48 protein-coding genes and 1 tRNA gene (1 of these 49 only partly in view) are annotated in these 57,671 nt (G+C 47.3%); 27 read left to right on the top strand and 22 right to left on the bottom strand.

What is annotated here, in order from left to right; all coding sequences use genetic code 11:
- Positions 1 to 79 precede the first annotated feature (79 nt).
- From JR338_03960 to JR338_03950, 3 genes are read left to right on the top strand one after another with little or no spacing between them, the layout of a single operon-like run.
- Positions 80 to 454, top strand: a complete 375-nt coding sequence (locus tag JR338_03960; GenBank protein ID QRN83910.1) for a YraN family protein — start codon at positions 80 to 82, stop codon at positions 452 to 454.
- A complete protein-coding gene (gene miaA / locus JR338_03955; protein ID QRN83909.1) occupies positions 451 to 1,386 on the top strand; it encodes a tRNA (adenosine(37)-N6)-dimethylallyltransferase MiaA in 936 nt (311 codons plus the stop codon). Before JR338_03960 ends, miaA begins: the two co-directional genes overlap by 4 nt.
- The gene (locus JR338_03950; GenBank protein QRN83908.1) at positions 1,376 to 2,986 is read left to right on the top strand and encodes a long-chain fatty acid--CoA ligase; all 1,611 of its coding nucleotides are present in this window, start codon (positions 1,376 to 1,378) and stop codon (positions 2,984 to 2,986) included. Before miaA ends, JR338_03950 begins: the two co-directional genes overlap by 11 nt.
- A 63-nt stretch (positions 2,987 to 3,049) precedes the next feature.
- Here the strand turns inward: JR338_03950 and ftsH are convergent, their stop codons facing one another.
- The 5 genes from ftsH to JR338_03925 form a co-directional block, all read right to left on the bottom strand.
- Complete coding sequence (gene ftsH / locus JR338_03945; protein QRN84352.1) at positions 3,050 to 4,870, bottom strand: ATP-dependent zinc metalloprotease FtsH; 1,821 nt, start codon at positions 4,868 to 4,870, stop codon at positions 3,050 to 3,052.
- A 143-nt stretch (positions 4,871 to 5,013) separates the two neighbouring features.
- Positions 5,014 to 6,150 carry an HAD family hydrolase gene (locus JR338_03940; GenBank protein QRN83907.1) on the bottom strand — a complete coding sequence of 379 codons (1,137 nt, stop codon included), beginning with the start codon at positions 6,148 to 6,150 and terminating at the stop codon, positions 5,014 to 5,016.
- Positions 6,147 to 6,476: a hypothetical protein gene (locus JR338_03935; protein QRN83906.1), complete on the bottom strand. Its 330-nt coding sequence runs from the start codon at positions 6,474 to 6,476 to the stop codon at positions 6,147 to 6,149. Before JR338_03935 ends, JR338_03940 begins: the two co-directional genes overlap by 4 nt.
- A 72-nt stretch (positions 6,477 to 6,548) precedes the next feature.
- On the bottom strand, positions 6,549 to 7,106 hold the full coding sequence (efp, locus tag JR338_03930) for an elongation factor P (protein QRN83905.1): 558 nt from the start codon (positions 7,104 to 7,106) through the stop codon (positions 6,549 to 6,551).
- A gap of 122 nt (positions 7,107 to 7,228) precedes the next feature.
- Positions 7,229 to 8,116, bottom strand: coding sequence for an SDR family NAD(P)-dependent oxidoreductase (locus tag JR338_03925; protein ID QRN83904.1), 888 nt, complete (start codon positions 8,114 to 8,116; stop codon positions 7,229 to 7,231).
- Positions 8,117 to 8,243: 127 nt separating this feature from the next.
- On the opposite strand from JR338_03925, the gene JR338_03920 reads away from it, so the two are divergent.
- The 4 genes from JR338_03920 to JR338_03905 all read left to right on the top strand — a co-directional run bounded on the left by JR338_03920 (position 8,244) and on the right by JR338_03905 (position 11,894).
- A complete protein-coding gene (locus JR338_03920; protein ID QRN83903.1) occupies positions 8,244 to 9,107 on the top strand; it encodes an SDR family NAD(P)-dependent oxidoreductase in 864 nt (287 codons plus the stop codon).
- A 12-nt stretch (positions 9,108 to 9,119) separates the two neighbouring features.
- Positions 9,120 to 9,701 (top strand): TetR/AcrR family transcriptional regulator, encoded by a 582-nt coding sequence (locus JR338_03915; protein QRN83902.1) that lies wholly within the window; start codon positions 9,120 to 9,122, stop codon positions 9,699 to 9,701.
- A gap of 252 nt (positions 9,702 to 9,953) precedes the next feature.
- A complete protein-coding gene (locus JR338_03910) occupies positions 9,954 to 11,084 on the top strand; it encodes a hypothetical protein (protein ID QRN83901.1) in 1,131 nt (376 codons plus the stop codon).
- Between the two features lie 135 nt (positions 11,085 to 11,219).
- The gene (locus tag JR338_03905) at positions 11,220 to 11,894 is read left to right on the top strand and encodes a DUF4230 domain-containing protein (protein QRN83900.1); all 675 of its coding nucleotides are present in this window, start codon (positions 11,220 to 11,222) and stop codon (positions 11,892 to 11,894) included.
- Positions 11,895 to 11,901: 7 nt separating this feature from the next.
- Here JR338_03905 and JR338_03900 read toward each other — a convergent pair whose 3' ends face one another.
- The gene (locus tag JR338_03900; protein ID QRN83899.1) at positions 11,902 to 14,862 is read right to left on the bottom strand and encodes a GAF domain-containing protein; all 2,961 of its coding nucleotides are present in this window, start codon (positions 14,860 to 14,862) and stop codon (positions 11,902 to 11,904) included.
- A gap of 225 nt (positions 14,863 to 15,087) precedes the next feature.
- Positions 15,088 to 16,284 carry an anaerobic sulfatase maturase gene (locus tag JR338_03895; GenBank protein QRN83898.1) on the bottom strand — a complete coding sequence of 399 codons (1,197 nt, stop codon included), beginning with the start codon at positions 16,282 to 16,284 and terminating at the stop codon, positions 15,088 to 15,090.
- Between the two features lie 133 nt (positions 16,285 to 16,417).
- Between JR338_03895 and JR338_03890 the strand changes: the two genes are divergently transcribed.
- The 4 genes from JR338_03890 to JR338_03875 all read left to right on the top strand — a co-directional run bounded on the left by JR338_03890 (position 16,418) and on the right by JR338_03875 (position 20,392).
- Positions 16,418 to 16,987, top strand: a complete 570-nt coding sequence (locus JR338_03890) for a hypothetical protein (GenBank protein QRN83897.1) — start codon at positions 16,418 to 16,420, stop codon at positions 16,985 to 16,987.
- Positions 16,988 to 17,053: 66 nt separating this feature from the next.
- Positions 17,054 to 17,665, top strand: coding sequence for a hypothetical protein (locus JR338_03885; GenBank protein ID QRN83896.1), 612 nt, complete (start codon positions 17,054 to 17,056; stop codon positions 17,663 to 17,665).
- 141 nt (positions 17,666 to 17,806) lie between these two features.
- Positions 17,807 to 19,081 (top strand): hypothetical protein, encoded by a 1,275-nt coding sequence (locus JR338_03880; protein ID QRN83895.1) that lies wholly within the window; start codon positions 17,807 to 17,809, stop codon positions 19,079 to 19,081.
- A 615-nt stretch (positions 19,082 to 19,696) separates the two neighbouring features.
- Entirely contained in the window at positions 19,697 to 20,392 is a 696-nt protein-coding gene (locus tag JR338_03875) for a hypothetical protein (GenBank protein ID QRN83894.1), read from the top strand.
- Positions 20,393 to 20,589: 197 nt separating this feature from the next.
- On the opposite strand, the gene JR338_03870 is transcribed toward JR338_03875, so the two are convergent.
- Positions 20,590 to 20,661: transfer RNA gene (locus JR338_03870), tRNA-Gly, on the bottom strand.
- 133 nt (positions 20,662 to 20,794) lie between these two features.
- Here JR338_03870 and JR338_03865 point away from each other — a divergent pair.
- Positions 20,795 to 21,706 carry a dihydroorotate dehydrogenase gene (locus JR338_03865; protein QRN84351.1) on the top strand — a complete coding sequence of 304 codons (912 nt, stop codon included), beginning with the start codon at positions 20,795 to 20,797 and terminating at the stop codon, positions 21,704 to 21,706.
- The gene (locus JR338_03860) at positions 21,703 to 22,452 is read left to right on the top strand and encodes a dihydroorotate dehydrogenase electron transfer subunit (protein QRN83893.1); all 750 of its coding nucleotides are present in this window, start codon (positions 21,703 to 21,705) and stop codon (positions 22,450 to 22,452) included. Before JR338_03865 ends, JR338_03860 begins: the two co-directional genes overlap by 4 nt.
- A 57-nt stretch (positions 22,453 to 22,509) precedes the next feature.
- On the opposite strand, the gene JR338_03855 is transcribed toward JR338_03860, so the two are convergent.
- The 5 genes from JR338_03855 to JR338_03835 all read right to left on the bottom strand — a co-directional run bounded on the left by JR338_03855 (position 22,510) and on the right by JR338_03835 (position 28,672).
- Entirely contained in the window at positions 22,510 to 23,496 is a 987-nt protein-coding gene (locus JR338_03855; GenBank protein ID QRN84350.1) for an ABC transporter ATP-binding protein, read from the bottom strand.
- A 1-nt stretch (position 23,497) separates the two neighbouring features.
- On the bottom strand, positions 23,498 to 24,475 hold the full coding sequence (locus JR338_03850; protein QRN83892.1) for an ABC transporter ATP-binding protein: 978 nt from the start codon (positions 24,473 to 24,475) through the stop codon (positions 23,498 to 23,500).
- A 13-nt stretch (positions 24,476 to 24,488) separates the two neighbouring features.
- Positions 24,489 to 25,439, bottom strand: a complete 951-nt coding sequence (locus JR338_03845; protein ID QRN83891.1) for an ABC transporter permease — start codon at positions 25,437 to 25,439, stop codon at positions 24,489 to 24,491.
- Positions 25,440 to 25,448: 9 nt separating this feature from the next.
- Positions 25,449 to 26,600, bottom strand: a complete 1,152-nt coding sequence (locus JR338_03840; GenBank protein ID QRN83890.1) for an ABC transporter permease — start codon at positions 26,598 to 26,600, stop codon at positions 25,449 to 25,451.
- A gap of 89 nt (positions 26,601 to 26,689) precedes the next feature.
- Positions 26,690 to 28,672 (bottom strand): ABC transporter substrate-binding protein, encoded by a 1,983-nt coding sequence (locus JR338_03835; GenBank protein ID QRN83889.1) that lies wholly within the window; start codon positions 28,670 to 28,672, stop codon positions 26,690 to 26,692.
- A 454-nt stretch (positions 28,673 to 29,126) separates the two neighbouring features.
- Between JR338_03835 and JR338_03830 the strand changes: the two genes are divergently transcribed.
- The 4 genes from JR338_03830 (at position 29,127) to JR338_03815 (ending at position 33,446) form a co-directional block, all read left to right on the top strand.
- The gene (locus JR338_03830; protein ID QRN83888.1) at positions 29,127 to 30,740 is read left to right on the top strand and encodes a sensor histidine kinase; all 1,614 of its coding nucleotides are present in this window, start codon (positions 29,127 to 29,129) and stop codon (positions 30,738 to 30,740) included.
- Between the two features lies 1 nt (position 30,741).
- Positions 30,742 to 31,401 carry a response regulator transcription factor gene (locus JR338_03825; protein QRN83887.1) on the top strand — a complete coding sequence of 220 codons (660 nt, stop codon included), beginning with the start codon at positions 30,742 to 30,744 and terminating at the stop codon, positions 31,399 to 31,401.
- Between the two features lie 216 nt (positions 31,402 to 31,617).
- A complete protein-coding gene (locus tag JR338_03820) occupies positions 31,618 to 32,061 on the top strand; it encodes an OsmC family protein (protein QRN83886.1) in 444 nt (147 codons plus the stop codon).
- A 494-nt stretch (positions 32,062 to 32,555) separates the two neighbouring features.
- Complete coding sequence (locus JR338_03815; GenBank protein QRN83885.1) at positions 32,556 to 33,446, top strand: NAD-binding protein; 891 nt, start codon at positions 32,556 to 32,558, stop codon at positions 33,444 to 33,446.
- Positions 33,447 to 33,501: 55 nt separating this feature from the next.
- Here JR338_03815 and JR338_03810 read toward each other — a convergent pair whose 3' ends face one another.
- From JR338_03810 to JR338_03795, 4 genes are all read right to left on the bottom strand, one after another.
- A complete protein-coding gene (locus tag JR338_03810) occupies positions 33,502 to 34,314 on the bottom strand; it encodes a hypothetical protein (GenBank protein ID QRN83884.1) in 813 nt (270 codons plus the stop codon).
- Positions 34,315 to 34,386: 72 nt separating this feature from the next.
- Entirely contained in the window at positions 34,387 to 36,123 is a 1,737-nt protein-coding gene (locus tag JR338_03805) for a hypothetical protein (GenBank protein QRN83883.1), read from the bottom strand.
- Between the two features lie 355 nt (positions 36,124 to 36,478).
- Complete coding sequence (locus JR338_03800) at positions 36,479 to 37,204, bottom strand: hypothetical protein (protein QRN83882.1); 726 nt, start codon at positions 37,202 to 37,204, stop codon at positions 36,479 to 36,481.
- Positions 37,205 to 37,378: 174 nt separating this feature from the next.
- Positions 37,379 to 39,133: a hypothetical protein gene (locus JR338_03795; protein ID QRN83881.1), complete on the bottom strand. Its 1,755-nt coding sequence runs from the start codon at positions 39,131 to 39,133 to the stop codon at positions 37,379 to 37,381.
- Between the two features lie 361 nt (positions 39,134 to 39,494).
- On the opposite strand from JR338_03795, the gene JR338_03790 reads away from it, so the two are divergent.
- Positions 39,495 to 40,712 carry a 2,3-bisphosphoglycerate-independent phosphoglycerate mutase gene (locus tag JR338_03790; protein QRN83880.1) on the top strand — a complete coding sequence of 406 codons (1,218 nt, stop codon included), beginning with the start codon at positions 39,495 to 39,497 and terminating at the stop codon, positions 40,710 to 40,712.
- Positions 40,713 to 40,780: 68 nt separating this feature from the next.
- Here JR338_03790 and JR338_03785 read toward each other — a convergent pair whose 3' ends face one another.
- Positions 40,781 to 41,581: a beta-ureidopropionase gene (locus tag JR338_03785; protein ID QRN83879.1), complete on the bottom strand. Its 801-nt coding sequence runs from the start codon at positions 41,579 to 41,581 to the stop codon at positions 40,781 to 40,783.
- Positions 41,582 to 41,652: 71 nt separating this feature from the next.
- Between JR338_03785 and amrS the strand changes: the two genes are divergently transcribed.
- Both amrS and JR338_03775 read left to right on the top strand, forming a co-directional pair.
- Complete coding sequence (gene amrS / locus JR338_03780) at positions 41,653 to 42,684, top strand: AmmeMemoRadiSam system radical SAM enzyme (GenBank protein QRN83878.1); 1,032 nt, start codon at positions 41,653 to 41,655, stop codon at positions 42,682 to 42,684.
- 313 nt (positions 42,685 to 42,997) lie between these two features.
- The gene (locus JR338_03775) at positions 42,998 to 44,032 is read left to right on the top strand and encodes a sigma-70 family RNA polymerase sigma factor (protein ID QRN83877.1); all 1,035 of its coding nucleotides are present in this window, start codon (positions 42,998 to 43,000) and stop codon (positions 44,030 to 44,032) included.
- A gap of 75 nt (positions 44,033 to 44,107) precedes the next feature.
- On the opposite strand, the gene JR338_03770 is transcribed toward JR338_03775, so the two are convergent.
- A complete protein-coding gene (locus tag JR338_03770; protein ID QRN83876.1) occupies positions 44,108 to 48,196 on the bottom strand; it encodes a sortase in 4,089 nt (1,362 codons plus the stop codon).
- Between the two features lie 303 nt (positions 48,197 to 48,499).
- Here JR338_03770 and JR338_03765 point away from each other — a divergent pair, with 303 nt between their 5' ends.
- Positions 48,500 to 49,321, top strand: coding sequence for a mechanosensitive ion channel family protein (locus JR338_03765; protein QRN83875.1), 822 nt, complete (start codon positions 48,500 to 48,502; stop codon positions 49,319 to 49,321).
- 10 nt (positions 49,322 to 49,331) lie between these two features.
- Here JR338_03765 and JR338_03760 read toward each other — a convergent pair whose 3' ends face one another.
- Positions 49,332 to 50,693: a HAMP domain-containing histidine kinase gene (locus JR338_03760; GenBank protein QRN83874.1), complete on the bottom strand. Its 1,362-nt coding sequence runs from the start codon at positions 50,691 to 50,693 to the stop codon at positions 49,332 to 49,334.
- 4 nt (positions 50,694 to 50,697) lie between these two features.
- Positions 50,698 to 51,387 (bottom strand): response regulator transcription factor, encoded by a 690-nt coding sequence (locus tag JR338_03755; GenBank protein QRN83873.1) that lies wholly within the window; start codon positions 51,385 to 51,387, stop codon positions 50,698 to 50,700.
- 170 nt (positions 51,388 to 51,557) lie between these two features.
- Here JR338_03755 and JR338_03750 point away from each other — a divergent pair, with 170 nt between their 5' ends.
- Both JR338_03750 and JR338_03745 read left to right on the top strand, forming a co-directional pair.
- Positions 51,558 to 52,325: a radical SAM protein gene (locus JR338_03750; protein ID QRN83872.1), complete on the top strand. Its 768-nt coding sequence runs from the start codon at positions 51,558 to 51,560 to the stop codon at positions 52,323 to 52,325.
- A 261-nt stretch (positions 52,326 to 52,586) separates the two neighbouring features.
- A complete protein-coding gene (locus JR338_03745) occupies positions 52,587 to 52,727 on the top strand; it encodes a 30S ribosomal protein S21 (GenBank protein QRN84349.1) in 141 nt (46 codons plus the stop codon).
- 374 nt (positions 52,728 to 53,101) lie between these two features.
- Here JR338_03745 and JR338_03740 read toward each other — a convergent pair whose 3' ends face one another.
- Positions 53,102 to 53,377 (bottom strand): HPr family phosphocarrier protein, encoded by a 276-nt coding sequence (locus JR338_03740; protein ID QRN83871.1) that lies wholly within the window; start codon positions 53,375 to 53,377, stop codon positions 53,102 to 53,104.
- A 513-nt stretch (positions 53,378 to 53,890) separates the two neighbouring features.
- Here JR338_03740 and JR338_03735 point away from each other — a divergent pair.
- From JR338_03735 to JR338_03720, 4 genes are all read left to right on the top strand, one after another.
- Positions 53,891 to 55,216, top strand: a complete 1,326-nt coding sequence (locus JR338_03735) for an amidohydrolase (GenBank protein ID QRN83870.1) — start codon at positions 53,891 to 53,893, stop codon at positions 55,214 to 55,216.
- 8 nt (positions 55,217 to 55,224) lie between these two features.
- On the top strand, positions 55,225 to 56,154 hold the full coding sequence (locus tag JR338_03730) for a nucleoside hydrolase (GenBank protein QRN83869.1): 930 nt from the start codon (positions 55,225 to 55,227) through the stop codon (positions 56,152 to 56,154).
- A gap of 12 nt (positions 56,155 to 56,166) precedes the next feature.
- Positions 56,167 to 56,724: an AAA family ATPase gene (locus JR338_03725; protein QRN83868.1), complete on the top strand. Its 558-nt coding sequence runs from the start codon at positions 56,167 to 56,169 to the stop codon at positions 56,722 to 56,724.
- Between the two features lie 159 nt (positions 56,725 to 56,883).
- A protein-coding gene (locus JR338_03720) for a BMP family ABC transporter substrate-binding protein (GenBank protein ID QRN83867.1) crosses the window boundary here: on the top strand, positions 56,884 to 57,671 show its 5' portion. It continues 289 nt past the right edge of the window; the window shows 788 of its 1,077 coding nt (coding positions 1-788); its start codon is at positions 56,884 to 56,886; the stop codon falls past the right edge of the window.

Here is a 57,671-nt window from a genome sequence, read left to right as displayed (position 1 = left end):
ACCGATAATCCCCCTGAATTTCCAGTCCTGGCTCAAATTTCTTGACGCACCTTTCGCTTTAGCGTAGGATTAATTTATTATGGCAGAGAAACAGACTTACCAGCAGCAAGTGGGCCGACAGGGCGAAGATATCGCCGTAGATTACCTGCAAGAGCGAGGGTATCATATCCTGGATCGGAATTATCATTCCCGGTTTGGCGAGGTGGACCTGGTGGCTGAAATTGACGGAGTCATTGTCTTTGTGGAGGTCAAAGCCAGGACCAATAACCGCTTTGGGTTGCCAGAGGAAAGCGTGACACCGGAAAAGCTGGAAAAGATTTATGACACGGCTCTTTTTTGGCTTCAGGAACACACTGAGGTGCCGGATGACTGGCGGGTGGATGTGATCGCCATTCAGATGAATAAGGCCCATCATCCTCAAGATATTCAACACTTTATCAATATCGATTTATGACTAATACAAACAAACTCCCATTGGTGATTATTGTTGGCCCCACAGCTGCGGGGAAGACTTCCGTGTCCATTGATCTGGCTGAAAGGCTGGATGGTGAGATCGTCTCGGCTGATTCGCGGCTCTTATATCGCGGGATGGATATCGGTACAGCCAAACCCACCCAGGAAGAAAAGCGGGACGTGCCGCATCACCTGATCGATATGGCGGACCCGGATGACACCTGGAGTTTGGCGCTTTATCAACGCAATGCCTACCGAGTGATTGATGAGATCCATGCCAGGGGGAAACTCCCGATTCTGGTGGGTGGCACCGGTCAGTATGTGCGGGCGATCATTGAGGGCTGGCGGATTCCGCCTCAGCCGCCAAATTATGATTTGCGGGATGCGCTAAACAGGTGGGCGGATGAGATTGGCACAGAAGCCTTCCATGAGCGTCTGGCAAAGCTTGATAAAGAAGCCGCTGAACAGATTGACTACCGAAACGTACGGCGGGTGGTCAGAGCGATGGAAGTGATCCTGTTAACGGGTGAACGGTTTTCGGACCTGCGCCGCAAGCAGGAATGTCCCTATAAACCGATCATCCTTGGTATTTCCCGGACCAGAGAAGAACTTTACCAGCGCATTGATCAGCGAATTGACCTGATGCTTAAAGCGGGGCTGGTTGAAGAGGTCACCGCTTTGAAGGATGCTGGGTACGCACCCGATCTCCCAACAATGTCAGCGATTGGGTATGGAGAGATCCTCCAGTATCTGCAAGGCGAAATTTCCTATGATGAGGCGGTAGCTTTAATAAGGCGCAACACCCGGATTTTTGTCCGCCGGCAGGCGAACTGGTTCAAACCTGATGACCCCCGCATCAAGTGGTTTGACGCGCATGAGGACATGTTGGAACGGATGCTCTTAACGGTAAGGAGGGCTTTGAATGAACTATGATGATCGTCCTTGGTTGGCCCATTATGACGAGGGTGTGCCTGAGTCCATTGATGTGCCTGAAATTACTTTGGTTGATCTGCTGACTCAGTCAGTTGAGCGTTTTGGCTCCTCTACCTGTATTATCCATAATGGCAAAGAATGGACTTACGATGAATTGGATCGGGAGTCAAACCAATTCGCTCACGTTCTCTTGGCGCAAGGCCTGCAAAAAGGGGAGCGAGTGGGCCTTTTTCTGCCCAATACAGCAGAGTTTGTAGTCGGATATTACGGCATTTTGAAAGCCGGTGGGGTCGTTATGGCATTGAACCCCGCCTACACGCCTTCTGAGGTGCAAAAACTGGCGGAAGAATCGGGAATTCGCTTCTTGATGCTGCCTGCCCAGTCCTATCCAAAGCTGGAACCCCTCAGGCAAGCAACGCCGATCGAGCGGTTTATTGTAGTGGATGACGCTTCAGTTAATTTGGTGACAGGGGACATCTCCTGGGCCAAGGTGCTGGAAAGCGAAAATCCTGAAGCAGTTACCGGTGTCCAGATTGGCCCGGATGACCCGGCAGTGTTTCAATATTCGGGCGGCACTACCGGTACGCCTAAATGTGCCGTTGGGCTGCACCGAAATCTGGTGGCAAATGTCCACCAGTTCCGCCAATGGCTGGTGAACACCCACGAGGGACAGGAAACCGTTTTGGTTGCCATTCCCTGCTATCACGTTTACGGCATGGTTCTGGGGATGCATCTGACGATCCGCCTGGGAGCTCGGATGGTGTTGATTGCCAACCCGCGGGATATGGACGGGCTGCTTGGCGCGATAGAAACTTACAAGGCCACCGTTTTTCCGGGTGTGCCGAACCTGTATGCCGCGATCAACCATTATCCGGCTGTTTTGGCAGGGAAGTATGACCTCTCTTCTGTCAAAGCTTGCATTTCCGGCTCTGCGACGCTGCCAATGAAGGTGAAGCGTGAGTTTGAAGCGCTGACCCATGGACACCTGGTGGAGGGCTATGGTCTTTCAGAAGCGCCAACCGCAACGCACTGTAATCCCATCCTGGGTGAGAACCGAGAGGGCTCGATTGGTCTGCCGCTGCCGGGTGTGACCTGCCGGATTGTGGATTTGGAGACCGGAACTAAGGATTTGCAAATTGGAGAAGCCGGAGAATTGATCATCCGTGGCCCGCAGGTGATGTTGGGCTATCACCAGAAACCTACTGAGACCTCCCAAACCTTGCGGGAAGGCTGGCTGTTCACTGGTGATGTCGCTCGGATGGATTACAGTGGCTATTTTTATCTGGTGGATCGCAAAAAGGACGTTATCAAGGTCGGTGGATTTCAAGTCTGGCCTAATGAGATTGAAACCGTGATCCGGCAGCATCCGAAGGTCCGGGAAGTCGCCGTGGCTGGCGTGAAGGATGAAGATGGCGCTGAGGTTGCCAAAGCCTGGATTGTGCTAAATGAGGGGCAAAAGGCGTCGGCTGAGGAAATCAAGGTTTTCTGCAGAGCTGTGTTGACGCAATATAAGATACCGAAATATATTGAATTTCGAGAAGCACTGCCAACGACAGGTGTGGGGAAAGTCCTCCGGCGGGTTTTGGTGGCTGAGGAATAAAAAACCAGATAACAAAAAAGCTGCTTCATGTGTGAAGCAGCTTTTTTAATTTCAGTTTGTGTCTTAGAGTTGGACGGGGATCCCACCGTTCTTATCCACCGGGGTGGGGAAGATGGCGAGGAATTCCTTGGCATCCAGGGTTTCAACCTCAAGAAGTTTCGATGCAATCTGATCCAGTTCATCCCGATACTTGGTGAGAATGGCTTTCGCTTCGGTATAGGCTTCCTGAATGAGCTTTTGAATGGCGGTGTCAATCTGAGTGGCAATCTGCTCGGAGTAGTCCCGCTGTTCGGAGATCTCACGGCCAAGGAAGACCAGTTCTTCTTTCTTGCCATAGACCATTGGACCAAGTTCGTCGCTCATACCCAGGCGGGTGACCATCGTGCGGGCGAGTTTTGTCACTCTTTCAAGGTCATTGGAGGCACCGGAAGTGATGTCATTGAAGACGATTTCTTCGGCTGCCCGGCCGCCCAGCAGACCGATCATGTCACTGAGGATTTGCTTGCGGGATTTCAGTACCCGATCTTCTTCCGGGAAGGCGATGGTGTAACCACCGGCTTGACCACGGGAGATGATGGAGACTTTTTGGACGGTGTCCGCTTCCGGCAAAGCATTGATTACAACAGCATGGCCGGCTTCGTGATATGCGATGATCTTCTTTTCGCTTTCATTGATCAGGCGGCTCTTGCGTTCAGGACCGGCGATCACACGTTCAATGGCTTCCATGAATTCAGGTTGTTCGATCACCTTCTTGTTCCGACGGGCTGCAAGAATGGCGGCCTCATTTACCAGATTCTCGAGGTCAGCGCCGACAAAACCGGGGGTTGAGCGGGCAATATCGTTGAGGACAACATCCGGTGAAACTGGTTTGCCTTTGACATGGACTTCGAGGATTTCCTCACGGCCTTTGATGTCAGGACGATCCATGGTGACCTGGCGGTCAAAACGACCAGGGCGCAGCAGGGCGGGGTCAAGGATGTCAGGCCGGTTGGTGGCGGCGATGATGATCACGTTGGTGTCAGTGTCAAAGCCGTCCATTTCAACCAGCAATTGGTTCAAGGTTTGTTCACGTTCGTCATGACTGCCCCCCAGGCCAGCACCACGGTGACGGCCAACAGCATCAATTTCATCGACAAAAACGATCGCCGGAGAGTGCCGTTTGGCCTGTTCAAACAGGTCACGGACCCGGCTGGCGCCGACGCCGACGAACATTTCAACGAATTCGGAACCGGAAATGGAGAAGAAGGGGACGCCTGCCTCACCGGAGACGGCTTTGGCCATCAATGTTTTACCGGTACCCGGGGCACCGATCAACAAAACACCTTTGGGGATCCGAGCGCCCAGGGCAATGAATTTTTGCGGTTCACGGAGGAATTCGACCACTTCCTGGAGCTCTTCTTTGGCTTCATCCACACCGGCAACATCATCAAAGGTCACAGTGGGATGGTCTCCGGAGAACATTCTTGCCCGGGACTTCCCAAAGGACATTGCAGCATTGTTGTTGCCCTGTGCCTGGCGGAAGATGAAGAAGAACAATCCGATCAGGATCAGGAATGGCAAAATATAGCTTGCAACAGATAAGAGTTCGAGCATTGGGCTGGGCAGAAGGATATCAATGGTGATATTTTCTGCCGAGAGCTGCTCGGAGGTAACACCCAGCTCAAGCAACTGCGCTATGAGTGGCATGTTGGGATCTTTTGTTGAAGTGTTGACAGTATCACTATTTTTGTAAGTGATGGTCAGGTAACTATCATCTTCAGTAATGGTGTCTACCGTGCCAGCCTTGATATCCTCAGCAAGTCGATTGAAGGAAATTTCCGAGGAATCCATCGCCTGCTGATTTAAGGAAAAGAACACCATCACGATTATTGCCACGAAGAGCATTAAGTAGATGATATATGATTGGTTACGAGATTTCACATAAACCTCCAGCGATTTATAATCTTCGAACGTTAATTGATAATGACCATGGTATTATACCAATCTTAGGATGCGAAACCAACCACTCTAACAAAGGTTAATGAATCTTATATATTTATGGCTTGGCGTGATTTTCGCAGCATCATGCGGTCATGGCGTGAAACGGCGGCGATCAGTTGGGCCAAATCTGGCTGGTCGAACAATCCTTTTTCGTGGAGTGAATCGAGGATTTCCAGAGAGGCCATCCGGTTCTGATAGAATTTTTGGTAGGCTTCCTTGGGATCTTTTTGGTTATAGGATCTTTCCATGGCCCAAGAACTTGCATCCGGGGCGGGGATTACAGAAGTGGAGCCAGCAACAATTTGCTGCCATTGCGGTAAGTAGGCCTCAGCTTCCAGATCAGCTAGATACCAGAAAATCTCTATCAGTTCAGGTGTGGCATGGAAGGTGTCTTCCGGCAGGAAACGCAGCCAGTAATCCATCACAGCCGGTGTGGCGCGCATGATGGCTAGATTCGCTTCGGGGGAAAACTGTGGTTCGACGTACGGTTGACCTTTTATGGTCTCCAGCCAGCTTCTCACATCTGCAATGGTTCCCTCATTGCCTTTGTAGCCATTTTTCTCGGGGTGGATCTGGAAAGTTGGGAAGCCCAGGGCCTGCATGGGCTCGATATCCCGAATCGGGTCATCTCCAATCATCACGATTTTCCCTTCAGGCCAACCCAGCCGCCCCAAACATTCAGCATAATACGTCATGTGGGGTTTGGTGAAATGGAAGTGTTCGTAGGTGGTGAAGTATGGGAATGACTCTGGTTCCAACCCAGCCCACAAGATCCGCTCACGGGTTGCAACCTCCGGGAAAACGGGGTTGGTGGCAATTGCGAAATCAAAATGCTGCTGCTTGCACCATTCCACCAGTTTGAGCGCCTCGGGACGGGAGGCCGTGAGAGGTTTCAGCTTGGGATATTCATCTGTATAGAAATCGAGGATAGTTTCCTTGTGTGCAGCTTCGGTGGTTCCCATGGGCGCATAGAAATTCTCAGCGAAGATCTCTGACAAGAGTTTGCCGGGGTCTTGATTGCTTTCCATTTGTTTGACAGCAAAGGAAACCTGTTTTTGAATTGATTTGTTTGAACCGAGATCATTGAGTGCGTTTCCGAGGCTTGTGAAGTATTTCGGAAAAAACTGGTCTGTGTTCGTTGAAAGTAGTGTGTCGTCCAGGTCAGATAGTATTGTTAGGTTCATTCAACTTCCTTAAAGAGGTCCAAAATGGGGTGGCATTCGCCACAGCCAATATAGGGATTCTTGACATCCCGATGCATTTTCTTGCAGTAAGCACTGATCTCCACTTTCCGCCCAATGCCCAGAAGGCCCTTCTTGATTTCACCGGTCAGGATCATATTCGGACAGTTGTTGGCAAGCAGGATTTCCGGGACAGGGCAAGATTGGCAGTCCTTTTGGCTCCATTCGGAGGACGCATTAGTTAATAAGCGGCATTCTTCATGTTCGCGCCCGCGATAATAATCGCCATAGAAAAAGGGACATTCTTTTCCGATGCTTGGGATTCTCATAGCTTCCTGCCTTAATAATGAATCCCCTTGCGGGGATTCGGATTTTCTACTTAAAGGTGGAATTTGATTGGATTAAACTCGTGTCACGTAATTCCCGTTACGTGTGTCCACACGAATGACGGTGCCTTCCTCAACGAAGGAGGGGACAGTCACCTCAAGGCCGGTCTCGGTCATAACCTTTTTGGTCACGCCTGTGGCCGTGTCGCCGCGGATGGCGGGATCAGCGCGGGTGACCAACAGGTCCACTGAGGTCGGGAGTTCCATATCCAGAGCTTCCGAGCCAAAGAACATCAGCTTGACCTCAAGGTTCGGTTTCAGGTATTCCGCCATATTACCAACGATATCCTTGCTGATGGGATATTGTTCGTAATTCTGGTTGTTCATGAAATAATAGAACTGGTCATCGCTATACAGGAATTGGGCATTGTGATAATCAAGCCTGACATCCTGCACCCGGTTGCCGGAAATGAAAGTCATTTCCAGTGTCGTGCCCTTACGCAGGTCACGAGCTTTGATCTTGATGGTTGCGGAGCCACGGCCAGGTTTATTGTGGGAATATTCCAGCACTTTATACAGACTGCTGTCTTGCTCAAAGGTGACGCCTTTGCGGAGTTCATTTACATCGATCATATAAGTTTAATCCTCTTTAACTTCTGAAAAAATACCATGAGGATTATAGCCCAGTATGTTGATGATTACAAGGCTGACCCTCTATATAGATGTACACAATAATGAGTGAATGACTGGCCTGCTCAGGACTTGGGATCCTTCTCATCTAGACCGCATAGTCGCAGGGATAACTGCCAGAGGCGCTCAGCGGGTTCCTCTTGTTGAGCATAGCGGCTGGGATCAATGGGGTGGCATTCCTTGAAATACCACTGGTTTTGATAAGGTAGATGCGACCGGCAGGCCAGGTAAACGATGGTCTCAGCAGCGACCTCAGGTGGGTTGCCATGGCTGCTGCGCTTGCCCCAGAACCATTTCACAAACCCGTTGGTGTCTTTCGCGCCGATCTGGGTATTGATCAATCCTGGATCGACAGCGTAAGCTCGAATAGATGAGTTGGCACTAAATCTTCGATTGAAGGCCAGGGTGAAGAGGACATTCGCTAATTTCGATTGCTTGTAGGCCTTGAGAGTCCCATAATGGTGGCTGAACATCACGTCTTTCCAATGGATGCGGGTATGGCGGTGCGAACCTGAGCTGACCGTCAGCACACGTCCTTGAGGGGCACGCTGCAGGTAGGGCAGGAGCAGGTGGGTGAGCAGGAAGGGCGCCAGGTGATTGACCGCGAATTGCCGTTCGATGCCGTCTTCGGTCAGCGAATACCAGCTGGTCACTGCGCCGGCGTTGTTCACCAGTACATCAAGATAATCCGTGTCCCAATCCTTCAGCTGGGAAGCAACCTGGTCAGCCAATTCGCGGATTTGGGTTTGGGAGGAGAGGTCTGTTTGGATGAAACGGCACTCGGTTGCAGGGAAGTTTTTCTTGAGGACTTTCTCAGCAGCTTCAATCTTTTCAGGAGAACGGGCTACACCGATCAAGCGAAAGCCTTCTTCAGCCAATCCTTTCATCGCTGCCAGGCCCAGGCCAGAGGTTGCACCAGTGATCAATACAGTCTTTTTCTGTTTTATATCCACTTTATTTACTTTCTTATAATATTAACCAATTGATTACACCAATTAGTATAACCAAGCGCTTTACTTTTTGCAAGCTTGGGATTAGACTTAGGTTAAGTTTATCAAAAGAAGATTGAAAGGAAAGACCATGTCATATCGGGTTTGCATAACAGGTGCAGTGGGTGGTCTGGGTAAGGCGTTTGCCCGGGAATGCGCCTCCCGTGGGTGGGATCTGTTCCTGACGGATTTGTCCGATGAAAAATTAGCGCTTCTGGCAAGTGGGCTGGAGCGACAATATGGCGTTCAGGTGCTTTATGCACCCTGTAACTTGATTGAACCACGGGAGCGTGATGCTTTTTGGAAGCGGAACGCTGACCTGGGGGTCCGGTTTGATATGCTGATCAATGTCGCTGGCCTGGATTTTGAAGGAGCGTTGATGGACCGCAGTGGAGATGAAATTAATACGATCATCCGCCTGAATATTGAGGCAACGGTTTCCATGACCCGCTCAATGATCGATTCACAGCTGGGGGACCGACGACTGCATATCATCAACGTCAGCAGCCTGGCGGGGTTTTATCCGATGCCTTTGAAAGCTGTTTACGCCGCCTCAAAGCGCTTCCTTCTGGATTTCTCCAGAGCGATGCGTCAGGAATTGCGAAGTGCGAATATCCGGGTGATGGCGCTTTGTCCCGCTGGAATGGCAACCAAACCTGACACAATCCATAGTATCGATTCTCAGGGCTGGATCGGAAGAATCACGACCATGCAGACTGGCACTGTAGTCGCCAGAACGATTAACCGGGCCCTGGCAAACCACTCACTTTATATCCCGGGCGGTATGAACCAGGTACTGCGGTCACTGAGCACTCTTGTTCCACCGGACTGGGTGGCTGGGTTGATCCGCCGCCGTTGGGAAAAGACCCGTGAAATAGCCGCTCAATATGGCAGCCAGGAAAATGTCCGTGAGGGGCAAATGGCAAACCAACCTGAAGTTGCCCAATCCGCTTGAGATAGAGGAATTATGAGCCGAGAGAACGTAAAACAACACATATTGATCTCCACAATTGATGCAATTGAAAAACATGGGTTATCCAACCTGACAACCCGTCTGATTGCCGATGAGGCAGGGGTGAACAATGCTGCCCTTCATTATTACTTTGGTACGAAGGAACAATTGGTGGATGCAGCGTTGGATCAGACTGCGCGACATATGTTGGAAGATACCGAAGCATTCGTGAAGAGTGAAGGGCACATAGAGGAACGGATCAAGTCGATTTTGATCTATCTAATAGATGGCATTCAGAAATACCCGAATATTATTCGAGCCCATATGATTGGTCCTTTATTTTATAAGGAACGGCAGGAGAGTTTACTAAATTTGTTGGATTCTTGGATTTCGCTGACGGCTGAAGCGTTAATCCCATTTGTTGAAGTGGAAAAAATGACAGGGGTGCGGATGCACCTGAATATGATCTTCTCACAAATCCTGATGGCAGGTTTATTCAATTACCCGACTTCCGGCCAGACCTGGATGGATTTCCAGGATGAGAAAGTCCGGGGAGAATTCCTGGATGAGGCGATCCGTTTGCTTCTTAATTCATAATAAAGGATTGAGAAGAGACGGTAGAGAGGGAAGTTTATAAGTATTGTGTTTAACATGATTATGGGGGAAATTGCCTAATCTGGTTTTTATCCGATTAGCTAAATAGGTTTATAATTTCTTAAGGTAATAAATTGTCATAATTTGATCTGTGGAAACAAATTGATTCTTTAGGGTTCGCCAAACGCAACCTTGGATTTACTGTGTTGTTTAACATCATAGAAAAATCTTGAAGGTTGCCAGAGAAAGGTTATCATGATTAATATTCATAAAGTAGATCTGAAATCCAATTCTGAAATCGACCGATTTGTTCAATTTCCGTTTGACCTCTACGCCGGTCATCCGCAGTGGGTGCCGCCTTTCATTGTTGATGTTAAAACAATGATGAACCCTGAGAAACACCCATATTATGAGCATTCGGATGCTGAATTTTTCATCGCAGAAAAGGATGGGAAAGTCGTGGGCAGAATTGCGGCTTTGGAGAATAAACCCTTCAATAAATATCATGACGCCAAAGATGCTGAGTTTTATCTTTTTGAGTGTGTCAATGACCAGGAAGTGGCCAATGCCCTGTTTGAAACCGTAATGAACTGGGCAAAGGACCGGGGACTGACGAAGCTTGTTGGCCCGAAAGGGTTTGGCCCCCTGGATGGTTATGGCATTCAAATTGAAGGTTTTGAACATCGCGAAATGATGAACATGATGAACTACAATTATCCCTACTACAGGGATCTTGTGGAAAACCTAGGTTTCACCAAGGTTGTGGATTTCGTTTCCAGCTATATGGACCCCCAGAAGTTCCAGCTTCCTGAGAAGGTCCGTAAGGCAGCCGAAATTGCTAAGAAACGCGGCACCTTTGAGGTGATCGATTTCAAGAACAAACGTCACCTGAAGCAGTGGGCGGATCGGATTGGCGAAGCCTATAACAAAGCCTTTGTGAAGAATTGGGAATACTATCCGCTTTCTGCACGTGAGATCGAATTTGTGGTCTCCAATGTGATGACCATCGTGGACCCTGATCTGATCAAGATCATCACCAAAGGTGGGGAAGTTGTTGGGTTTGTGTTCCCCTTCCCGGATGTCTCCGCTGCAATGCAGAAAAATGGTGGTAAGTTGGGGCCGCTGGCAATAGTTCGTTTGTTCAGTGAGATCAAGAAGACGGATTGGATCTCTTTCAACGGTGTTGGTATCCTTCCTGAATATCAGGGTCTAGGCGGCAATGCGATTATGTACGCTGAACTTGAAAAGGCTATGCATCAAAACACGCAATTTGTCCATGCCGAACTGACACAGGTGGCGGAAACAGCGAAACAGATGCGCAAAGACCTGCAAAACCTGGGCGTCAGGTTCTATAAGAACCACCGGGTTTACCAACGGGACATCTAATTTATCAGTGAATGAGACAACCCCTGCCAACCCGGTAGGGGTTGTTTGTTTCTTAGCAGATGGCAAGTTTTACAAGGTATGTTTTGCAGGGTACACTAGAAATCCCTTTTCAAGAGAAGATGATTGAGGATAGCCATGGAAAAGCAAAAGAATCTTGGAAAAACACTCATTATCATATTATTGGTTGTATTGTTGGTTGCTACCATCGGGGCAATTATTTTCCTGACAGTTGGCATCCGCCAGACAATCGTTTCGACAGTCAGCCCGCTTCAGGAAGCCAACCAGGCAATTTCGGATCAGGTCAACCAACTGCTTCATCCCACGCCAACAGTGTTGCCGGACCCTGTGACTATCATCCGGGATGTCCAATCCATGGCGAGATTGGAAACGATCCAATATTCAGTAGAAAAAGTGATCACCGCGGAGATCAATCAGGGCGTTTTCGGACCGCTGTTTGGGGATAAGCTCCTTTTTGTAGCTCATGGATATGTGATTGCCGGTGTGGATTTGTCGAAGCTCACGGTTGAGGATCTGGCTATGGATGGTGATGTGCTAAGAGTGCATTTGCCGGATGCAGAAGTATTCGTTGCCACGCTGAATAATGACGATTCCTATGTTTATGACCGGACAACAGGGATATTTAAAAAGAGCGATCCAAATTTGGAAACAGATGCCCGGCAAGCAGCTGAGGAAGAAATTCTGAATGCTGCTATTGATGACGGCATACTGGAACAGGCGCAGATCAATGCAGAAGCCTTTATGGAAAGGCTGTTCAATGACCTCGGCTATTATTATGTCGTTTTTGAATGAGGGGAAATTAAAGAATTTGGTCGTAAAGAGTCACTAAGTTTCGACCAGCATCTTTGGATTGATAGGCTGCCTCGTCCGCCTGCTGGATGAGTTCCTTTAGGCTGCAATTATCTTTATTCATAATCGTAACGCCCTGGCTGATGGTGATCCAGAGGGAAAGGTTGCTTGGCGAGAAAGGTCTTTCTTCCACAGTCTTTCTGATCCTTTCAGCGACATCCAACGCACCCTCGTTATTGGTCTCAGGGAGCAGGATGACGAATTCCTCACCGCCATAACGGCTCAGGATGTCAATCGAACGCAGGTTGGATCTCAATCTTTGCGCCAATTCCATTAGGACCTGATCCCCAACATGGTGGCCATAGGTGTCATTCACCATTTTGAAATGGTCAATATCGAGGAAAATGACTCCTAACGGGCGGTTAAACCGGAGGGAGCGATCAATCTCACGGTAACCAAGTTCGCTTAGCCCACGTCGATTGTAGACGCCAGTGGTCATGTCCAAACGAGCCTGGTGCTGACGTTCTTCAAAAAGCTGGGCATTTTCAACCGCGATGGCGGCTTGCTGAGCGAACATGCTCATCAAGTCCTTTTCGTTTTCCGTGAATTTTCTGGATCGGTCAGAATTCATGATCCCGATTACACCCAGGAACCTCTTGCCAATCATCAATGGCGCAGCAATGGCCGCATGGATTGGGCTTTCCTGGTAACAGTCCATCTGACCATCCCAATTCTTGTAATCTTCCAACATCTCAATATGCTGGGTCTGGGCCACATAGCCCATCAGCCCTTCATTCATGCTGATGGTTTCGCCGATATAATCTGTAGACCCCATATTATGGCTGACCAGTATTTGAATGGTGTTATTTGATTGATGGACCAATCCTAGTTCACCTCCTGTTGCATGGAGGAGGTCGGTGGCCCGTTGAAGGATGGCTTGCAGCAAGTTCTTGAGACCCAGCTCCTTGGTGATGTCCGCTGTGGTTGCCCTAAGGGCTTCCAACTCATCCCCCCGGCGGCGCTCATTGGCGTAAAGGCGGGCGTTTTCCAGTGAGATCGCGACCTGATCGGCAAAGGCTGTCACCAGGTCAATCAGCTGTTTGTTGTCATAGAAATTCGGCTGGCTGTGGTCCAATGTGAGCATCCCAATCACACGGTCACGAACCTTCAAGGGAATGCCCAGCCAAGAACGGATATAGGAGTGGTCTTTGTCTCCGAAAATGCCATAGATATCTGGGGCGTCATTAAGAACATAGGGTTTTCCGGTCAGGATGACTTGGCTGTTTGGGTTGTCACCGGGAATTGGGAAGCGTGTTCCGACGGGATCAATTTTGGCCGGCCAACCTCGGCCGTCTTTAATTTCAAGGAAACCATTGTTGAGGATTTGGATAGATGCACTGTTAAAGGGAACGACTTCTGCCAACTGATCGAGAATTGAAGAGATGGCAACATTGGGATCAAGATTGCTGGCGACAATCGCGCCGGCCATGTGTAGTTTTTCTGCTTCCTGGGCTGATTTTTGAGCATTTTCAAGTAATCTCTGCTTGTAAATTGCCTGGGAGATTTGATAAGATGCCTGTTGGGCCAGATTAATCTCTGAGCTGACAAATTTGTGAGGGGTACTGAATCCAAAGATGACTGCACCTAGTTTGTGATTGTCTACAATGAGTGGCAGTGCGATAAGTGATCTGGTCTGGAACAAATCCTGGAGTTTTGGTGAAATAATATCAGATCCGCTGACATCCTCCAGGATCAGCGGCTGGCGGTTGGATAACACAATTTTGGTCACCGATGGATCTACCTGGTCCAGGACGGATTGGATTTGATTGCCAAAGGGCAATCCGTTATGGGCAGAGCCGGCGACCTTTTGTTTGTTTTCATCCCAAAGGGCGATGGAGCAGTTATCTGCGTTAATGAGTGTCAGGATTCGACGGGCAACAACATCTACCATCTCTTCAACATTTTTCGTGCTAAGAGATGCAATGGTGATTTCATTGAGCTGCTCAAGGAATTGTCTTTGACGATGTAATTCTTGCTGATTGCGGTATTGGACGATGGCATTTCCGATGATGCCACTGACGATCTTCAGAATATTGATTTCTTCATCTGTCCAGGCTCTCTCTTGTTGAACGGCATCAAATCCGATAAATCCAAGGATCTTGCCGGCATTGACCAGAGGGATCCCGATCAGAGATTTGACCTGACCTTTTTCTAAGGTACTCTTGAGTTCCTGTGCTTTTTGCGGTAATTGGGCGAGGTCGGTGATCAAGATTGTTTCATGTTTCTTAATCCTACTGACCCAATAGTCGTAGGAGGTGCATTCGAGATTTTGTAAATACTCGATTTGCGGCTCAATGCATTCCTGACACCATTCATGGGTATTGCTCATGGTGTTGGCCTCAGGGTTGAAAATAAAAACATAACTGCGATCAACTTTTACATATTGACCAACCTCAGCCAACAGCTTGTTGATATGGCTGTCAATATCATCCAACGATAAATTTATGAAATCAATGGAGAGCCTTGTGATGAGACGCTCAAATTCTGTTCGCCTAAGTAATTCGAGCTCTGAAAGCTTGAGATCGGTGATATCTCTGCCGGTTGACAGGAATTCCCATTCGCCGGTTTCAGGGTTTTGGATGTATTTATCAATCCATTGATGCCAGCGGATCTCTCCTTTGGAATCGATGATCCGAAGCTCAATCATCGCCTGCTGGTTATTATTATGAAATTTGGCGATGTGATCTTGTAATTTTTGTTGGTCATCAGGGTGGATATAGTCCAGGCAGGAGAATCCAATAAGTTCCTTTGGAGATTTCCCAAAGTATCTGCAATAGGATTTATTGGCGAAGATCAAGGTCCCATCCGCCAGCCATTTACAGATTAAATCCGGATGGTTATTGATGATATTGCTGTAATCATCGTGCGCTTTGGGGCTATTTATGATCTGGCTTGAGGCCTGAATTTCCATATTTCTCTTTTTAGTCAGATACCATTATGAGGGTGCTACTGTTATATATGCGTACAAACCTCTATATTTGTACGGAGGAATGAAATATTTGTCAGGTGAATTTCATTCTTTGTGTATTTTATAGGATATATGGATAATATGGGTGTAATAACTTTGGGTTAATCCGCCCCGAAAGCAGGAAATTTATTGATTTTTATGAATTGGCTGGAGGAGGAATCCGGGTGTTTATTTCAAATTGGTCATAATATCGGCAGGGGGGCGATGCTGCCTGAGCAGTGCTGCCATCTGGCGCATCGGCTGGTTAATGTGATTGAAGAAGGCGCGATAGCCCTCGCAAAGGACATTTAGCCCATATTCGCCCTCAGGTGTGTGCAGGACACGGTTCTTGGGACAGCCCCCTCGACAGGCGAACAACACCTCACACTCCAAACAATACCTGGGTAATTTATTCCTCTTGTTCATCCCAAATCGGATTTGGTTGTGCGAGCGAACGAGGCCAACTAAGTCAGTTTTGATGATATTCCCGAGTTTATGTTTGGGCTCAACGAAGTGATCACAGGAGAACAGGTCCCCATTGTGCTCCAACAACAGCGCCAGGCCGCAGGTCTCGCTGAAAATACAAAGTCCATCCCGCGCACCGACCCATTTGCTCAGGGCAACATCAAAGGTCTGGACGAAAACATGGCCGACATCCAGCTTCACCCACTCATCAAAAATGGTGATCAGAAAGTCGCCATACTGACTGCCGGTCACGGAGCGATCGGTAAGTTTATTGCCAACCTGATAGCCGGTCTTGTTATCCCGCTCCACGATGGGGATGAATTGGATGAATGTGGTGTCCAGCTCATCACGTAAATACCGGTAGACCTCCATCGGATGCATGACGTTGGCGGCATTGACAGTGCAGAGTATGTTGTAATCCACCCCGTGTTCCTTAAGCAACGCTAACCCAGCCAGAACCCGATCCGAACTGCCTTTACCGGCCTTGTCCTTGCGGTAAACGTTATGCAGCTCAGGCGGTCCGTCAATGCTGATCCCCACCAGGAAGTGGTTCTCCTTGAAGAAGCGGCACCATTCATCCGTTAGGAGGGTACCGTTGGTTTGAATGGCATTCTCAATGACCATCCCCGGACGGGCGTATTGGTTTTGTAGATCCACAGCCTTCTGGAAGAAGTCCAGCCCTGCCAGAGTGGGTTCGCCGCCCTGCCAAACAAAGGTTACCTGGGGGACATGCTGGGCCTGGATGTATTGGCGCGTGAAATCCTCCAACAGGGCATCCGGCATGATGATGTCGCTGTTGGGGAAGAGATGGTCCTTGGAAAGGTAATAGCAGTAGTCGCAGGCAAGGTTGCAAACCGGACCAACCGGTTTGACCATTACCTGGAACGCTGGGGGCTGCCAATGGGGGGAGATATTCGGCATAGAGTGGTCACCATTCAGGAAATATAAATCGCTTGTTGTCCATTATAACCGGATCAAAGTCTGGTTTTTGCCTATTGTGATAAGATAGTGATCACTGGGATATTTGCTAATTTGTTTCGTGGGGAGCTACAAAATGAAAAAAACATTGACGATGATATTTATCCTGTTATTCTTGGTGGTTTTATGCTGCTCATGCGCCAATCGGGTTGATTATATCGTCCCCAGCCTATCTCAGACAGCACAAGAGACTATTGAGGTAGTCATGTCAACACTTTTTTTCACGGCGACTGTGGAGCCTACACCAACACTGACCAATCAAGAGACTTATGAAAATATTATGCAAGAATATCAAACCTTGACAGATGAGTTCAAGGCCATAATATTTGTTGAAGGAAGATCAGTGTTCGATAGCTTAGCCATTGTTATTGATCAATACTATAATGATTTCGGTGTGTACCCAGAAAGCATAGATGATCTTATTCCAGAGTACCTGGATGAAAGCCCAAAGATATTCGGTCGTCTTGAAATTTATTATCATTTACTGACAGATAAAGCTGGATACGTACTTGTGTTTTACAGTCATCCATTAGGTGACAGAAGTGGATGCGCCAGTTCTGTTTGCTGGGTGAATTCTGGGGATGAATTCACTTGTGAATATCAAGGGTTTCAAGAATGTGTAACGCCTGAATCTTATCTTGATTAATTGTGCTTTCCAAGAGTAAGTTGCATTTGATTAGGATTGATTGTTTTGGAGGGGAAGGGCATTACTATGGATCATAAAGAATTATTGTTGTCAGAATCAGCCAAAAATCAATTGGATATGGTTAAAGAGTATAAATTAAACCATGACTATTCTGGAGCACTTAAAATTTATCTTTCCATATTTACAAATGGATTTACCTATGCTCCCATCGCGGCCGAAATTTCTCTGTGTTACATCTATTTATCAGATTTTGGTCAGGCTAAGAAATGGATAGAAAAAGCAATTGATCTGGATGATAGAGAAAATTATTATGTCACGTTAGCGATCATCTATGAAATGGAATATGACTTTGAAAATGAGATTTCCATTCTGCGAAAAGTATTACAAGAAAATCCTAATAACAGTTCTGCTCTAAAAATGGTTATTGGGCTTTATTTTCCTTTTGGTGACTACTTTGATCCGGAATTTATTAAACAATGTTTGTTAACATTAATCAACAACCGAGTTGAAGATATCGCTGATTACACTTATCATTTAGCGAAAATTGAGATCCTGCTTGGTGAATACTCGTCTGCAAAAAGTTTGCTAGAGGAAGTGGTTATTTATTCATCACCAACATTGAATTATCCAAAGTTTGAATTGCGAGAAATGCTGGAAGAAATAAACAAACATTTATGATCCTCAAACTAAGGTGGCATAGGACAGATTGAGGGTCATTCATTGGAATTCGGTCTAATACTATGAACCGAAATGATGTCAATCATAAAGATAAATGAGCTGATAACGCCGGGGAGTCACAAAATGAGAATCCAAACATTGATGAAAAAATTATTACCAATAATCTTCGTCTTACTGTGCGTTTCATGTGATCAGGTAATCGGTTCAGAGGAGAAAACAACCTCGCCAGGAGCACCTGAACAGGTGCCCTCTGCCACTTCGACTCTGACTCCAACCATGTTTGTAGAAAGCCCTGAAGACCGGTTTATTAGTTATGCTGATATTGTGGCGGATGAATTGCCGGAGTGCAATGTATCGATAAATACGTTATCAACAATTGATCTGACACAGTTTACTATCCAGTCAGAAGATATAGATATAGATTTCCTTAGCACAGAGATTGATCATTTGGTTCTTAATGATGTGACGGATCAAATGGGGAGAATATTAATTCTGGAAAAGGACAACGATGGAAATTGGACAGCAGTTACTACAATTGAAAAACCATACCCATTATATGTGGTTTCGGTTTCTCCATCAGGAAAATATCTACTTCTGTTATTTCAAACAGATACTAATTCTCAACAGACAGCTTTATTTGACGTTGACCAATTAGAAATTATTAGCACGAGCAACGAAGTTAGGTTGATCTCTGGACTTGGTTGGTCAGCTGATGAGAGTAAATTGATCGTTCCACTTAAATGGGATTCAATAGATCCAGATCCGGCAGCAGGCATAGCAGAGATATATGAAATTCCATCATTGGAACATAAAAAAACTGTGAATTGGCCTGATGATCCTCTATGGATAGAGTATGGATTTTGGATAAGCCCTGCCTTGGGTGAAGAAGAGAAGTTTTTATTTAGAACTTTAACTGGGGTGTATCTATACGAGGGCGATGATATTGAGGCTGTGAACGGTCTAAATACAAGAGATTATAATTTTAATATCCATGTTGCCTGGCTTGATGGGGATAAATATGCTGCGAGTTATTTAGAAAAGAACTCTTTCGGGGGAGAGGATTATTGGATTAATAAATTAGGAATATTCGAAGATGCTCAACAGTTGGCGGATTATACCGTTCAATTTAGTAGTACCTTAGGCTATTCTAGCGTATCGTATTTAGAGTACGATCCCAATGTTCATGAAATGACTCTTGTTTCACCTCACACTGACACGATTCTACGATTTGAGCTGGTTGATCAGACTTTAAAAAATCATTGCCAAGTGGATATCAAAGAATTGATAGGTCAACTAGATCCTTCAATATTAGAAAAAAGATTAGTTGATCCACTATTCCTCTCAGACGACATTTTTTATATCTACAATGACAGTGATGAAATAATTACCGTATATCAAATTGTCTGGGTGCCGTAAGCTGTTTGAAGAAGTGGGTATGGAGAGAGGGCTTATAAAATCCTGTGAAATTTTTTTTGTAGCTAGCAAAAATCAATTAAATAATTTGTGAAGTGGGAGGGGAGCCCATAATTGCTCAGAATAATTTGGCAATCTTATTCCGTTTCGCTTCGCGCATTTTGAACGATAGAATTGATAAAGGTTGAATAATGGACCAATCTTTATGAAGCTTTCCTCATCACATCTAATCCAATTCAAACAGACAACGATGATATCTAAGATCGAGATTCGTTCCTTGAGAGGGCTCTTCAGTAGTGATGAATAATGTAATGCCTTTCACTATTTTGAATCTACAATGGAAAAACACTATAATGAAATAGTAAGTGTGCAGGTTGATTATTGGTATTTATCAGTATTTCCTCTGTCGGCACCCGAGTTGATAGCTATAGGTGCTTCAACCGCAGTGAATAATTCCTCATCGCAGAAACCAATTTTATAGCCTTTTCGTGAGCAGTTTACGAATACTGCGTGATTTAATCAATCCTTCTTGCCTCTAGTTGATTGGAGCAAATGATGATTAATCCCAAACGAACTATTACAAGAATTCTTGGGCCAATTGTAAAAATAATAGGTTTAATGGCTATTGCGACGTCTCTACTGTTCACACTCTCTCAGCAAAGCCCGGTCTCAGCAGCATCCTTCTACGATTTCATCCCCGGTTATGGCACGCCAACCATTGATGGCAACGTTGATGCCAGTGAGTGGGCTGAGGCTGATTCTTACGCTCAAGTTATGGTTGGTTCCGCTACGGGCTTGACCGGAACCCTGTATGTGATGCAGGACTGGGAAAATCTATACCTGGGTTTCATCATCAATGATGATGAGTTGACCGTAGGGGACTGGTATGGAATCCTCGGAGATACCCTGGAAATAAATTTTGACGATGATAACAGTGGTGCGCTCTATGAGGTAGGCGAGAATAAAATCACGGTAGACTCTGTCGCGCCATTACGTGACGCTTATTATGTCAATACAAGCGGTGGGTCTTCAATGGACACCCAGCAAGACGGTCAGGGATACCTGACCAGGCAGGGCGGATATAACCATGTTGAACTCGCGTTTCCGTTGTGCAGCGGCGATTCTGATGATTTCTGCTTGACAGGTGGAGATGTATTGGGATTGCAGCTCCAATATAATGACTACGATACCCTTACTGCCGTACCAACACCAGCACCGGATGGGTCGAGAATGCCTGGGCAGGAGGATAATGAATTAATGACCATTGAGATCCAAAGTTTCAACAATACCTTTTTGCCGCTCATTTGTCATTAGTCTGATTTCTTTGCAACAAATTTAGAAATCCTGCAAAAGTAAGGATTAAGTATCAGCTCAAGTTATGGGCTTTTACATAAAAATCCGTTACTGCCCAATCATGTTGAAAATTAGGGGTGATAGGCATGAAAAAACCACCTATTTGCAGTAGTGTAGGTGGTTTTTCAGGTTAATTTGTCCTGTTTATGATTATTTTGAGCGGGCGACGAGATTCGAACTCGCGAATAGTAGCTTGGGAAGCTACTGCCTTACCACTTGGCGACGCCCGCTGGAGTTAGGATATAATTTTACCGCGATTGATGTATTTTGCAAGAAATTTGAGTGAATAACCGAAAATATATTCGTATAGTCAATATTGAGATTCGTAAGGAGTGAGGTTTGTCCTTCCAACCTGATTTATCCATAGAACTTTGTGGACTGACGCTTAAAAACCCTCTGGTACTGGCATCCGGCGTGATGGGGACCAGTGCAACTTTGTTAAGGCGTGTGGCGTTGGGCGGCGCGGGCGCTGTCACGGCCAAGAGCTGTGGCCCGGTAGCACGCGCGGGACATCCAAACCCTGTGATGGTGGACTGGGGGCATGGATTGTTAAACGCCATTGGGCTGACCAATCCGGGAGCTGAGGAAGAAGTGGATCTTCTGGCGGCTACCCGCGAGGAACTAGCGCAAATGGGTGTGCCTTTGTTCGCCAGCATTTTTGCCGGGACGGAGGAAGAATTTGCCCAGGTGGCTGGGGTGATTGCCGGCGCTAAACCAGCCCTGATCGAGGTGAATATCTCCTGCCCGAATGTCCGCGATGATTTCGGAACGCCTTTTGCTGCCATCCCTGAAACGGCTGCAGCGGTGACCCAGGCCGTGAAAAGGGCTGTAGGTGAGATCCCGATTGCGGTCAAACTGGCGCCGAATGTGCCGGATATTGGCAGGATCGCGGCTGCGGTGGTTGCGGCCGGGGCGGATGCGATCACGGCAGTGAACACCATGCCGGGTATGGTGATTGACCCGGAAGCAGCCCAGCCTGTGCTTTCAAACAAGACCGGGGGCATTTCCGGACCAGCGCTCAAACCAATCGCCCTGCGATGCGTGGCGGAGATTGCAAAAACCGTGGACGTGCCTATCATTGGGACAGGTGGCGTGCTAACCGGGCGGGATGCGATTGAGATGGTGATGGCGGGTGCGATAGCAGTTGGTGTTGGCTCCGCTTTCTGGTATCGGGGAGAGAACGCATTTGAGCTGATTGCTGAGGAGATGAAGGCTTTCATGATGGATAATGGCTATGCCACATTGAGTGAGATAAAGGGCAAGGCGCTGCGATGATACGAGAGGGTTTTAGGAATTTTCGGCTGGCTTCTGCCCGCTGGTTGAACGACTCAACTTTGTGGCTGACATTTGATAGCGATATTGAGGCTGAACCTGGTCAGTTTGTGATGGCGTGGCTGCCCGGTGTGGGTGAAAAACCGTTCAGCATTGCCGGGATGGCGCCGTTCAGTCTGATGGTGGTGGATGTCGGTCCTTTCAGCCATGCCCTGCATCAATTGCAGCCAGGGGATAAGGTTTGGATCAAAGGACCGTTAGGGCACGGTTTTCAGGTTGAAGGCGATAACTTGCTTCTGGTTGGAGGCGGTTATGGTTCAGCACCTTTGCTGGCGCTGGCGCACGATGCGAGAACAAAGAGTGCAAAGGTCACGGCCTGCCTGGGCGCAAGGACCGCAGAGGGGCTCCTTTTGGGCAAGGATTTCGCTGACCTGGGCTGCCAGGTTGAGTTTATGACTGAAGATGGCAGCGCCGGAAGGCAGGGACTTATCACGCTGGCGGTGGAAGAAATCCTGGCGACCGGTGAGGTGGACTTACTGGCTGCTTGCGGGCCGACAGGGATGCTCTCTGCACTTGCCGGGTTGGCCAGGCAATATCATGTGCCCAGTCAGCTCTCCTGGGAGGCGCAGATGCGCTGTGGGATGGGATTATGCGGCAGTTGTGAAGTACCACAGTCTCTGGACCCGGCCTTGCCACCCGGGTGGCTGGCCTGTTTTGATGGCCCTGTCTTCAACAAAGATAAAGATTAAAAAGTTAATCCCCACTCATTTGAGTGGGGATTTTTTGCCTACTTGGAGGTAGGGGGGTTAGACTTTATAGCAGGCAACAAAGTGTCCGCCGCCTTTATCTTCTAGAGGGGGGTGGGGGTTATCACGGCAGAAGTTATCTGCAAAGGGACAGCGGCTGTAGAAGCGGCATTGGTTCGGCGGATCAATGGGCGCTGAAACGCCGCCTTTAATCGGAATGGCTTGCCGCTGGAACGCCGGGTCGGGCACCGGTACCGCAGAGATCAAGGCCCTCGTGTAAGGGTGCAATGGATGAGACAGGAGCTCTTCGGTGGGCGCTTTTTCGATGATCTTCCCGATATACATTACAGCGATCCGCTGGCACATATAGCGAGCGACGGCGAGGTCATGCGTGATGTAGAGATAGCTGACGCCCATATCATTGGCCAGTTCCATCATCAACTGCATCACACCGATCCGGATCGAGACATCAAGCATTGATGTCGGTTCATCTGCGACCACGAAGGATGGGTTCACGACCAAAGCCCGGGCGATGGCGACTCTTTGCCGCTGGCCACCTGAGAGCTCGTGGGGATAGCGGAAGAGGAAGCTGGAGGCGGGTGTAAGGCCAACCGTTTCTAATAATGTGGCGACCTGTTCTTCGCGTTGGGTGATATTTCCCAGTCCCTGCACAACCAATGGCTCGGAGACCGTATCAAAGATCGTCCGGCGGGGGTTCAGCGATTCATAGGGGTCCTGGAAGATGATCTGTACCCGACCGCGGAAGTCCTTGAGGTCCTTACCCTTAAGGGTCGCCAGGTCAACTTGCCCGGCCTTGGGATCGTTGATTTCAATCTGACCGCTAGTGGGGTCATAGAGGCGGGTGAGCAGCTTACCGGTGGTGGTCTTTCCACATCCCGATTCACCGACCAGGCCTAAGGACGAGCCAAAACCGATCTCAAAATTGATATCGTCCACAGCGTGGATGAAGGATTTCGAGGATTGGAAGAGACCAGCGCTAACCGGGAACTTCTTCACCAGATGTTTTACTTGTACGAGGCTTTGCATTTCACTCATTTTCGACCTCCATGGGGTGCCAGCATGCGGCAAAATGACCGGGACTGTGTTCAATGAAGGGAGGTGTCTCCTGCCGGCATTGGACGGTGGCCCGAGGGCAGCGTGGGTGGAACCGGCAGCCGCTGGGTGGGTTGAGCAAGTCTGGCGGTTCACCAGGCAGGGTTGTCAGGGTTTTCTTGGCCCCTTTGATGCTGGGGAAGGCACCCATCAAGGCATAGGTATAGGGGTGGATGGGGCGTTTGAAGATTTCATCCGCATCAGCCAGTTCTGCCATCCGTCCGGCATACATCACGCCAATCCGGTCACTCACTTCAGCGATCACAGCGATATCATGAGAGATGTAGATCATGCTCATATCCAGACGTTCCTGGATCTCTTTGAGCTGCGATAGGATCCGATCCTGAACGATGACGTCAAGAGCGGTTGTGGGTTCATCAGCGATGATCAATTTGGGGTGGCAAGCCAGGGCCATGGCAATCACAGCCCGTTGGCGCATGCCGCCGGAAAACTCGTGGGGGTAGCGGTCCATCAATTTGGGGTCGAGGCCCACAAGGGTGAATAGATCAGCTACTCTGAGCTTGGCGTCATTGACGTTTACTTCCGGGTTATGAACCTGGATCGCTTCGATGATTTGATCGCCAACCGTAAAGATGGGATTGAGGGCGTTCATTGCCGCCTGGAAAACCATCGAGATGCCCTTCCAGCGGATTTTGAGCAGTTCCTTCTTATCCATACCGGTGATATTGTCACCATCAAGGATGATATCGCCGCTTTTGATCACAGCGTTATCCGGCAGGAGCCGAAGCAGGGAGAAGGCGATGGAGGTCTTCCCGCACCCCGATTCGCCGACCAATCCTAAAGATTGGCCTTTTCCAACCACAAAGCTGACGTTGTTGACGGCTGATACTTCTCCTTTGGAGGTCTTATAGTGCATTGTCAGGTCGTTTACCTGAAGCATTTGGTCTGTCATGTTCTTCTCCAATCTAGCGTTCCCGCAGGCGAGGGTTGACGATTTCATCCATTGCCCGACCGACCATATAGAAAGCTGAACAGAGTAATGTGATGGCTAAGCCGGCCGGCAGGAGCAAGTAGAGATAATCGGGACCTGCCAGCAAATAGCCTGCAGCTTGGGCCGTGTTGATCATGATGCCCCAGCTCATTCTGATGTTCAGCAGACCGAAGAAAGAAAGGGCAGCCTCGGCGAAAACGGCGTTGGTGACCGTGAACATCATGAAGAGGAAGGAGATCGGCAGTAAGTTCGGTAACATATGGGTCAGGATGATGTGCCAATCACCACCACCGGAGGCCCTTGCCGATTCGATATAAGGTTTTACCTTGATACTGAGCGCCTGGGATTTGATGACAATGGTTTGGCCGCCAAAGCCAACCAGGAGACCATAGACCAGGGCTAGCGTGAAACCAGTGAACTCCCATAGGGCGGATAGCACCACCAGAATGGCTATGAAAGGCAGCATCGTGATGACATCCGCCAGTCGCATGAATATCATGTCCACGACCCCGCCATAATAGGCAGATACCGCTCCAATCGTTGTGGCGATGATCACTGAGATCAGCGCTGAAGAAATCCCCAGGATAAAACTAAATCGGGTGCCGTAAAGCAGCTGGCTAAGGATGTCCCGACCCAGAGGATCTGTTCCTAAAATATGACGGGCAGAGGGTGGGGAGGGATGGACAAAAATCTCCATGTCATAGCCGATGACTGGGTCATAAACCTTGGGTTCCCAAACATATTTCATCAAAATGGGATGGGAGAAAGCCATCAGAGCGAAGATCAGGATAATGACCAGGCCAATGACGCCAATTGGGTTATGGACAAAGAGTTTCCAATTGGATTTGAATGATTTCCAGGCCAAGCGGAGGCGTACCCGCCAGAGTGGAACTTTTATATTGGGTTGAATTGAAGTTGCTTGCATTTCGGCCTCCTATTGATATCGAATGCGTGGATCGAGGAAGGCATAGGCGACATCGGCTATCAGGTGAGCTGAGAGTGCTAAAACACCGACAAAGCTTAAGGTGCCCATCGCCAAAGGGATGTCTTCGAGATTGACCGCTTGCAAGAGGGTCAGCCCCATGCCAGGCCAGGAGAAGATCGTCTCGGTGATGATCCCACCGCTCAGGGCAAAGGGGATGCCGATAATGAGGTTGGTGAAGACCGGCAGGAAAGCATTCCGGGCAGCGTGCTTATCCCGCACGACGTGTTCCGAGAGGCCTTTAGCTCTGGCTGCCATGACGAAGTCTTCCCGTAAGGTTTCGAGCATTGTATTGCGCATCAGGAGCATTGTCCCAGCAAAAGAAACCAAAGTGGAAACCGTAACCGGCAAGATCATGTGCTTGAGAATGTCCACAGCAAGGTAGCCATAAGGAGTAAGGCTCCAGGCCAGAACAACCAGGCCGATCAAACCGAGGAAACCACCGAATTGGATAACTTGACGGAGGGTCCGGCTGGTTTTACGGGTGAGCAAGATGATGGCGACATAGACCAAACCAGCGATGACGGCCGTGAGGATCATGTAATAAAAGATCGTATTGGCGGGCACTTCAACATTGCGCCACAGACTTGGATCGAGGAATTTCCCGATGGGCAATAACTGGAGCTTGATCCCGAATAGATAGATCATCATCAGTCCGAACCAGGGAGTGAATATTGTGAAGAGGATCACACCGACAATTGTCATGCCATATTCGAAGAAGGTGTCCCGGTGCCAGGCCATTTGTTTGCCCAAGAAATAGCCTAATAGGAACGAGATGATCTGATTGGTAAGGAATAGGGCCAATGTCCGGGGTGCTCGTTCCAGGATGATATCCATGACAGGGCGGGGATAATTACTGAAGGACACGCCTAAATTGCCTCTGACGAAATTGCCCAGCCATTGGAAATACCGGATGACCGGTGGCTTATCCAATCCCAGAATGACACGCATTTGATCGCGGATTTCAGGCGTGACTTTTGGGTTTGTGAGGTAAAGGTTTGTGATATCTCCTGGTTGAGCATCCAGGATCACAAAAAGCAGTGTTTGAAAAATGATCAGCGTAAATAAGATCTGAATAACACGGCGGAAAATGTACTTTTTCATGATTGCCTGCCAGTTTCAAGTGAAATTAACCAATCCGGGGAGGGGAAGAGCTCCCCTCCCCGAAGGTTGTTGATTATTCGACGATGCGATTACTCAGCAGAGTAAACGTTGAGCTGTAAACCGTACAGGGTTTCCAAGCCACCTAAAACCTCAAGATAGGGGAAGGCAACATTGGAAACGTTGTAGGCATCCTGAACCGGATTCGCAAAGAGGTACATATAGGGAATCTCAGTTGCCAGGATGGTCTGCATTTCATAACCAATTTCCTTGGCATGTTCCAAATCATTTGTTGATTTGAAATCGACACAAAGCTCAGATAAGCGGTCACTGGTGAAGCCGGTGAAGGCAAAAACACCACCCCATTCATAGAGGAAGAAGTCACACATATGGTCTGGGAACAGACTTAAGTTCCAGCCAGCTACGGACATATCCCAATTGCCACCGCCACCTAAGGTTTCATTAAGAATGTTGTTGAAGTTGGTCAACTGCGCCCGGACGGGGAAACCGATACTGGAAGCCCACTGTTCAATGAGCACGCCAGCGGTTGCCCGCAAGGGGTCGTAACCAGCGGAGGGAGCCAGAAGGGTCAATTCGGGAACATATTCGCCATCAGGCATCTTTAACCCAACGCCCCAGTCAATGGAGCCGCCACGATCTGTGTTCCAAGTAGGTTCGGTATCCCAGGTATAGCCAGCTTCGCTAAGGCGATTGACAGCCCATTCCATCCGTTCCTGCTCAGTGTAGCCTTCGCAGAGGATCGGAACGTCCGGGTTGAACCAATAGGCCTGTCCAACGGGAACAGGAGTGTAGACGGGGAGTGCAGCGCCCTGCAGAACGTTTGTGGTTAGGAATTCCAGGTCAACCATACAGGCGATAGACTGACGAACAGCGATATCATCCATGGGAGCATGTTCGAAGTTGAAGGCCATGAAACGGAAGCCATTTCGAGCATTTTCAACAACATCAACATCAGCATGTCCATCCAGTTGAGCGCGCAGGCCGGGGCCATAGCCATTGGGGTTATAGATATAATCTACTTCGCCGTTCAAGAGGGCTAATACGGCTGCATCCTGGTTATAGATGCTGTAAACGACGGCTTTTGCATGGGGACCACTTTCAAAGGAGAGAATTACGTTGCCGGTACCTTCACCATAAGCTGTGAAATCCCATTCGTCACCTTTATACTCATGATAGGTACCGTCATCGTAGAGTTCGATCATAGTACCCTTGAAGAAATAGTCGCTATTCTCTGAGTTCTCAGCAAATGCGCCAACTTCCCATTGGTCAAAGATGAAGGGGCCAGCCACAGGTTCGCCATCAGCGGGAACGCTGTAGATGATCTGTTGTGCTTCAGCCATAGCGGCTGTATATTCATCGCTGTCAACTTCAAACTCTCGAGCTGCTTCGACTGCGGCATAAGCATCGGCCAAAACGGGTTCCCAATAGGCTTTTTGAACGATGGGGTCCTGAAGGGTGCCATATTCATGGTTTGCCAGGCCGGGGCGGATGGCGTAGTAGATCTTCGCTGTCTTTGAATCGATAGCTTCGATATGATCCACGCTATTCACATAATAGGTCCAGTTACCTGCGAGTTCGAAATCTTTGATGACCTGAGCGGTGAAAGCAATGTCTTCGGCTGTGACCTCGGAACCATCTGACCAGAGGAAATTATCCTTGAGGACAACGGTTGAAACGAAGAAGTCGCCTTCTTCCTCGATGGGGCTGGCGAAATCGGCAGCCAAGAAGGGTACCAGGTCAAGTCTTTGGTCGCCGGTACCATAAAGGGTTGGCCAGTATTGCGCCTGAACGACGTAGTTATAGGTCGAAGCGCCAGGGCCAAACAGGTTCCAGACATTGGAACTGGTCATATCAGCCAGCATGGCAATTCGATAGACATCCAATTCCTGTTCCTCAACTACTTCAGGCTCACTGGTTTCAACCTCAGCGGGCTCTGTCTCGACGACTTCCGTCTCGACCTGCTGGGGTTCCTGGGTGGCACTCTGGCAAGCCGTCAGAATGAAGCTCGCGACGAGGAGTATGCTCAGGAAAATAAAGAGTCTCTTTTTTTTCATTTGTATCTTCTCCTAAAAACGTAAAAAACGAATTGAAAGGTATCCGATCGTTATCCTTCTATTTTGGTTTTTCACCTCCAATCTTCCAAACTCAGTTCAGATGTCATGGCTATTGATTAGGAGAAGATGCTGTTCTATACTTAACTGCAGAGAGCATGATTTTTGTTTTTTGCGCCAATGCTTTTTAGAAACACCTTGGACTGCACTCCGAGGTGTTTTGCCTAAATTTTCGTAAAAGCTTCTCCATATCAATTCAAATAAAAATGGTTGATAGAGTGCTCTCTGGAACTATCTTATATCAATCCATTTTTTATAACATTACACGCTCGGATGATTTCATACCCTACCGCAGGATGGTTTAAAATATTGAAATTACATGTAAAATAGGACTATATTAAGGAAATCACATTCATTGCGCTCATTTAAATGAGTAATATCCTCGGGTTATTTGTTCATGAAAATTGAAGAACCACTACAACTCAATCAGAGCAAGCCTAAACTTAAGGCGATTCTCCAGCATTTCAGTCTATCGTTTCGCAGCTTACGCTGGAGCCTCACCATGAGTTATGCCGTCGTAACGATCGCCGCGTTGTTGGTGGCCGAGATCGTTATTAGCGTTATGTTGATGTCCTATTTTGTGAAAAATTTGGACTTGACGCCTGAAACATTGATCACAAACCTGAGCGCTGAATGGATTCCCCAGGTGAGGGAGTTTTTCTCAGAGGATCCACCTGACGTGGATGGGGCCAGGGCATATCTTGAAGATTTTCAGGGTTCGGTGATTGAAACCAAGCCTTTACTGATCTTTGGCAATCTAGAACTACAGATGAAGGCAAAGGATTTTCTGAGTTTTTATTATTTGCTGTCAGATCGCACCCTGGTGACAGCCATTCCGAATGATATTGTGCCTGATGAAGATGTCGGCACTGAGATTCCCTATGATTACTTGCCGGGATTGGCTGACCCACTCAGGGCCGCTCTCCGAGGTGAGGAGGATTGGAATCTGTTATATGCCAAGATTGAACCGGGCCATAGGATTGTTGGCGCAATCCCGGTGTTTCGCTATGAAGCACCTTTATCGGAAACACCGCCAATTGCCGATAAGCCAATTTTGGATCTGGAATATAACCTGGTGGGTGTGATCGTTTTTACAACCAAAACTTTCCCTTGGGAATTTCTGCCGCTAAAGGAAATATCACTCTATATTGCCCGATCTTTATTGATATTCACCTTATTTGCCGGGATCATTGGCTCGCTGTTTGGCATGCTGACAGCTAATGGACTCACAAAACGATTTTCTAATGTCTCTCAGGCAGCGCATTCTTGGTCACGTGGTGATTTTTCAGCAATAATTCGTGATAAACATGATGACGAAATCGGCAAATTAGGAAATGACCTTAATACCATGGCAGAACAATTGGAAAACCTTCTGGATCGCCGCCAGGAGATATCAATCCTGGAGGAGCGGAATCGGCTGGCCAGAGACCTTCATGACAGTGTCAAGCAACAGGCTTTTGCTGCCTCCGCTCAGCTTGCGGCTGCAAAAGTACGCTTTAGTTCCGATCCGGATCGGGCTGCTGGCCATTTGGACCAGGCTGAAATCCTGATTGGGAAGGTCCGTCAGGAACTGACCGATCTTATTCAGGAATTGCGTCCTGTGGCGATGAAAGGGAAAGGTCTGATCGTTGCCGTAAAGGACTATGCCGAAGATTGGTGCAACCGGTATGACATTGAGATCAGTACCCATGTCCGTGGGGAGCGCAATATCCCTCTTGAAGCTGAAAAATCCGTATTTCGGATTATCCAGGAGGGGTTAGCTAATGTGGCCTGGCATAGCCATGCGACAAAAGTTGATCTGGTCTTTAATTTCCGCACAGATTTTTTGTTGTTGACCATCCGTGATGATGGGATCGGGTTCACTGTAGATCAATCGACGAAATCTGGGATGGGTCTGAAATCCATGAGAGAACGAGCTGAACTTATCGGCGGTGAACTCAGCATTGACAGTCGGATTGGCGTTGGCACCAAGATTATATTAAAATATCCCTATACACAGTTGGAGATATGACATGATATCCAGGAAAATATCAATTCTTCTTGTCGATGACCATGAAGTAGTCAGACAGGGATTGCGCGCGTACCTTGATTCACAGCCGGATTTTCGGGTGATCGGGGAAGCCTCTTCAGGAGAGGAGGCTGTTGAGGCTGCCATGGAATACCTGCCGGATGTCATGCTGATGGACCTGGTGATGAGCGGCATGGGTGGGGTGGAAGCTACCCGTAAGGTCAAGGATATTACTCCAAGGACTCAGATTGTGGTGCTGACCTCCTATCATCAGGATGAGTTTATTTTCCCCGCTCTTCAAGCCGGTGCTATCTCCTATGTGTTAAAGGATGTGATGATGGATGATCTGGCAGACGCGATCCGAAAGGCATCACGTGGTGAAGCTGTTCTCCATCCAAGGGTCGCAGAGCGGGTAATTCAGGAGATTAATGGAGCCAGAGGCGCACCTTTTAATCCATTTACCGAGTTGACTAATCGTGAGATGGAAGTGCTGCGATTGATTGCGCGGGGGATGTCCAATAGCGATATTGCAGCGGATTTGTTCATCTCTGAAAATACCGTCAAAGGGCATGTCAGCAATATTCTTAGCAAACTTCAACTGGCTGACCGCACCCAGGCTGCGGTATACGCCTGGGAGCAGGGTTTAGTCTTTCGGGTCAATTAACTGTCATTCAATTTTGATAATAAACGGAGGGGCAATCTCTCCGTTTTTAGTGACATATGGCAGTAATCCGGACTTTAATGATACTACTGGGTTAGTGAACTTTATCCTTATTTGCAAATATCGAATTGACTTGTCTGGTTCAGGTTGGTAAAATTTCGGTTGTGAATAAAATCACAAATTATTACTTACTATTAGTGTTATTTAGGAGTTGAAAAAATGGCAGTAGTGACATTCAAAGCAACAAGCAAATTGGTTAGTGGTTTACAGGTTGATAACCAGGTCCGTGATTTCACCGTACGTATGGATGAACCGAAAGAGTTGGGCGGCTCCGACACCGGCATGAACCCCGTTGAGGCTCTTTTGGCCGCACTGGGCGGTTGTATGACGATTGTCGCATCGGCTTTTGCCAAAGCTAAGAAAATTGATCTGCAGGACTTCTGGTTAGAGCTGGAGGGCGATCTTGATCCTGATGGTTTCCTCAAAGGCAAACCCGGCGTTCGGAATGGCTTCCAGGAGGTTCGCTTGACCCCTCACATCAAATCCACATCTTCTCCTGAGGAAATTGCTGAATTCATGGTCTTCGTCAAGTCTCGGTGCCCCGTGAGTGACGTGATGGTTAATGGTACAGTCGTTATTCCTGCAGAGGCAGTCATCGAATAATTTCAATATTTTTGATATCTCTCTTAGGATAAGGCCCTCTACCGCTGAGGGCCTTTGACTTTAATTTTAAGGTTGGCGCGGAAAAAATATGGGCGGTCAATTATCATTTTCTCGAGCGAGAGGGTTATTGCATTATGGTAATTAACCTAGAAGGAAATAACAATTTTTCTCCGCGACACGGGAGTACTGAGATCTCCAACGAGTATCCTGATGTGAATTTGTTACCTAAGTTGATTTTCTTGAAAAAGGTAGGCTTGACAAAAGAGGTAACTCAAAAAGATGTCTCAAAGAGATAGTTAGCTCATCATCGCCACCCATTCTCCCATTCTGATGGCCTTTCCAGAAGCTTGAATCCTTGACTTGGATCGGGAACCCTCGAGCTTTGTCCAGTATAATGATTTGGAAAACGTTAGGCTGTATCAATCATTTTAGGATAATACGGATTCCTGTATTGACAGGTTATAAACGACCATATGAGTAGAGAGGAATGTACAATGTCGCTGAAGATTGGATATATTGGTTTAGGGATTATGGGAAAGTCGATGGCGAGGAATGTCCTCAAGGCGGGATATCCGGTGGTGGTTCATAACCGCAGTAGGGAAAGCGTGCATGAACTGGTCGCAGAAGGGGCAATTGAAGCTCACTCACCTGCGGAAGTCGCCGCTCAGGTCGATATTGTGTTTACAAACCTTCCGGATTCACCCGATGTGGACCTGGTCGCTCTTGGCGAGCATGGAATTATTGAGGGGGGACGCGTGGGATTAATTTATGTTGATAATTCAACCATCAAACCCGCCACTGCCCGGTACGTTGGTAACAAGCTGGCTGAAAAAGGTATTTTAATGTTGGATGCACCGGTGAGCGGGGGCGATGTTGGTGCGCTTAATGGCACATTGACGATTATGGTCGGTGGGCCAGAAGAAGCCCTGGCGAAGACAATGCCTGTATTGAAAGCAATGGGCAAAACGATCACGCATGTCGGCGGACTGGGGGATGGGCAGATTGCGAAGGCTGCCAATCAGATCATGGTAGCCGCTCAAATGGTGGCAATGGGTGAATTGTTGATCCTTGCGCAGAAGGCCGGTGCTGATCCGGAGAAAGTCGTTGAAGCCATCCGTGGTGGAGCGGCGGGCTGCTGGACACTGGATAATAAACCACAGCGATTGTTCGCCGGCAACCGTCAGCCTGGTTTTAAAGCCTATATGCAAGCCAAAGACCTGGGCATTGTGATGGATACCGCCCGTGAATATGGGATCCCACTGCCTTCGGCAGCCATTCATACCCAATTATTTAACGCGATGATGGAAATGGGAATGCGCGATTTGGATAATTCAGCTGTTTTGGGTGTGATTGAAAAGCTAGCGGGAACCGAACTGCAAATTTAGAAATTAGTTTGTTTTGAGGGAAAACGAGGTGCTGTATCGTTGATGCAGCACCTTTTTAATAATCATAGATCATGTCAAAGTTGATCAGATAGCGGTAATAGGTGTAGCGCTCATCACCGGAACTCTCCGGCCCCCAACCGCAAAATCCCAAATAGAAGGTATCCATGAAATAGGGATCCATTTCGCCTACCCACTCGGACACGAGACCCTCCTGGCGGATCAGGATTTGACGCAGATAAATTGGATCCTGCCATAATTCTTCTGATGCAACCGCTGACAGGCGGATGATTTCTTTCACTTTAGTCCTAAATAATACCTGACCATTGCAAGTCCATGTCATCTCTGAGCCGATCAGGCTGTCAATTTTCGCCTGGATATAGTCAGTGCCTGATTCGCCCCAATATTCGAGGTAATGGCGGATGAATTCGGCTTCAAGGGGCCTGAGTACGTTGCCATTTTGAAATGCGGAATGAAGGATCAGGTATTTTGGGCCATCATAAAAGACAGCAGTTTTTTCGCCTGGAAAGAACAAGTCCCCTTTATCATCGAAATATTCTTGACCCAGGATAGTGAATTTGTTTCCTTTTCCCTCCAATGGGCCGGAAATAAAATCCATTTGCATTTCGCAATTATATATATAGGGAAATGGGCGAGTTGTGGGTGTGGGTTCGGCGGTTGTTGAGAGTACTTCGTCATTATCAGAAACGGTAACTCGGGCTTCATTTTCATTGATGGAGATCGTCGTGGGTGTTTGAATTTGGCTGTTCGACCCTGAAGAAATCGGCGGTTCCTTTGAACAGCCAGTCAGCAGGCTGAATATCAGCATGCCGATGGAGAGCATTGATGGGAGTGAACGAAGTCGTTTCATAACAGTAAAAGACCCGGTGTCAGGCAATCTGGTGATTGGAGTGACACCGGGTCTGGTTATTCTACAACGGGCTTAGTTTGTTTTCTTGGTGCGGTTCTTGATCAGCACCCAGGCTAAACCAAGACCGGAAATGGTGAGTATGGCTGGGGCAGCAGTAGCGATGAATGATGGCCCAAGACCACCAGCTGCAACATCGGGTTGCTCTTCTTTGGGTTTGCAGGCCCCAACTGTGAGCACACCCTCGCCTGAGCCTTGGAAGTCATCGTTGATGGCTACCCAGCTATATGGATAGTCACCGGGGAGGAACTTCAATTCGGCGTTTTCGATGTATTCTTTGCCGTCAATGGTCAGTCTTGCGTTGCTGACGGTGATCACAACGGTTGTCCAGGATTGTCCATCAGCATAGACACATGCGCCAATTTCAACAGCGGCATCAGATTTGCCGGGCTCACAGTTGACTGTTGAGAAGGAGCCGGAACCTGAGCCAGTGTAGTTTTCATTGGCTGTCCAGGTGTAGGTGTATGATCCTTCTGACAGATCAATTGTATATGAACCGGGGCCGTATGTATGAACTAGTGTAGCGCCTTCATAGATCTTGAGAGTTGCGCCATTGACAGTGATGTACACCGGTGTCATGGATAGTTCGCCATTCCACTCACAGGCACCAACTTCAACCGAAACTGAGGCAGGTTCACAACCGTATATAGTGATGGACCCACTGCCGCTTCCTGTGTAGGATGGTGCAGCGACCCAGGTATATGGGTAGGTGCCGGGGGAAAGTTTGATGGTTTGGCTTGTACTATAGTCCTGACCATCAATGGTCAGAATCGCATTTTCGAGTGTGAGAGTGACGTTGATTTGTGAGCCGTTTTGGGCATCCCAAGTACAACCACCCACATCAACTGCAGCATCGGCTTTGCCGGGCTCACACTCAAGAAGCGTGAAGGAGCCGGAACCACTGCCTGAGTAGCCAGGATTGGCAATCCAGGAGTAGTTATAAGTTCCTGGTGTCAGGTTGATTGTAAGAGACGATGTGAATGTACCGACCCCGTCAATCGTCAGAATTGCGTTGCTGATTGTCAAAACCACGTCTGTGGAGGAACCTTCGAGCTCATCCCAAGAACAGGTTTGGGGTACAACTGTAACTGATGCTGGGGGACACTCTTCCACGATGAAGGAGCCAGATGTTTCACCTACTTCTTCAAAGAATTTATTAACTGCTTCCCATTCATAGGTGTAAACACCCGCCGGGAGGTTGATTGTTTGAGAAGAACTGAATACACCGACACCATTAATCGTTAGAATGGCATTATTGATCGTGAGGTTCACTGCACGGATTGAACCACCAGTGGGGGTCCAGGCACAGCCAGCGACGCCAATACTTACGGTAGCTTCGCCAGGCTCAACGCGATAGTTGTCGTTTTTCCTGCCAAAGTCGACGGTGTATTCGCCGCCATCGTCATTTGCAACAGTGTATGCGTCAAAGCAGAACGCACCACTTGAGCCGACGGTATAGGTGCCAGATGCCACGGCTATACCCGGGTCCGCAGAAGAACCACCGGGATTTCCTGTAATGGCCCATTCGTACTCTCCAGGGTCAAAGTTGCTGCCATTGATATGAACATGATGACCGCGAGCGAAATGGTTGACATCTTGTGATAAATCTCCACAAGAACCATCTGTGGTCCAGATGGCGCCACTGCCTGGTGTGCGATCTTCGTCCTGTGCGAACACAGCAGTCGTTCCGACGATCATCACCAGCACAAGAGTGCTGATTAAAAACAATAACTTGATTTTCCCAGATTTCATTTTGCGTCTCCTCGCATAGTAATCCCAATACTTAGTGAAATCTAACGGTGTACATTAGACGGACTCATCTAAATCTTAACAATATTATAAACATTTCGACAGTGTATAGTCAATAGAGATTAATGCTATATTAATCTCAGTGTAATGATTCGGATATATGAATTATGGAACCGCGTGAAAATATTAGCGAAAATTCAACAAAATGCGCAATAGTTAGCGAAAGAATTAAATAATATTAAAAATGAGGTGCCCTGGTGGGATCGGACGGTTATTATTGTTATTATATAGGGGAGTGCGAATAAAAATACAATTAAATTGAATTGGTGATAATTAATCTGGATATTAATATGGGCAATTATTGGATGATAAACCTAAGTACATAGCGGAAATATGTGTATCTGCCTGCATCCAGTGAGGCAGGCCCCCAACCACAAAAGGCGACATAGAGATGTGGCTCTGTTGTGGGGAGCATTCCACCAATCCATTCTGATTCAATTCCCTCTTTGTTCATCAGAATTTGTACCAGGCTATCAGGGTTTACCCAGAGGTCCTGGCTGGCTTCGTGCGAGAGCCGGGTGATGCCATCGATTTTTGTGTTGAAGATTACCTGACCATCACAAACCCAATTGACCTCAGTTCCAATCAGAGATTCGATTTGCCCCTGAATGTATTGCGACCCCGATTCTCCCCAATATTCGAGATATTTCCGGATGAATTCTGCTTCCATGGGGCGCAAGACATTTCCATTGACATAGGAAGAGTGCAAAATGAAATAATGCTGGAATTGGTAATAAATACTCGTGCCTTTGCCTGGGTCAAATTTATCCTCTTTTTCAACAAAGTAATCCTGACCTAACACTTTGAATTCTGTGGTTTTTGACTCCAGTGGCCCTGAAACAAATTCGAGTTTCATGTCACAGTCATAGAGTGTGGCAAAGGGATTCTCGGTTGGGGTAGGGGTGATGACGTTCTCGGTGGGAGCGGCGGTGGCCTCTTCTGTTGTGGCCGGAGCTTGATTCTCCGGTGGTGAGCTTGTGGCAGTTGCTGCGCTTGAGCCCACAAGATCTTCTCGGCTATACATAGGCGCGTTTTGAGACGCTGCCGGTCTGCATGCGGCGAGAAGAAAAGTTAATAATAAGAAAAGGTAAAGGATTGATCGTTTCATCTTGTTATATTTTAGTACCCGGCCGTCCCAAAGTCTACTATAGGAAAGCCGGGTACATATAGGTTGCTTTAGTTTATTTGTTTGACTTGCTTAGTTCTCTTTTTTACCTTTGATGACGAAGATTGAGGCGACGCCTAATCCTACGACACCGGCCAGAATGGGGGCCAGGCTGTTGACCACGGAGGGGCCTAAGCCACCAGCGGGGACATCCGGGTCTGTGGTGGTTTTCGGGGTGCAAGCCCCAATGGTGATAACGCCTTCACCTGAGCCCTCGAAGCCATCATCTACGGCCTTCCAAGCATAAGCATAATCACCGGGAGCGAGCTTGAGAACAGCGGCTTCAGTGTATTCTTTGCCATCGATGCTCAACACAGCATTGCTGATGGAGATGGAGACGGTGGTCAGGGACTGGCCGTCATTATAGGCACAGGTACCAACATCAACAGAGGCATCGGCCTTGCCGGGTTCACAACTTACAGCGGAGAAAGAGCCAGAGCCAGAACCGGTGAAGTTCTCATTAGCTGTCCAGGTATAGGTGTAGGATCCTTCGGGGAAGGAAACATTGTGGGTGCCGGGGCCATAGGTGCCAAATACGGTTTCGCCGGATTTGATAACCAGGGTGGCGCCAGTCACTGTGAGGGTGGCAGAAGTGGATGAAGCCTGACCATCCCAACTGCATGCACCCAGATCGACGCCTGCGAATGCGGGTTCACAACCATAGACTGTGATGGAACCGCTGCCGGAACCTGTGTTGCCTTCTGTTGCTGTCCAGGAGTAGTTATAGGTGCCAGGAGCGAGCTTGATTGTCTGGGAGGTGGTGTAATCCTTGCCATCAATGGTCAGAGTGGCGTTCTGAATAGTTAACGCAACATTGATAAGTGAGCCTTCTTGCTGATCAAAGCTACATTCGCCCACATCCACTGAGACATCGCCCTTACCGGGTTCACAACTAATCAGAGAGAAGGAGCCGGAACCGCTGCCCTTATAGCCTTGTGCGGCTACCCAGGTGTAAGTGTAGGAACCTTCAGGAAGGGTTACTGTCTGAGAGGAGGAATAGACACCGACCACACCATTGGTATCGGAGATGGTTACAACTGCATTGGAGATAGTGAGTACAACGCTATTTATTGAGACTTGATTTTGGTCATCCCAACGGCAGACGTCGGGTGTGACAGATGCGGAGGCATCGGGACATTCAGTGACGGTAAAACCGCCTCTTCCGCTGCCAGTAAAGCCTATGGTAGCTGTGTAGGTATAGGTGTAAGAGCCGGCTGGCAGATTGATGCTTGTAGAGGATGTGAACGGACCATAACTTCCGCCGCCATCTTTGAGGATTGTGACGCTAGCGCCATCAATGGTCAGAGAGACGGAACGAACTGAGCCGCCCTGTTCGGACCATGAACAAGCACCGCTCACATTTACCTGAACGCTGGGGGAGCCATATTCAACACGATAGTTGTCGCCTTTGTTACCAACCTTGACGCTGTATTCGCCGCCATCATCGTTCTTGATGGTATAGGCATTGAAGCAGAAAGAGCCTGAATCGTATACGATAACGGTGCCTGAGGCAACAACGATGCCAGGGTCTGCTGAAGCGCCACCAGGATTACCGGTTATTTTCCAATCATAAGAACCGGCATCAAAGCCGTCTCCGTTGATATAAACGGAATGACCTTTTTGGAAATGATTAACATCCTGTGATGCGTCGCCACAGGAGCCATCGGTCGTCCAAATTGCACCGCTGTTATTTTGGATATCTTGTGCCTTTGCGGATTGGACTGCGAATATGCTAATCACTGCCAATAGAGCCAGGATTATTACGAAACGAAACTTCGAGATTTTCATTAAATTCTCCTTCCCCGAATGGGGGCCTTAAATTAATTAGAGTTGACGTTCTGTTTTTTTTTATGAGAATTACTATTTCGTTTAGATCAGTTAACATTTAGTAACGATAAGTAATACGATAAATATTATCAAAATTATAGTATAAGTCTAATATAGAAATCAATAGTGATTAAGAATCTGGCAGAAAATCGTACTAATTGGGTATAATATATTTTAATAATGGCTAAAAATTGCAGCTGTCGTTATCAATCTGTAATGTTTATTTTGCAGGTGCTGTCAATTTCTCTAAAGACGGCTTATAATTAACCCGCTTAAAGTTAGTTTATTTAATGTTCGGATGTCATGAATGGAGACTTCAATTATGGATTTTGACGTACTAAAATCACTAGTTATCAAGGGCGAAAATCAAGGTAAGATCGTCCTTTTGGTTATGGATGGCCTCGGCGGTTTACCGATGGAACCCGGTGGCAAAACAGAGCTGGAAACCGCTAATACACCTAATATGGATAAGCTGGCTGCCTCGAGCATGTTGGGGCTGCACCAGGGCATCCGCACTGGCATTACCCCTGGCTCCGGTCCGGCTCACCTGGGCCTCTTTGGCTATGATCCCCTCAAATATGAAGTAGGGCGGGGTGCTCTCTCGGCCCTTGGGATTGATTTCGACTTGCAGGATTCGGATGTTGCTGCTCGTGGTAACTTCTGCACGGTTGATGAGCAGGGTCTGGTGACGGATCGTCGGGCTGGTCGCATACCCACTGAAATTTGCGAGCATCTCTGTGACCTGTTGAATGAAAAGGTAAACATCCCCAGCGTGGAAGTCTTCCTGCGGCCGGTGAAGGAATATCGTTTCTTGTTGGTGTTGCGCGGAGAAGGCCTAAAAGCTAATATTGAAGAAACTGATCCGCTGTTTGTTGGGAAGAAACCTCTGCCCGCCACAGCTATGGATGATGCTTCTGCCAAGGCTGCTGAACTGACCAATGAATTTATCCGGCAGGCAGCAGAGATCCTCAAAGACGAGCATCCTGCCAATATGCTGCTGCTCCGTGGCTTTGCACAGGTCCCCGAGTGGCCGAAATTCCCCGAACTCTATGATCTCAAGTCGATCGCGATTGCGATGTACCCCATGTATCGTGGCGTTTCCAAGCTTGTAGGAATGTATAGTCCACCTGCTGCCCATGATTATGAGGAAGAGATTGATATGCTCGAGGAAAATTGGGATAAATACGATTTCTTCTTCGTCCATATCAAGAAGACCGACAGCTACGGCGAAGATGGAAATTTCGCTGCCAAGGTCGGTGAGATTGAGAAGGTGGACAAGCTCCTGCCGCGGATCATGGCCCTTGATCCTGATGTCTTGATCATTACCGGTGACCACAGCACACCTGCCGTGATGAAATCCCACAGCTGGCACCCGGTACCGGTGCTGTTCTATTCCAAGAACAACAGCCGGCCTGACAACGTAATCAGCTTTGGTGAACGGGCCTGCACACAGGGTTCTCTTGGTGTCCGATTCCCCGCATTCGAGTTGATGCCTCTGGCGATGGCGTATGCCGGGCGGCTGGAGAAGTTCGGCGCCTAAGGCAATATTAACTTAACATCAAAACCGGCACCAGTAATGGCGCCGGTTTTTCGTTGTGCAGGGGGGGATTAATCTATTTCGTATAGTGATGATCGGCGATCCTCAAAAAGATCATTATTGGTGTTGAGCCTCTTATTCACCGCACGCTCAGGATCTATCTCGACCACATGGACACTCTCTTTCCTGGTTGGTCCCCTATAGAGGATTTTTCCGCCGGGGGTTGTAACCTGAGATTGGCCAGTGAAGGTCAGGTGGAGATTATCCAGATGTTCTTTGCCGACTCGGTTGGCTGTGACGGTGAAGACCTGATTTTCGATCGAGCGGGTGATCATCGCATTTTGGCAGTAGGGCAGGACCAGGTTGGCGGGGTGAGCGATGATTTGAGCGCCTTTGAGTGCCAGGGTTCGGGCAGCTTCGGGGAAAATCCAATCGAAACAGATCATCATGCCGATCTTGACGCCTTGCCATTCGACAATTTGAAAGCCGGTGTCGCCGGATGAATAGAGGGCCTTCTCATGGTCAAAAAGATGGGTTTTGCGGTAGTTGGCAATCACGCCATCCTGCGTGACGGCGGCAGCAGCGTTGAGCAGCTTGCCCTCAGCAACCTCTGCGTAGCCGCTAACAATCAGACCACCGGTTTGTGCGGCTAGTTCTCTTAAGGTTGTCAGAAACGCCCCAGAGCCATCCTGCGGCTCTGCGAGCGGAAGGAGATCCTCCGGTGTGGCATAGAGATAACCTGTATTGGCCAGCTCTGGCAGGACCACCAGGTCCGATTTTATTCCAGTCAAGAGCCGGCGGAGTTTACGGATGTTCTTCTTGATGTTATCTCGGACTGGATTGAATTGGACGACAGCAATTGATAATTTCATAAGAGTTCCTATTACTGTTTCTTGAAACCCACTAATGAATCGATTAAGATTTATTAAAGGAAGGATTCAATATGGCAAACTTCAATCTTCATGATGCTTTATTATACGATCAACTTGATTATGAGCGAGTTAAATGTAATCTTTGCGCCCATCGCTGCACGATCAGTGAGGGTGGCAAGGGGATCTGTAGGGTACGGGAGAATCACGGCGGGAGGCTATATACCCGTGTTTACGGCAATTTGATCGCCCAAAACGTTGATCCAATTGAGAAGAAACCGCTCTATCACTTCTATCCCGGCTCAACGGCTTACTCGGTTGCCACACCGGGCTGCAATTTCCACTGTAAGTGGTGTCAAAATTGGCAGATCTCCCAGATGCCGCGCTTGATGAACCTGCCGGACCGCAAGCGGGTTCAACCCGAAGCGATTGTGGAGGCCGCCATCGCCACCGGCTCGCAGTCGATTGCCTACACCTATACTGAGCCTACTATTTTCTTTGAATATAGCTTAGATGTCTCCAAATTGGCGCATGATGCAGGTATAAAGAACGTCTATGTCACCAATGGCTTTATGACACCGGAAATGATTGACCTTTACCATCCCTGGCTGGACGCCGCGAATGTGGATATTAAGGCATTTAGGGATGAGACCTATCGCAAGCTGATGGGTGGCCGGCTGGAACCTGTGTTGGAAAGCTGCCGCCGATTGAAAGCTGCTGGGGTCTGGCTGGAGGTCACTACGTTGATCGTCCCGGGTGTGAATGATAACCCGGATGAACTGCGCGGTCTGGCGCAATTCATCTATGATGACCTAGGTCCGGAGACACCCTGGCACCTCAGCCGGTTCTACCCACAATATAAAATGACCTCTCAGGCGCCGACTGGGGAGAAGATATTGCACAAGACCAAAGCCATGGGGGAAGAAATTGGTCTGGAGTATATCTATATTGGGAATGTGGCGGGGATTTATGCGACCCACTGTAAGAAGTGCGGGCAGGAATTGATCGTCCGCAGCGGTTACCAGACCCAAATTGTCGGTTTGGACGATAATGGCTCCTGCACAGCCTGTGGAACGCCGGTGGATGGGGTGGGAATTGCTGGATAATTATTTAAAATAGTCTACAACATTATACAAAGCTCGTAATCCTCCCAGTAAATTGTGTATTATTAGAGTAATGGATGTAACCAAAACCTCATCAATCTCATCAGATTTATTAGAATTGTTTATCAGATATTAACAATTATCTGCTAAATTATTCAAGAACCAGGATATAATATGAAAGAAAGAAATAGTAAGGTTACTTTCTTGAATATTGAAGGCTAAATCAAAGCCCATTGACGAAAAAACCTGGTCAATGGCTTTTTTATCGCGTTGGAATAACGCGATAGTACGACAAACAAAGATAGGAGTAAATTAAATGACATCTATGGACGCGTATTCTGAAGACACGCTTGAAGATGAGAACATGGAACAATACCTCGTTGAGGATGCGGTTGATGAGAATGAACAAGTAAATTACGAAGAGATCATTTCCGACCACACCGGTATTACCTCTGATGATTCAGTCAGCCTTTACCTCAATGAAATGAGTCGTGTGCCACTTCTGACCAAGGAAGAGGAAATCTCTCTGGCCAAGAAGATGGAAAAGGGCCGGAAGGCCCGCTCACTGATGATTGAAAGCGATGGCGAGGTTGAGAACCTTGATGAGATCAAGGAACTCATTCGAGAGGGTAAGGAAGCCCGCGAATATCTCATCAAAGCGAATATTCGCTTGGTGGTCAGCATCGCTAAGAAGTATCGCCAATATGGCTCTTCTTTCCTGGACCTAATTCAGGCTGGTAATGTGGGCTTGATTCGTGCCGTGGATAAATTTGATTATTCCCGCGGTAACCGGTTCAGCACCTACGCCACCTGGTGGATTCGCCGCTCCGTGCTGCGTTTCTTGAACCAGAAGGAACGCACCATTCGGCTGCCTAACTATTTGAGCAACCGCTTGCGCAAGGTCCGTCACGTGACCCGTGACCTCTCGCAGCAATTGGGCCGTCAACCCACTTTGGAAGAGATTTCAGAACATGTTGAGCAGTCTTCTGAAGAGCTTCGCCAGTTAATTGATTATGCCCGGTTGCCAATTTCACTGGATAAGCCAGTTGGTGAGGATGGCGAAACTGAATTGCTTAACTTTGTTGAAAACGAAAGTGAACCCACGCCTTTCAACTCGGTCCAGCAGCGCATGCTTGAATCAGATATCGAAAACGCTTTGGGCGAACTCTCTGAGCGTGAAGCCAGCATTATTAAACTGCGCTTTGGTTTGGAGGGCAATCGAAGCCACACCCTGAAAGAATTGGGCGAGATCTTTGGTGTGACCCGTGAGCGGATCCGCCAAATTCAGCAGAAGGCTCTGCGGAAACTTCGCAGCCCTCAAAATCAGGTACGCTTACGCAACTACCTCTAAACGAGCAGATTTAAAAAGCAACACCCCTCAGTTTTTTCTGAGGGGTGTTTTTGATTCGGTGGGTAGAGGAAATGATTAGTGGATATCAACCAGTACTGCTCTGACAACGGTCCTGAAGAGGAAAGAGTCAGCGTTTTGGTCGTAACTGTTGCAGGTGATCAGTGTCACCCAGTCGTAGGCCTCATGCCGTTGAAGCACGGAGATATCCTTAGGGCTGGTGTATTCTGAAACGCTGCGCACTTCATAGACATATTCCTGACCGTTGGCTGTGATCACAATCTGATCGCCCCAGCGGAGAGACTCCAGGTCATAGAGCGGTCCCGGCTGGCCAAAATTGTTATAAGCATGTCCGGTGATTACTGTGTTACCGGGCAAGGTGGGGTAGGCTGTCCCCGCCAGGTAACCAAGGTCATTGCCAAGCCACGAGAGGTTCCAACCGTTGCCTGATGCGGGAATGCCGAGGACAGCTCGGGAGATCCCTAACGCTGGAATACCTAGTTGAATGCCGGTCGAAAGATCGTATTCACTTTCTGTGAATGCAAATGGCACTTCTGTTAGAGCGTCTGGGGTGAAACCTGTTTCCGGCAGTATCTCAGGAATGACGATTTTGAGGTTTGCGTAAGAGTCGGTTTCTCCGTCGTTAAGTTCGTTGCCTGCCAAATCTTCAATGGAAGTTGTACCGCACACCATCAGACGATATTCACCGACTGGCAAGGGTGTGCCATTATTGATTGTCAGCGTGGCTATAAAGGGTCCTGAACCGCCGCCATTGGAATAGGCGATTGGACCGATTGGATAAGCGACATCATCGTTTCCGATTGTTAATTCTGCTGAATTGGCAGTTTGACAGCTGGTTGTGTCATATACGCCGTTTTCTCCAGCGGAAAATAATCTGTAATTGCCTACATTGTCCGCCGCGACCAAGCTGCCATCATGTTTGACGTCTTCACCAAATTTGACTTCCAACTTGCTTGGTTTAGTGATAAATACCTTTGTACCTTCAGGCGCAACTCCGGCAATTGTTATAGATGTAGGGCCAATGTGGTCTAGGATGTATGATTCGTGAATATCTGGATTATCTAATAAGATGGGATTGCCTGATTCATCGGTAATATCTGTGCTGGCGCTTAGGGCAATACCGATTTTTCCGTTGAAGGTGTCAATATCACCTAACCCGACATAGGCAATTACGAACATATTTGAACCATGTAGAAATAGATGATGGATTTCAGCAGTTGAACCGCCGATCACTAAGAAATCATCTATTCCAACATTTTCCACTGGTGAATTGAAGTTGATTATGAATTGTAAATCCGAAGAGTTGGTATGTTCTTCAACAGGTAATGAGCGGACTATTGAATCTACTTTTGGGCCTTGATTATCAACAATATAACTTTCATCTGTGGCAGGCTCTGTTTGGGAGAGTGCATTACCAGCGAGATCGATGATATTTTGGGTGCTCGAAAGGTCCAGACTGACCGAACCGTTGAAATCGGCCAGGTCACCACCGGAAACGGTTATCTGGTAGATATCACCAATCACTTGTTGAACATTTATGATGATTGCTGTGCTGTTGCTATTCACAACAAAGTCATCAGATGTTACATTAATCACAGCTTGACTGAAATCAGCCTGGAAAACGAGGGTGTCTGCATTAGTGTTTTCTTCCACAGGATAGTAGCGGGTGAATGACAAAAGTGTGGGGGCTTCCTTATCAATGGTATAGGTTTCACCGGAGGTGAAATCACCGTCACCTATGGTTGGGCCACCAAGCTCATTCGAAATACCGTCGACAATGGAATTATCATCTTGCACATCAATGCTCAATGTGCCGGAACCAGTCCCAGTTGAAACTGTGACAGTTCTGGTGCTGCCAGCTCCGGTAAGAGCTGTGATAGCAGCGCCTGTCAGGCCGGAAGAATCAATAACGAAATCACCGGTTGTGACGCCAGTGACATCTTTGTTGAAGGTCATCAGGAATTGAACAGACCCGGCATTGGTGGGGTTCTGGTCAACCCGAGTGATGCTTGTAACTACTGGAAGCGTGCCGCCCCGCGCCCAGCCAGTTTCTAATGGACCAAAATCTGAGCTGTAGGTATTGACAAAGGTTTTGACCCAGTAGTAATACGTTGTGCCTGGGGTTGCGGTTGAATCAATGAAGGAATTGGTCGCATTGTTGGCGGCCAGGACTGATTTCGTGCCTTCGTTGGATGTAGCCCGATAAACAGCGTAATGGGTTGCCGATGGGTTGTCATCCCAGGAGAGGGAAACCTGATCATATTCACCGTCGGATGCGGTTAAGTTGGCTGGGGGCATGATGCCGCGCCAACCGAGATCTGGGGAGCTGAAATCGCTGTAGGTCAGGCTTGTGCAGGCCTTCACCCAGTAATAAAGGGCCTGGCCTTCGCCCATACTTGAATCGGAGAAGTTAGTGCCAGCTACGGAAGAACTCACCAAGCTTTTTACGCCACCGAGGGTGGGCGCTGAATAGAGTTCATAGAAATCCGCACCGGTCACGGAATCCCAGGTGACCTGAATTTGGGCAGTATCGGTGCCATCACTGGCTTGTACGTTTGCAGGCCCCGCAAGGGCGCGATAGCCACCATCAGTGGCATCTGCTGCGCTGCATGTTTCAGTTGTGCAGGCTTGAACCCAATAGTAATATTGAATGCCAGGGGTTGCCGCGGTGTCTGTATAGGTGAGTGATGTTGATGTGGTGAAGTTGTTTGCCGGCCTGGACCCCGCGGTTTGACCGCGATAGAGCTTGTAGAAATCCGCGCCATATACGGGATCCCATTCAAGCAGCACATGGTCGGTACTAGTACCGTCACTGGCTGTCAGTGTGCCAGCACTGCCTACAGATGCCAGAGTCGCAATACCTTCGTCCGGGCCCGCCAAACTGCTGCAACGATTTAACTCATCACAAGACTTGATCCAATAATAATAAGTATGCCCAGGAAGGGCCAAATTATCTGTGTAACTGGTTGTTGAAGAATGCCCAAGATTGATTATTTCACCATAGGGGGCGATGGATCGATAAATAATGTATTGATTTATAAATGCATCATCATAATTACCCCAGGTCAGATCAATCTGATCATAAGAAGTGTCATCGCTGGCGGTAACATTGTAGGCCGCTTTGTATGTTCGCCACCCTGTATCTGATGCGGAGAGATCCGTCCAGTCACCGAAATTTATGTCATAAGCACGGATCCAATAATGATACGTGGTATATGGATCTGCACCAGAATCTTGGAAATTAGTAGTGTAGACCTCCGGAGGGAGATAGGCGTTCACATCGGCAGGTGGTGTCGAAGTTTCAGAACGGTAAACGCGATAGCCCCATGCTTCGGGAATTTCGTCCCAGGTGATATTAATTGATTGGGCTACGGTGCCATCAGTCGCACGTATTTCCGAAGGACCTACCGAAGATGAGTATCCAACCGCATAATCGGTACTTAGTGGACTGCAATCATCAAATAAAGTACAGATTTGGCCTTTGTAGTAATACGTTGTTCCAGCCGGAACGTAGTCGGTATATGTGCCATCCAAGGTGGCGTCACCGGTGGTAGTACCAACAAAGGTGTAGGGGCCTGCAGGATCAGCACTTCTATAGACTTTATAAGATTGTGAGTTGAAAGAATACTCAAAGAAGGAGATTTCTATTTTATTTTCATAGGTGCCATCGGTTGCAGAAATATAAGGTGGATCAATCACAGCTGAACCAGTGGCCACAGGACTGAAATCATTAGCGCAATAATATTGATCAATAGGACAGGTTTTGACCTTAAAATCATAATCTCGATAAGCGAAATCTAGAATGCCATCTAGCACAAAATCGTATTCAGTGGGGACACCGCTTGAGCAGTTATAATAGGGGACTTTCCCAATAATCGAAAATGACGTAGCTCCTTGCTTTTTTGCATAGACGCTATAATTATCTGCTGAGCCATTTCCACAGACGGACTCCCAAGTAATCTTTATTCGATTAGATAGATCCGTTGAAGCGGTGACATTAAAAGGTGTGGGAAGGTCGTATTCAGCGTTTGGACTGAATGTGTCCATACCCATCGTAAAGAAGATCATCACGATGATGGTTGAGGTATAGATGAACTTCTTCACAGAAATGAACACATTCCTTGTATGGTTGGCGTTTGTGTGCATTTATTCCTCTCCTGAAAGAGCAAAAAGGCGTTGTCAGCTGGAAAAAACTGAAATAGTAAAAAGTTTATTAAACATTTTTATTATACATGATAAATTAGTTATATAAGTGAAAATAATATAAATTTAGCTTAAGAATGTGAATTTTTTCGCATAAACTCAGCTGTTCTGTGCTGAAAACGTAAAAATGAATGCCAAAATTAGATCTGTACATCAGGATTAGCAGAGTAGAAATGTCATAGAAAGACGATAGAATAAATAAGTGCAAGCCAGGAATATTAAAAAGCACACAGAAAGGGCTTGAAAATGGATTTCCAAACGATTCTGCAGGATTGGTTCACTTCATTGATTGATTTCTTCCCGAAAATCGTCGCAGCGCTGGTGATTTTTCTGGTCACAATTGTTGGGGCGGGATTTGTAGCGAAATCTGTCAAGAAATTCAGCGCAAGAAAAATCACAAGCCCGGAACTGCTGCACCTCATTTTTAGAATCACGCGCTGGACCTTATTGATTGTGGGAACGATCGTTGCATTGGATCAGGTTAATTTCAATGTGACAGGTTTTATTGCCGGCTTGGGAGTGGCTGGTTTCACGATTGGGTTTGCCCTGCAGGATATCGCCAAGAATTTCATCAGCGGTTTGTTATTGCTTTATCGCCAACCATTTGTGATTGGCGATGCGGTGAAGATTTCAACTTTCGTAGGGATCATTACGCAGATCAATATCCGGGATACTGTTCTGAAAACTTACGATGGCGAATTGGTAATCATCCCGAACCAAGAAGTCTTTCAGAATCCAATTGTCAATTACACTCATACAAAATTGCGGCGCCAATCGGTCAAAATCGGTTTGGGTTATGAGGAAGATAGTGATCGGGCTGTCGATATATTTCTCGGGGCTGTTAAGGGTGTTGAGGGAGTTGAATCGACACCTGGGCCGTCTATATATGTGAGTGATTTGGGGGAGTCTGCTTTAATCCTGAAGACTTACTATTGGTGTGATCAGAAAGATGAGAACATTCTTGATGTTCAATCAAAAGTAATTACAGCCATTAAGAAAGCTGCTGAAACGAACAGCATTAACTTACCTCATCCAATTCAAATCATACGTTTGGTAGGACAAGAATAAGATAGGCGATTTAGGAGAGAGGGTTCATTGGGAAGGTGATCGTAAAGGTTGTGCCTTTGCCCATTTCGCTTTGCACGTCAGCCTGTCCGTGATGTGCTTCAACGATTGCTTTGACAATGCTGAGTCCCAGACCGGATTCGCCTTCTTTGGTTTGGCGGGAAGGGTCCACACGATAAAATCGGTTGAAGACACAGGGAAGGTCTTCTTCAGGGATGCCTTCACCAGTATCTTCAATTTCAAAGGTTGTGCTGCCATCTGACAGATTATAGGCTTTAACCGAGATTTGACCATCCGGTTCTGTATGCCGGAAAGCATTATTGAGTAGGTTAGAGAGCACCTGCATCAGCCGGCCTTTATCCGCAAAGAGGGTGTTGAAACCGTAATTCGCAAAGGATAATTCTATATTCTTTGAATCCGCCAGAAGTTGATAGGCCTGTAATAGATGGGCAAAAACGTTATTGATATTGATTTCCGATTTCCGGATTATTAGTTCCCCAGAATCCGCAAGCGCTAGAGTTCGCAGGTCATCTACCAAGCGGTTCAACTGGTTCACTTCATCCTGAACAAAAGCCAGGCGTTCTTTGGTCATGTCCAGAGAACCGTCCTGCATGGCCTCCAGGTATCCATTGATGACGGTCAATGGGCTGCGAAGTTCGTGAGCGATGTCGGCTGTCATTTGGTCACGACGGGCGTTGGCATCAGTGAGTGCAGCACTCATTTTGTTGAATCCCTGGATGACTTGCCCGAGTTCATCGTTTGAAGTTGATTCAACAATTTGACTTAATTTCCCTTGTTCCACATTGGAGATAGCTGTTGATAGTTTCGAAAGTGGGCGCAAGAGGGTGCGTGTGAAGACCAGGCCCAAAATCACTGCTAAAGAGATTGCTCCCAGGCTGGCATATAGCATTGCCTTATTGGTTGTTTCAATGAAGCGCTGCTCCTGTGGATTGGGTAGAAATGCAGGATTGGAGGGAAATAGCAGAGCGATCTCATGATCATCGTACTCGACTACTTTTGCATTTTGGATATCGGATCCAGTTAGAAATGACCCCGAAGGGTGAGCGGGATCGCCCAAGAGTATTCCGCCATTGGGAAGGGCCAGAACAATTCCGGTTTGATTAGCTTCATTAAAAGACGGGAAATCAATGGATGAGCTAGTTATAAATCCATGGTCATTACCAAATAATGTGCCATAGGTTTCATAATTGTCAATCAACTCAGCGGAGTATTCACTTGTTAACCTTTCAATCACCAGGTCCTGAAACTCCTGGTTCGAGACAGTGGATGTAAAAATACCCACAAGCGCAATTGCGAGTAGGCCAACAGCCATAAAGGCAACTATAAATTTCGTTTGAATTGATGGATTTTTCATAGTTTTAAGGGTTATCTGTAAAACGGTACCCAACACCAAATACGGTTTGAATAAATTTCGGATTTCCAGGGTCTTCTTCGATCTTGACCCTCAAATTCCGAATGTGGACATTTATAGTCTTCTCAAGGGAGCCATGTGCTTCTCCCTGGATTTCACAGAGCAGTTGTTCTCGTGTGAAAACACGACCCGGATTTTGAGCAAGGGTGTTTAACAAATGGAATTCAGTTGGCGTCAGGGTGATTTCTTTAGTATTTACCAGAACTTTTAATTTGTTAGGATCAATGCTGAGATACCCAAAGTGAAGGGTGGTATTTTGGGCCTGGGAGGGGTCAGAGCGACGGAGGACGGCTTTGACCCGGGCTGCCAATTCTGCCATCCCAAAGGGTTTGGTGACATAATCATCGGCACCTAAGCCTAGCCCAATCACTTTCTCCGTTTCCTCGATCTTAGCGGTTAACAAAATGATGGGAGTATTGCTTTCTTTGCGATAGGTTTTGATGAATTCGAAACCGTCCATATGCGGCATCATGATGTCAAGCAGGATAATATCCGGTTGATTGATCCGGGCTTCAGTTAGGGCCTGATTGCCATCCCAGGCAGTGATTGTTTTATATCCCTTGGAGTTCAGGTAGTCTGAGACCAAGCGGGTGATTGAAAATTTATCGTCAACGATAAGGACTAGTTTTTCATTCATGGCGTTTTCTCTTGAAGGCATCTTAATTTCTTCTTTATTAATTATACATAACCTAAACGATAAATAATGTAGACTACCTAAGATTAGCTTGATTTCATTAAGATTTGATAAAGAAAATGCGATAAAATAAAACCATTACGGTCAAATTCACCAGTAGAACAGGATCGTGAATGTCAGGAATCGCGTTGCAGTCAGGGATTATTTATGGACCGATCCTATCACGTAGATTAGGAAGGTCTTTAGGGATTAATCTGTTACCATCAAAGCGAAAAGTCTGTTCATTTGATTGTATCTATTGCCAATATGGCAGGACGAAGGATTTAGTGCTTCATCCGATCCGTTCAACTCTCCCCAAACCACCAGAAGTCTATGCTGCTGTTGAAGCTGCTTTAAAGAAGCCGCGGTCCATTGACTACCTGACTTTCTCTGGCAATGGTGAGCCAACCATTCATCCGGATTTCCCGGAAATTGTTCGTGGGGTAAAAGCCATCAAGGATAAGTTACGCCCGGAAGCGAAACTGGCCATTTTATCCAATTCGTCACGAGTGAACGACCCGGAAGTGGCAGCAGCGCTTCGCCTTTTTGATGCGCCAATTATGAAGCTGGATGCTGGTGATCAACAGACTTTTGAAGCGATCAACCGACCTGTAGGCGGTTTGAAAATTGATGAGATTGTGAATGGCCTGCAACGGCTGCCGATGTTAATAGTACAAAGTGTATTGGTGAATGGAGTAATTACAAACAATCAGGGAGAAGCGTTCGAGCAATGGGTGGAAAGGCTCGCAGCACTTCATCCACGGATTGTGCAAATTTATTCCACCGAGAGACCGACTGCACAAAATGAAGTGAAATGTGTTTCACCCGAAAAATTGCAGCAAATAGCCACAGAGCTAAATGAGCGGCAAGGGTTCAATGTCCATGCCTATTGGCAAAATTAGTTGGTCATTCTTTTGATTTGATGAAGGGGGAATCTGCGGGTATAATCTTTGGGTTCAGATGTCATTCCTATCTTTTGCATCTGGACGATTTATGCCCGATAATAATTCGGTGATGGTACTTTTTAGCTTGCAAAAATCATAATATCAATCAATCCTGACCGATGGCTGAAATATCATTGCAGGGAATTCCGGGTAAACCAAGGAGGTGAAACGGTCTTGATTAAAGTTGAAAAGCGAGATAATGAATCTTTTCCGCAATTAATGCGACGATTTCGCAAAAAAGTGACCGGTTCCAAGGTACTTTCCGAGCATCGAAGGCGAAGATTCTTTACTTCTAAGAGTGAAGAACGACGAATTGCCAAGAAAAAAGCTATTCGGCGGATGCGTCGGAACGACAAGTAGAGAAATTAATCGGTCAGGATTGAATTTCCTTTTACACACAAATTTCACTTGAATACGTACAAATTGGTTAAATCTTGGATTTAACCAATTTCTGAGTATTCTGATTATAAGAAGAAGAGTATTGAAAATCTGGAGAATTGCCTGTGGTAATTCAGTGAGATTTTCAATACTCAATTATTCTTGATGTTTTGGTAATGGTAAATATTCTGATTTGGTTAATTATTCACTTTGAATTTAAATTTTCAAAATAATAATCCCAAACTACTATTCGCCATTAATTTATCTTGCGAATGGTTGAATGAAATTCCTTTAGATAAGTAAATGGAAAGTTCATCATGCCCAAAGTAGAAGTCTTAATTCAAGAACACTGCTAACTATTCGCCAAAATTATCGTTTATCAAGGCTTTAAAGCCTTCAATGGCCTCTGTTGCATCATCGCCTTCAGCAATAATTTCAATTTCATGATCTTGCATTACACCAAGGGTTAAGATATTCAAAATACTTTTGGCATTCACAATTGGGCTGCTATCTGTGAGATTCTGAACTGAAATATCAGATTGAAATTTGTTCGCTGTCTGCACGAAAAGGGAGGCAGGTCTCGCATGAAGCCCGGAAGGATGTTGGATTGTGGTTTTAAGCGTAAGTTTCATTTCACTCCTTTAACTTAGAAATTCAGTAATTAAAAACCTGTAAGAATCAGGTGAATAAAATATACTTGTTGTCAAAGTCATAAATATACTACAAAATACTTGATGTGATAGCGAATGGGGAAATTCACCTTATGATGAGCTTCCTAATTGCGGTTATCGCAAAAAAATTCCAAGCATAATAATAGTTCAGCCTGCTCAAAATGGATAGGTTGAATTTTTTAAACACATAATTAATTACGTTATTTGAGCGTATTATGAGGTAAGAATGAAGACTGGACCTTCCATTATGATGTTCTGCCAATCAAAAGAACGCCAAACATAGAATTATTCAAAATCAATTAAGATTCACTTTTTTTGACTAAGGTTTGTTTGTTGGTGGGCCGCAGTATTAAATTATTGGCGAATCAGCATTTGGTTCATGGAAATATTATTTAGTATTGCGGAGATTTCAATAGTTCTGCTAAAATAGAGCAAGCCATCAAGTGAACACTAAGCCAATAAAAGAGAATAAATATGCCAGGAACACTGATTAAAGCAGGAACGGTTCTGACAATGGATGACCAGAGGGGAATTTTGTCACCTGGTCATTTATTATTTGATGGGGCAGAGATTATCGCGGTTGGTACACCTGAAGACGTTCCACAGGATGATGTCGATCAGGTGATTGATTTCAGCGATCGTCTGGTGATGCCTGGGCTTGTAAACGCCCATGCCCATACGCCTATGTCGTTATTCAGGGGACTAGCTGAAGGCATTTCGTTATTTACGATGGACGGCTTTATTAACTGCTTACGGCGGTTAGAGGCTGCGGCAGATTCATCGATGGTTCCAGCTGCAGTAGAAGTGAGTTGCGCAGAAATGATCCGCACAGGGACAACCTGTTTTGCGGATCAATATTTTTATATGAGAGATATTTATCCCGTAGTGGACCGGAGCGGCCTAAGAGCAGCCCTGGCCTATGGGATTGTGGAATTGGGGAACGAAGACTCACGAAAACGTGAAATCCGATCGGTTACGGAATTCCTTGAGAGTTTCTCGAATCATCCGAGGATCAAGGGCTGGGTTGGACCGCATGCCTTTTTTGTGGATAACAGTGAAGAAGTGATCGCTCTCGAATTAGAACTTGCCCGAAGATTTGATACAGGCTTGCACATCCATTTTGCAACTAGCAGCGAAGAAGAAGATTACTGCCAAGCAAAATTTGGCATTTCAGCGGTGGAACGGATGAAACAATTGGGAATCCTGGAATTCCCGATCCTGGCAGCCCATGCGATAACTGTGCCTGAGAGCGGCTATTCGACATTAGCGGAAAGTCCCTTCACGGCAGTGATCTGTGCTTCCTCATCCATGCGGAGTGGTTTCCCGGCTGCGCCAGTTAAGGCAATGCGCGACGCAGGTATCAACCTTGCGCTTGGGACGGATAATGTTGCCAATGCCAACTCTTACGATCTCTTCAGAGAGATGGATATTGCCGCTAAGCTGCAGGTTTATCGAGAGTCGGAGCCGGGGGTTATCCCTGCAAAGGCAATCTTAGAGATGGCAACGCTGGGCGGGGCAAAGGCTCTGGGCTGGGAAGATAAAATTGGCAGCCTGGCTCCTGGAAAACTTGCAGACCTGATTGCTCTGGACCTGACGGATATTGGATGGGGACCAAAAGGAGCTCAGGATATATACACTGCTATTGTCTATGCGATCAGCGGCATGCATGTTACGGATGTCATGGCTGATGGCAAGTGGCTGCTGCAGGATAAGAAATGGACAACTATGGACTATTCAGGCGCTGCGAGTCAGATGGATGCAGACTACCTGAGGCTCAATAACAATCTAGAAAATCTTTAGGAGAGAAAATGCGACGAATTGTCATTGATTGTGATCCCGGCATTGATGATGCCCAGGCCATTATGATGGCGCACTCTCATCCGGATATCAATATTGAAGCGATCACAACCGTTTCTGGGAATGTCGGTGTGGAGCACACCGCCGCAAACGCCCTCAAAATATTGGATATTTTGGACGCTGAACCTATCCCGGTCTACGCCGGCGCAGCTTCAGGACTGGTTACTGAGGGACAAAATGCCAGTTATGTGCATGGTGAGGACGGCCTCGGCGGCGTGGATATCCCAGAATCGAAAAGAAAACTGGAAGATAAGCCTGCGGCGTTAGCGTTGATCGACTTGGCCAAGGAAAATCCAGGCGAGCTGGAATTGATCGCGATTGGCCCACTGACCAACCTGGCATTAGCACTCCGGCTGGATCCGAAACTGCCTTCCCGCTATAAGAAGCTGGTCATTATGGGCGGCGCCCATTTCGCTCAGGGCAACACGCCAAACTATTCCGCAGAATTCAATCTGTATGCGGACCCTGATGCGGCGGCTGTGGTATTTGCCAACTGGCCAAAATTCACAATGATATCCTGGGAAGCGACCATTTCTCATGGGATGCCTATTGAGGATTTCACAGCGCTCTTTGAATTTGACAATAAACGAAGTAAGTTCCTGCGAGATATCACTCAACATACAATAAAATTCCTGCGAGAGGTCCTCAACCGTGAAATGAGTTTTGCAGCCGATCCGTTGGCGATGGCTGTTTTGATGGAACCTGAAATTGTGGAAGAAGTTGCTGAGCGGTATGTCCAGGTTGAGCGGACAGGAGAATTGAGCCGTGGTATGACCGTCATCGATTGGTGGGGCATGTCCAAAAAGCCGGCAAATGTGGAAATAATTTTGAAAGTGAACCAAGACCGGTTCTATCAACTTATGAAGAATGCGTTCGAATAGAAAGGAATCGCAATGAAGGTTGTTCTCGCACCAGATCCATGGCAAAAAGTAAAAACGTACCATGACCTTCCGGCAGATGAGGTTATTTCAGCACTGCAAAAAGAAATCCGGCGCGGGCATACTGAAAATGCCGCCCGTCTGGCTTATGAACTGATTCAAACCAGCCCTGAGCTAGAAGCAAAGCTTTGGTCACGCCTGGCCGTGATCTCAGCAGAGGATGTGGGGATGGGCAATCCAAATGCACCCATACTCATCAATGCACTCCATGAAATGCATGAACGGCTAAGTGTTGGTCATACCGACAGGCCGTTATTTGCGATCCATGCGGTCAGATTCCTTTGTGAACAGGAAAAAGATCGCTCAAGTGATGAACTGCTGAACTGGCTCAGACAAACCAATCAGGCCCCTGAAATTCCTGATTATGCACTTGATATGCACACTAAACGCGGCGCCGAAATGGGCCGTGACCTGAAATATTTCTTTGAAGAAGGATCAAAAGTCCATCCGGAAAAGGTAGACCGGAATAGGGTCTATCGTGAAAGACTGCTGGGATTATTGGACGAAGACTAGGTTGATTGAGTTTTAAACAATTGTCATACAATATGATAAAATATTGTTAACTCACGTTAATGGCAAATTAATAGACGAAGGAGGTGGTACCCGGATAAATTAGGTGTTCTGTTTGTGTTTACTTACTTGATAGTATTGCATTTGAATAAGGAGAAAAGAATGAAAAGCCGTTTTTTGTATGCTGTGTCATTACTTGTTGTTTTGACCATGGTTTTGACCGCATGTGGTGCACAACCAACTAAAGAAGTTGTGGAAGAAGCGGAATTTACCGCAGCATTGATTACCCCGAATCCCTTGGGCGACCGCTCATTCATCGATTCATCCGCCCGCGGTATTGACCGAGCCAATGAAGAACTCCCCGTCCAGGCTGATGTGATTGAGACACAAGGTGTTGCAGAACATGAATCTGCTCTCCGTGCTGCTATCGCTCAGGGTTATGACGTTATCCTCCCCCTGGCTTTTGATGCCGAACTCTTGTTGAATATCGCTGCAGAATTCCCGGAGCAGAAGTTCGCTTCCCCCTCTGAGGTTTTTGCAGCTGAACTGCCTGACAATTTGATTGCATTCCAGATTAACGTTCACGAATCCAGCTTCCTGGTTGGTTTGATCGCCGGTTCCATGACCCAGACCAAGGTTGTTGGTGCTGTGGTTGGTGGGGATGCTCCTGGTTTGAACCAGTTCTTCTATGGTTACAAACAAGGCGTTTTAGAAGTTTGCCCCGACTGTGAAGTTTTGGTGAGCTACCTTGGTTTTGACTTCTCCAACCCAACTTTGGGTAAAGAAACAGCCGCTGCTCAGTATGATGCTGGCGCTGACATTGTCTTCCAGGTTGCTGGCCGCTCCGGTGAGGGTGTTATTGCTGCTTCCGCTGAATACGGTCTGTTCTCCATTGGTGTTGACTCCAACCAGGACTTTGTTGCTCCCGGTAACGTTATCGTTTCTATGAT

It is taken from the genome of Chloroflexota bacterium (genome assembly GCA_016887485.1).
Taxonomy (GTDB): domain Bacteria; phylum Chloroflexota; class Anaerolineae; order Anaerolineales; family Anaerolineaceae; genus Brevifilum.
Note: the sequence above shows the minus strand (reverse complement) of the source record. Positions and strands in the feature narration are given on the sequence as shown.

Excerpts from the sequence above, each read along its gene's own strand:
- JR338_03960 (QRN83910.1), top strand. The coding sequence starts at position 80 with ATGGCAGAGAAACAGACTTACCAGCAGCAAGTGGGCCGACAGGGCGAA.
- miaA (QRN83909.1), top strand. The coding sequence starts at position 451 with ATGACTAATACAAACAAACTCCCATTGGTGATTATTGTTGGCCCCACA.
- JR338_03950 (QRN83908.1), top strand. The coding sequence starts at position 1,376 with ATGAACTATGATGATCGTCCTTGGTTGGCCCATTATGACGAGGGTGTG.
- ftsH (QRN84352.1), bottom strand. The coding sequence starts at position 4,870 with ATGCTCTTCGTGGCAATAATCGTGATGGTGTTCTTTTCCTTAAATCAG.
- JR338_03940 (QRN83907.1), bottom strand. The coding sequence starts at position 6,150 with ATGAACCTAACAATACTATCTGACCTGGACGACACACTACTTTCAACG.
- JR338_03935 (QRN83906.1), bottom strand. The coding sequence starts at position 6,476 with ATGAGAATCCCAAGCATCGGAAAAGAATGTCCCTTTTTCTATGGCGAT.
- efp (QRN83905.1), bottom strand. The coding sequence starts at position 7,106 with ATGATCGATGTAAATGAACTCCGCAAAGGCGTCACCTTTGAGCAAGAC.
- JR338_03920 (QRN83903.1), top strand. The coding sequence starts at position 8,244 with ATGTCATATCGGGTTTGCATAACAGGTGCAGTGGGTGGTCTGGGTAAG.
- JR338_03915 (QRN83902.1), top strand. The coding sequence starts at position 9,120 with ATGAGCCGAGAGAACGTAAAACAACACATATTGATCTCCACAATTGAT.
- JR338_03910 (QRN83901.1), top strand. The coding sequence starts at position 9,954 with ATGATTAATATTCATAAAGTAGATCTGAAATCCAATTCTGAAATCGAC.
- JR338_03905 (QRN83900.1), top strand. The coding sequence starts at position 11,220 with ATGGAAAAGCAAAAGAATCTTGGAAAAACACTCATTATCATATTATTG.
- JR338_03900 (QRN83899.1), bottom strand. The coding sequence starts at position 14,862 with ATGGAAATTCAGGCCTCAAGCCAGATCATAAATAGCCCCAAAGCGCAC.
- JR338_03895 (QRN83898.1), bottom strand. The coding sequence starts at position 16,284 with ATGCCGAATATCTCCCCCCATTGGCAGCCCCCAGCGTTCCAGGTAATG.
- JR338_03890 (QRN83897.1), top strand. The coding sequence starts at position 16,418 with ATGAAAAAAACATTGACGATGATATTTATCCTGTTATTCTTGGTGGTT.
- JR338_03885 (QRN83896.1), top strand. The coding sequence starts at position 17,054 with ATGGATCATAAAGAATTATTGTTGTCAGAATCAGCCAAAAATCAATTG.
- JR338_03880 (QRN83895.1), top strand. The coding sequence starts at position 17,807 with ATGAAAAAATTATTACCAATAATCTTCGTCTTACTGTGCGTTTCATGT.
- JR338_03875 (QRN83894.1), top strand. The coding sequence starts at position 19,697 with ATGGCTATTGCGACGTCTCTACTGTTCACACTCTCTCAGCAAAGCCCG.
- JR338_03860 (QRN83893.1), top strand. The coding sequence starts at position 21,703 with ATGATACGAGAGGGTTTTAGGAATTTTCGGCTGGCTTCTGCCCGCTGG.
- JR338_03855 (QRN84350.1), bottom strand. The coding sequence starts at position 23,496 with ATGCAAAGCCTCGTACAAGTAAAACATCTGGTGAAGAAGTTCCCGGTT.
- JR338_03850 (QRN83892.1), bottom strand. The coding sequence starts at position 24,475 with ATGACAGACCAAATGCTTCAGGTAAACGACCTGACAATGCACTATAAG.
- JR338_03845 (QRN83891.1), bottom strand. The coding sequence starts at position 25,439 with ATGCAAGCAACTTCAATTCAACCCAATATAAAAGTTCCACTCTGGCGG.
- JR338_03840 (QRN83890.1), bottom strand. The coding sequence starts at position 26,600 with ATGAAAAAGTACATTTTCCGCCGTGTTATTCAGATCTTATTTACGCTG.
- JR338_03835 (QRN83889.1), bottom strand. The coding sequence starts at position 28,672 with ATGAAAAAAAAGAGACTCTTTATTTTCCTGAGCATACTCCTCGTCGCG.
- JR338_03830 (QRN83888.1), top strand. The coding sequence starts at position 29,127 with ATGAAAATTGAAGAACCACTACAACTCAATCAGAGCAAGCCTAAACTT.
- JR338_03825 (QRN83887.1), top strand. The coding sequence starts at position 30,742 with ATGATATCCAGGAAAATATCAATTCTTCTTGTCGATGACCATGAAGTA.
- JR338_03820 (QRN83886.1), top strand. The coding sequence starts at position 31,618 with ATGGCAGTAGTGACATTCAAAGCAACAAGCAAATTGGTTAGTGGTTTA.
- JR338_03815 (QRN83885.1), top strand. The coding sequence starts at position 32,556 with ATGTCGCTGAAGATTGGATATATTGGTTTAGGGATTATGGGAAAGTCG.
- JR338_03810 (QRN83884.1), bottom strand. The coding sequence starts at position 34,314 with ATGAAACGACTTCGTTCACTCCCATCAATGCTCTCCATCGGCATGCTG.
- JR338_03805 (QRN83883.1), bottom strand. The coding sequence starts at position 36,123 with ATGAAATCTGGGAAAATCAAGTTATTGTTTTTAATCAGCACTCTTGTG.
- JR338_03800 (QRN83882.1), bottom strand. The coding sequence starts at position 37,204 with ATGTATAGCCGAGAAGATCTTGTGGGCTCAAGCGCAGCAACTGCCACA.
- JR338_03795 (QRN83881.1), bottom strand. The coding sequence starts at position 39,133 with ATGAAAATCTCGAAGTTTCGTTTCGTAATAATCCTGGCTCTATTGGCA.
- JR338_03790 (QRN83880.1), top strand. The coding sequence starts at position 39,495 with ATGGATTTTGACGTACTAAAATCACTAGTTATCAAGGGCGAAAATCAA.
- JR338_03785 (QRN83879.1), bottom strand. The coding sequence starts at position 41,581 with ATGAAATTATCAATTGCTGTCGTCCAATTCAATCCAGTCCGAGATAAC.
- amrS (QRN83878.1), top strand. The coding sequence starts at position 41,653 with ATGGCAAACTTCAATCTTCATGATGCTTTATTATACGATCAACTTGAT.
- JR338_03775 (QRN83877.1), top strand. The coding sequence starts at position 42,998 with ATGACATCTATGGACGCGTATTCTGAAGACACGCTTGAAGATGAGAAC.
- JR338_03770 (QRN83876.1), bottom strand. The coding sequence starts at position 48,196 with ATGCACACAAACGCCAACCATACAAGGAATGTGTTCATTTCTGTGAAG.
- JR338_03765 (QRN83875.1), top strand. The coding sequence starts at position 48,500 with ATGGATTTCCAAACGATTCTGCAGGATTGGTTCACTTCATTGATTGAT.
- JR338_03760 (QRN83874.1), bottom strand. The coding sequence starts at position 50,693 with ATGAAAAATCCATCAATTCAAACGAAATTTATAGTTGCCTTTATGGCT.
- JR338_03755 (QRN83873.1), bottom strand. The coding sequence starts at position 51,387 with ATGAATGAAAAACTAGTCCTTATCGTTGACGATAAATTTTCAATCACC.
- JR338_03750 (QRN83872.1), top strand. The coding sequence starts at position 51,558 with ATGTCAGGAATCGCGTTGCAGTCAGGGATTATTTATGGACCGATCCTA.
- JR338_03745 (QRN84349.1), top strand. The coding sequence starts at position 52,587 with ATGCGACGATTTCGCAAAAAAGTGACCGGTTCCAAGGTACTTTCCGAG.
- JR338_03740 (QRN83871.1), bottom strand. The coding sequence starts at position 53,377 with ATGAAACTTACGCTTAAAACCACAATCCAACATCCTTCCGGGCTTCAT.
- JR338_03735 (QRN83870.1), top strand. The coding sequence starts at position 53,891 with ATGCCAGGAACACTGATTAAAGCAGGAACGGTTCTGACAATGGATGAC.
- JR338_03730 (QRN83869.1), top strand. The coding sequence starts at position 55,225 with ATGCGACGAATTGTCATTGATTGTGATCCCGGCATTGATGATGCCCAG.
- JR338_03725 (QRN83868.1), top strand. The coding sequence starts at position 56,167 with ATGAAGGTTGTTCTCGCACCAGATCCATGGCAAAAAGTAAAAACGTAC.